This window comes from Pannus brasiliensis CCIBt3594, from assembly GCF_036688125.1.
GTDB lineage: Bacteria > Cyanobacteriota > Cyanobacteriia > Cyanobacteriales > Microcystaceae > Pannus > Pannus brasiliensis.
In genome coordinates this window covers 1-45,531 of the sequence record NZ_JBAFSM010000041.1, presented here as the reverse complement: position 1 = coordinate 45,531, position 45,531 = coordinate 1, and the positions used below count along the sequence as shown (strand labels likewise).

Sequence of the window (45,531 nt, the reverse complement as noted above, 5' to 3'; positions counted from 1 at the left end):
GCTTTCAGGGCTTTTTCTTAATTCTAACCTCCCCATAGTGATAAAAGAGCGGTAAGTAGATAACCTCACACTACGTCCCCAGTAATAAATTAGCAGTTTACCTGTTGATTATAGAGAAAATGCCAGTATAGTCAACCCCTAGAGAACAAAAAGCGGAGAATTTCCGTATATTCACCATATATAAGCGTTAAGGTTCAGAATATCAGGCTAGGTCTGGAACTTATCGCCACCGATGAAAGACAAATGCCTAGCACTGTTCGGATAGTGATAAGCTTCCTTGTCTCGAATATGAAAGCCGATCGAACCTAGAGCAACACCAATATACTACAACATTGTCCGCCCCGATGATTTATCCTGTCCCGATCGCTTAACAATTATCTATCCTTGCCATCTCGGAACTCAACTGCCCGAACCTTTCTCCTACCTCACCGATCGAATCTATCGCGACAGCCGTAAATCGATCGAGATCTTTCCGGTCACTCCCGCCAGATCCTGTTTTACACTAGAATTTGGCCTTCTCGATCGAAACCCATGCCCACCGTAAGCGAACCCGTTAATATTAATTTCCCCCTTACCGCCGTGGTCGGTCAGGAAGCGATCAAACTCGCGCTACTTCTCGCCGCGGTCGATCCTGGATTGGGAGGGGTGGTAATCGCCGGCCGTCGGGGGACGGCGAAATCGGTGATGGCACGGGCGCTTCATTCCCTACTTCCCCCCATCGAAATTATCAAGGGTAATCCCTTTCACTGCGATCCCGCGAATCCCGACGAGTGGGACGATAAAACGCGGGAAGAATACGAGAATTACACTGGCGAGATCCCCACGGAAGTGATTCCCTCGCCTTTCGTGCAGATTCCCCTCGGTGTCACCGAAGATCGATTGCTCGGTTCGGTAGATGTGGAGGAATCGGTCAAACGCGGTGAACCGGTTTTCCAGCCCGGACTATTGGCGGCCGCGCATCGCGGGGTGTTGTATATCGATGAAATCAATCTTCTCGACGAACAGATCGCGAATCAACTCCTGACGGTTTTAACCGACGGACGGAACCAGATCGAGCGCGAGGGCATTAGCTTTCAACATCCCTGTAAACCCCTGTTAATCGCCACCTATAACCCCGAGGAAGGGGATTTACGAACTCATTTGCTCGATCGCATCGCCATCGCTTTATCCGCGGACGGGGTATTAAATCTCGATCGACGGGTGGAGGCGGTTAACCAAGCGATCGAGTACGCGACCTCGCCCCGCGCCTTTATCGCCCAATATCAACAGGAAATCGACGATTTAAAAACCGAGATCGTCCTCGCCCGCGAGTGGCTGAAAGAAGTGAAAATCAGTCCCGATCAGATCGCCTATCTGGTCGAGGAAGCGGTCAGAGGAAGAGTACAGGGGCATCGCGCCGAGATTTTCGCCCTCCGGGTCGCGAAAGCCGCCGCCGCGCTGGAAGGACGCGACCGCGTGACCTCGGACGACCTGAAACGTGCCGTAGAACTGGTAATCGTACCTCGATCGATTATCGTTCCCCCACCCCCGGAACAGGAACAGCAACAACCGCCCCCGCCGCCTCCCCCGCCGGAACCCCCGAAAGACGAGAGCGAACAGGAACAGGACGAGGAACAGGAAGACGAGGATAAAGATACGGAGCAAGAACCGGATAATCTGCCCGAAGAGTTCATTTTCGACCCGGAAGGCGTATTACTCGACCCTAGCGTTCTCTATTTCGCGCAGATGGCCCAGCGTCAGGGCAAATCCGGCGCGACGAATTTGATTTTCTCGGAAGATCGCGGGCGTTACATCAAGCCCATGCTTCCGAAAGGGAAAGTCAAACGGGTAGCCGTCGATGCCACTCTCCGCGCCGCCGCGCCCTACCAGAAAGCCCGCCGGTTACGGAATCCGGAACGTCACGTTATCGTCGAGGAGGGAGATCTGCGATCGAAGCGTCTCGCGCGTAAGGCGGGTTCTCTCGTCGTTTTCGTGGTGGACGCGTCGGGATCGATGGCGCTGAACCGGATGCAGTCCGCCAAGGGCGCGGTGATGCGTCTGCTGACCGAAGCCTACGAGAATCGCGATCAGGTTTCTTTGATTCCCTTCCGCGGCGAGAAAGCGGATGTATTACTGCCCCCGACGCGCTCGATCGCCCTCGCCAAAAAACGCCTGGAAACCCTTCCCTGTGGCGGCGGTTCCCCCCTCGCGCACGGTTTAACCCAAGCGGTTCACGTCGGCATGAACGCCCGTTTATCGGGAGATATCGGGCAGGTGGTGATCGTGGCCATCACCGACGGACGGAGCAATATTCCCCTCGCGAAATCCCTGGGAGAACCGATCCAGGAGGGCGAGAAACCGGATATTAAAGCGGAATTGCTAGAAATCGCCGCGAAAATTAACGCGTTAGGGATGAAATTATTGGTCATCGATACGGAGAAAAAATTCGTTTCGACGGGATTCGCGAAAGAGTTAGCCCTGAAAGCCGGCGGGAAATATTATCATCTTCCCCGCGCGACGGAGCAGGCGATCGCTTCGATGGCCCGAGGCGCGATCGCGGAACTAAAATAGTCATGACTACGGAGGAGGAAAGAAACTGGCGGCAGGATCGCTTACTCTCGGATGACGAGATCGAGCGACTGAAAAACGCCGGTTTCAATATCCATAAAATCAAAGGTAGACGCAACGTTTCCCAACAAGATTTATATAAAGATGGGGAAGGAAATATTTACGTGAGACCGAAAGGCTTACAATAGAACCGTTTTCTTTCCCGATGTACTCGTGAAACCCTATCTGAAAATCCCGATCCGCGAGTGTGGCGAACCGTTAGTACCGATCCCGGCGGAAAAGTTCTCGCTTCTCTCCCCGCATCCCTACGAGGCACTGGGAGCCGATTACGGGGGTCGATCGCCCTATTCTCTCCGTCAGGGTGTTCTAGACGCTCTTTTACAGGCACAAACGCGTCTGGAGATCGATCGACCGGGTTGGAAAATCCAGATTTTCGACGCTTATCGACCGGTGGAAGTACAGCAATTCATGGTCGATCACACGTTTAACACCGTCTTGCGGGAACGGGGATTACAGCGAGAGAAGTTATCAACCGAAGAAATCGAGGGTATTTTACAGGAAGTTTACACGATCTGGGCGATTCCGAGCGATAATCCCGCCACACCGCCCCCGCACAGTACCGGATCGGCCGTGGATATTACCCTCGTGGACGCGACGGGACGCGCGATCGAGATGGGAGGGGAGATCGACGAGATGGGCGAGCGATCCCGTCCCGATTATTATCTCGACGCTAACAGCCCCGTAGAGGCTCTGTATCACGAAAATCGAAGTTTTTTAGATAAATTGATGAAAGAGGCTGGATTTAACCGTCACAAGGGCGAATGGTGGCATTTTTCCCTAGGGGATCAGATGTGGGCGTGGTCACTCGATCGACCGTTTGCCATCTACGGGGGAGTTCACTTTTTGGATCGCTCTTTGATGGTCGCGCCGATCGATCGCGAATCCCGATAAACCGCTTAAAATCGAGACGATCGTGCCACCGATCAGGACATTTTTAAACAAGATTCCCGGGTTCGCTGTCGGGGTCGTTTCCACGAGTTTCGTCAGGAAAACGCCCCCTAACCAAGCACCCACGAGCCATCCCCCGACGATTCCCGCGACGGTTCCCCCGAGATTCCATTTCGTTTTCGCGGGTTCGTTGGTGGGAATTCCCGCTTTTATGTCGGGGTGAACGGTAATTTTCGTCATAAAAAGGAATCATAATTCGAGTATTTTTTAATTCTAAAAATGCGACGGCGATCGAAGACTCTTTCTTTAGTTAGAGAACGGAAAAAACGGGGAAGGTTTTAGAATGGGAGGGAGAAGAAAACGGAGGCTATCGTGGTCGCGTCATTACCCGTCACCGATTCGATCGAGGCTTTATTAGGAGATGAGGCCGATTATTTACTCTCCTATCGGGCGAAAGTTCCTCGGGATTTATTACATTTACCGAGTCCGGATCACCTCGATCGGGTGTTCGTGCAGAGCGATCGATCGCCGCGGGTTTTGCGAAGTCTTCAGCAAATTTACTCGACGGGACGGTTAGCGAATACGGGGTATGTATCCATTCTCCCGGTCGATCAGGGGGTGGAACATTCCGCGGGGGCTTCTTTCGCGCCGAACCCGATTTATTTCGATAGCGAGAATATTATTAAACTGGCGATCGAGGGGGGATGTAACGCGGTAGCGACGACATTAGGGGTTTTGGGAAGTGTCGCCCGGAAATACGCCCACAAAATTCCTTTTATCGCCAAAATTAATCACAATGAACTGTTAAGTTTTCCCAACCAATTCGATCAGATTCTTTTCGCTTCCGTCGAACAAGCGTGGAATCTCGGCGCGGTGGCGGTGGGGGCGACGATTTATTTCGGTTCCCCGGAATCGGGCCGTCAGATACAGGAAATTAGCGGCGCTTTCGCCCGCGCGCACGAGTTAGGAATGGCGACAATTCTCTGGTGTTATCTTCGCAATGATGTGTTTAAACAGGATCAAGATTACCATCTCGCGGCGGATTTAACCGGACAGGCGAACCATTTAGGTGTAACGATCGAGGCGGATATTATTAAACAGAAATTACCAGAGGTGAACGGGGGATATAAAGCGATCGCTAAAGCCACGGGACAAAGTTATGGGAAAACGAGCGATCGAGTGTATTCGGAACTAACGAGCGATCACCCGATCGATCTAACTCGCTATCAAGTATTAAACTGTTACGCGGGACGTATCGGGTTAATAAATTCCGGTGGCGCGTCGGGAAAAAACGACTTCGCCGAGGCGATCCGCACCGCGGTGATCAATAAACGCGCGGGGGGATGCGGGTTAATTTCGGGCCGGAAAACTTTCCAGCGATCTTTCGAGGAAGGGGTGAAATTATTTCACAAGATTCAGGATGTTTACCTATCTCACGAGGTCTCGATCGCTTGATAAATTCTCTGGATTATCGGATCGATCGATCCACCTCGCGCCGTGGATGAGTTTTGACGGGAGTATTTGGAAAATCGATCGATCCGTAGGAAAATCTCCGAATCGAGTTGATTCGTCAGTAAACTTGAATTATTCTATTTCTTGAATAAATAATTGTTTGAACTCTATTGCGGTAATAAATCGTAGAGAGTTCGATCGCTCATAGCGAAAACCTAAATGATGAACGCGATTTAAAAATTCTCGATCGAGAAGTCTATTCTTGTTATAACCGATCGCCCTCGAACCGATAAAAAAATCAGGTATCGTTCGTGATACCTGATTTCGATCGATTCTATTCTAGCGATCCTATTTCCCCGCCGGTGCTTCGATCCCCGGAGTCGGGCTAGAAGTGTTCGCGGATTTACTCGTGAACATCTGGATCAAACTGAAACCGACGAAACCGAGTAACGCGATTCCCCCGACGGCCGCGGCGATTTTGCCGACGAGGTTTTCCGTCCGCGGGGTTTCCGGCGCGTCCTCGTCCGGATCTTCATCGTGCGCGAAACGGTTGTAGAGGAAATCTAGAGCCTCGTTCCGTAGTTCGTAGTAACGGGGATCTTCGATGATTTGAGCGCGTACCCGCGGACGAGAGAAGGGAATTTGTAAGATTTCGCCGATTTTCGCGCTCGGGCCGTTGGTCATCATCACCAATCGATCGCACAGGAACAACGCCTCGTCGATGTCGTGGGTGATCATCAACACCGTTAATCGATGTTCCCGCCAGATTTTCAGCAATTCTTCCTGTAATTCCTCCTTCGTGATCGCGTCCAGCGCGCCGAAGGGTTCATCGAGAATCAATACCTGCGGACGGATGGCGAGGGCGCGGGCGATCGCTACCCTCTGTTTCATCCCCCCCGATAGTTGCGCGGGTTTTTTGTTGGCCGCTTCCGTCAATCCCACCATAGATAGATGTTCTTCGACGATTTTTACCTTATCGGCGTGGGATTTATCGGGATAGACCGAGTTAACGGCGATATACACGTTCTCGAAAGCGGTTTTCCAGGGAAGAAGAGAATAATTCTGGAAAACCATCATTCGATCGGGACCGGGGGCGGTGATCTCTTGATTCTGTAGTAAGATTTCCCCGCGCGTCGGCCGGGAAAAACCCGCCACCATATTTAACAGCGTAGATTTCCCACAGCCGGAGTGACCGATGATACAGACGAACTCACCTTCCGAGACTTGGAGATCTACACCATCGAGTACCGTGTAAACCCCGTCTTGTGTCGGGTATTCTTTGACGATATCGCTAACCAGCAAGAAGGGGGATTGATTTTCCGAGGAATTCACGACAGCAGAGGGAAAGGTTTGCATGGTTTCTATCTTAGGGGTCGAGAGTCAGAAGAGGTAGAGATCGGTACTGAATTACTTGACCTCTTGGATGCCATCGAGGAGGATTTCCGAAACCCGAAAATCGCGACGGATGGAGAAACGTTCTAAATAACCAACGGGATCGTCCGGATCGAAGATCAGCCCGTCGAATAAAGCGAAACTCTGGCGATCGGGTTCGATATCGGGGATTCCCAACGCCCGGCAAGCCTCGCCGAACAGATCCAGACGGCGCACCCGCTCGATAATCTCTACCCAGTTGCGCGGGAATGGCGTGTATCCCCAACGGGCGAGTTGGGTTAAAATCCATAACGCCTCGGAACGACCGGGACAATTGGACTGATCGACGTAAAACTGGTTGAAACGGTACAGGGGTTCCGGTTTCTCTCCCAGACCCCGATCGTAGGGAGACAGAAAACCGGGGCGTAAAACTTCGGCGGAGGCTCCCACGTAATGCGGAAGTTGGAGAATCTCCACGATTTCCTCGCGATTGCGGTAATCGTCGCAATATTCACAGGCTTTAATCAACGCCTTAACCATCGCGATATGGGTTTCCGGGTATTTTTCCGCCCAATCCTCTTTTACCCCCAGCACTTTCTCCGGGTGTCCCGCCCAGATGTCGAGGTCGGTGGCGATCACGTAACCCAATCCCTCGCGCACCGCGTAGGAATTCCAGGGTTCCCCGACACAGAAGCCGTCGATATTGCCCGCTTTCAGGTGGGAAACCATCTGAGCGGGAGGAATGACGGTCAAACTGACATCTCGATCGGGATCGATGCCGCCACTGGCTAACCAGTAGCGCAACATGAGATTGTGCATGGACGCGGGATGTACCACCCCGAAAGTCTCGATTTTATCGGGAGTTTGTCCGACGGTTCCCTTGAGATCGGCGAGGGTTCGCACCCCCATTTCCTTGTATTTATTATTGAGGGTGATGGCGTTGCCGTTGCGACTCAGTACCAGCGCGGTGATCACGGGGATCGGCGCTTTCCCCCCGGCCCCCACCGTCATGCTCATGGGCATTCCCGTCACCATCTGCGCCGCGTCGAGGCGGCCGGTAGCGACTCCCTCGGCGATCGATTTCCAACTCGATTCCCGGACTAGGGTGACGTTATCGAGTCCTTCCTCGGCGAAGAATCCTTTTTCCCGAGCGATCACGAGCGGGGCGCAATCGGTGAGGGGGATAAAGCCGATCGCCGGAACGGTTTCGCGCGTCGTCGAACCGATAAACGCGGGCGCGGTTCGCGGAACCTGACCGACTTTTTTGACCCGTTTCTGTTGATTGAGGAAATAAACGATCTCGTTTCGGAGAGAGTAGTAACTGGGATGATTTACCACTTCCAGCCGTTGACGGGGACGGGCGATCGGCACTTCGAGGATCTGGCCGATGTGCGCTTCCGGCCCGGTGGTGAGCATGACCACCCGATCGGAAAGTAACAGCGCTTCATCGACATCGTGCGTCACCATGATGCAGGTAACGTGACTTTCCTGCACGATTTCCATCAAACGTTCCTGTAAATTGCCCCGAGTCAGCGCGTCTAACGCCCCGAAGGGTTCATCGAGCAGTAAAACTTTCGGACGCAGGGCCAGCGCGCGGGCGATCGCCACCCGTTGTTTCATCCCCCCGGATAACTCGCCCGGTCGCTTGTTGGCCGCGTGGCGCAGGTGTACCATATCGATACTCTGTTCGACGATCCCGCGACGTTCGCCTTTCGGTAGATGACGCAGGACGCGGTTAACCCCTAGGGCGATATTTTCCCGCACCGTCAGCCAGGGGAGTAAAGAATAGTTCTGGAAAACCACCATGCGATCGGGCCCCGGTTCGGTGATCTGCCGGCCTTCGAGGATCACCCCCCCGGTACTGGGAGAGTCTAAACCCGCCACTAAATTTAAGAGCGTGGATTTCCCGCACCCGGAATGACCGATTAAAGAGACGAATTCCCCTTTTTTAACGGTTAAATCGATATTTTTTAACGCGATATACTGTCCCCCGTCGGGCAGGGCGAAGACTTTATCAATGTGGTCGATTTCAATAAAAGCTGACATATCTTTGTAGGGCGATCGATAGGTTAAAACAGGGGCGAGGAGTCAGGAGACAGGAGTCAGGAGTTAGGAGGCAGGAGGCAGAATATAGTTTTTTATCTCCCTCACCTCCCTCACTTCCCTCATCTCCCCATTACTTTCTCTCTTCGGGAACGACGAGTCGGGCGATCGAGGCCATCAGTCGATCGAGCAGGAAACCGACGATCCCGACATAAATTAAGGCGAGGATAATCTCGCTGATTCTCGAACTGTTCCACGCGTCCCAGATAAAGAAGCCGATTCCCACGCCACCGATGAGCATTTCCGCCGCGACGATCGCCAGCCAGGACAGACCGATACCGATGCGTAATCCGGTAAAGACGTAGGGAACGGTAGCGGGAAAGAGAATATTAAAGAAATATTCGATTTTCGAGAGTTTCAACACGCGGGAAACGTTTTTATAATCCTGGGGAACCTGTTGCACCCCGACCGCGGTATTAATAATAATCGGCCAGATCGCGGTAATAAAAATCACGAAAATAGCGCTCGGTTCGTTATTCCGAAAAGCGGCGAGGGAAATGGGAAGCCAGGCGAGGGGGGGAACGGTGCGGAGAATCTGGAAAATCGGGTCGATCGCCGTGTAAATCAGCGCGTTACTACCGAGAATAATTCCGGCACCGATACCGATGATCGCCGCTAAAGTGAATCCCACCGCGACCCGTTTCAAACTGGCGAGGATCTGCCAGAATAAACCGACATCCGTACCGCCATTATCGAAGAAAGGATTGACGATCAATTCCCACGTCTCGCTAACCACTTTAGTCGGGCTGGGAAGGGGCGCGTTGGGACTTATGCAGAGAACTTGCCAGATGAGTAAAAAGATTCCGAGGGCGATCGCCGAGGTCGCCATTTTCGGCAGTTGTTTCTGGATCTCGCGAACCCATCGCGATGATTTCGATCGACGTTGTAGGGAAACAGCCATAGTTTAGGTAGGGGAGAGTAAGGGGGAGTGGGGAGATGGGGGAGGTGAGGGAGATGGGGGAGTTTTTGGGGGAAAGGGGAAGGGGAAAAGGGGAAAACTACTTTTCAGTCCCTCACCTTTACCCTTTACCCTCTCTTCCCGCCTCCCGCCTCCGAATTACGCGACTTTTTTGATTTTGAGGGACTTGAGATAGGCGGTGGGATTTTCGGGATCGAATTTCACGCCGTCGAAGAAGGTTTCCACGCCGCGGGAGGTACTGGTGGGAATCTGATCCGCGGGAACGTTGATCGCTTTGGCGGCCTCTCTCCAGATGTCCTCGCGGTTCACTTTATCTACCAGGGCTTTCGCGTCGGTATCGCCGGGAAGGTAGCCCCAACGGGTATCTTCGGTGACGAACCAGAGATCGTGGCTCTTGTAGGGATAGGAAGCGAAATCTTTCCAGAATTTCATGGCTACGGGGCTATTCTCAACCTTACGACCGTCACCGAAGTCGATATTCCCCCGCGCGCGACCGAGAATATCTTTCGGATCGATCTTCAACCATTCCCGTTTCGAGATAATATTGCACATTTCTTCCGTGTTGGCGGGATCGTCGCACCATTGTTGCGCTTCTAACACGGCCATCGTTAACGCTTTGGCGGCTTTGGGGTGTTTATCCACCCAATCGGCGCGCATGGTGAAGGCTTTTTCGGGGTGATCCTTCCAGAAATCCCCGGTGATCAGGGCGGTATAACCGAGTCCCTGGGCGACTAACTGGGCGTTCCACGGTTCGCCGACACAGAAAGTATCGATCGTGCCGACTTTCATGTTCGCCACCATCTGCGGCGGGGGAACGACGATCAGGGAGATATCTTTGTTCGGATCGATCCCGCCGGCCGCTAACCAGTAACGCGTCCAGAGGTCGTGATTTCCACCGGGGAAAGTGACGGCGGATTTCAGGTCTTTGCCCGACGATTTCGCTTTGAGGGCAGTTTCTTTGAGCTTACTGCTATCGAGTTCGAGTTTGAGATCGGCGTGTTGTTTGGCGATCGAGATCGCTTGTCCGTTGGTATTCAGACGCGCGAGAATATACATCGGCACGGGCTGTTTGGTAATTTTACCCGTCGTCATCAAGTAGGGGATGGGGCTAAGAATATGCGACCCGTCGATCCCGTTACCCGCGGAACCGAGTTCTAAGTTATCCCGAGTCGCCGCCCAAGAAGCCTGTTTTAAAACTTCTACATCCGGCATTCCGTATTTCGCGAAAATCCCTTTTTCTTTGGCGATAATCAGGGGGGCCGAATCGGTGAGCGCGATAAAGCCTAATCTAGCCGTGGTCACTTCCGGCGCGTCGGCCGCTCCCGTCGCGGGGGCGGTGGTATTTCCCGCGGGCGCGCTGTTGGAGGCGGTATTGTTGGAACTCGCGCAACCGTGCAGGATGGCGGTTCCCACGGCGGTCGCCCCCGCGGTCAGGATGAATCTACGTCTAGAAAGGTTGCTCATGTCCTTGATAATTGGTGAATAAAAGGAAACGGGTAATCGCTCGATCGATAATTTTATGTCGTTACTTCCGGATCATTTCCTACCCGAATGGATAGAGTGTATTGAAGATAACTATCGCTCGACGGAAATCGTTTCGGTTCGATCGATTCGCTCTCGGTTTCCGAAGAACCGGAAAGCGGCGATTTCCGGTTCCGCTTTTCCTACGCCGTTCGATTTTCGAGCGTTATTCTCGATACAGGTCATCGGGAAATCAGCGGTTACGGGAATTTACGGGTTATCACGGAAGTAATTAACCTAAATTTACAGTCTTCAAAGGGAAAAATCGTATAGATCACTACAAAATGTTTTTCGGGATGTAATTTAGACATGACGATTTGTAACAAGCGCATCGATCGCCCCCTCTGTCGCGCCCGTCCCGACCCGCCGATCGGATAACCAGAGGCTAAATACAGGTATTTTCCCACAAAAAGCCGTATTCAAGATTTATAAGCTTTCTGTTTAGCTTTCTAAGAAGATCTCTCAACGCCTTACTAGGATAAGAATCTCGATCGAGCGCGATCGCGGACGGAAAACGATATATTATCCGCGATCGCGTCGAAAAAAGGCGATCGATCGGACGGGAGGGCGATCGGTCCGCGGGGGATTTTGGGCATTCTAAGGCCAGCGTGAAGTTATATCGGGGAGAACGCGCGGCTTATGGTGTTACCCTATCGATCGATTATCGGCACTCGCATCGACGCGACCAGTTACCGGGACGCGTGCGATCTCGTGCAGGAGTGGGTGGAAAACCGTCTATCCGCGTACATCGTGGCCGCGAACGTTCACGTCGTCATGACCGGTTACTGGAATAAAGCCTATCGGAGAATCATTAACGGCGCGAGTTTGGTGACTCCCGACGGGATGCCTTTGGTCTGGGGATTGCGCTTACTGGGAATCAAACGACAGAATCGCGTCTACGGGCCGGATCTCATGTTAGCGTGGTGCGATCGGGCCGCGTCCCTACAGATTCCCATCTACCTCTACGGGGGAACGGAAAACACCCTGATCCGACTCCGGGAAAATCTCCAAAAACGTTTCCCGAATCTGATCATCGCCGGTAGCTATTCCCCTCCTTTCCGTCCCCTCACCGAACGCGAAGAAGCCGAAGATCTCGATCGAATTCACGCGTCGGGCGCGCGGGTAGTTTTTGTCGGGTTGGGATGCCCGAAACAGGAAGAATGGATGGCGCGACAACAGGGAAAATTAAACGCGGTAGCGATCGGGGTCGGGGCCGCTTTCAGTTTCCACAGTGGCGAGGTTTCCCAGGCGCCCCGCTGGATGATGAATCTAGGATTAGAATGGCTCTATCGTTTCACCCGCGAACCGAAGCGTTTATGGCAGAGATATTTAATTAATAATCCCAGTTTCTTACTGTTGTTCGGGTTACAGCTTGTCCGGGGAAAATTTTTCGGAAGAACTCTCCCCATGTGATCGGTTACATGATATACTAAGTCTGTCAGCCGTCGGCGTTTAGCTTTCAGCGATCGATCGTTGTCTGAAAGATACGAAATCGACGGCTCATCGTTTATTTGATCCGAATTTAACTACCCGTGACAGTCATGGCAGAAAATCTATCATCTTCGTCATCTTACTATCATATGCACCTTCCAATCCTAAAAGCTTTGAAGCTTTTAGGCGGTTCTGGAACGACCGAAGAAATCAATGAAAAAGTCGCTCAAATCCTGAATATTCCAGATGAATTTTTGAACACCCCTCATGGGAATACATCGCAAACAGAAATAGAATACCGTCTTGCTTGGAATAGGACGGACTTGAAAAAAAGAGGTTTTATTGAGAACTCATCACGGGGGGTTTGGGCGTTAACGCCTAAATCAACTGATATCGATATTGATAGTTTAGATGATTATAAAGAGCTTATTAATTTGACTCAAAATATCTCGAAAAATCAAGCCGTAAACTCGAATGATATAGAGGAAAATACTGCATTAGAAATCGAAGAAACATTAGAATGGGAGCAACAACTTCATCAAGAGATTTTAAGGCTTTCCCCGTCTGCTTTCGAGCGCTTGAGCCAGAGACTATTGCGAGAATCCGGATTTACGAACGTAGAGGTCACGGGAAAATCGGGAGACGGGGGGATCGATGGCGTGGGAATCGCTCGAATTCATGGTTTTTTAAGCTTTCCTGTTTTATTTCAATGTAAACGCTATCAAGGGTCGGTAACGGCGAGTCAAATTCGCGATTTTCGCGGCGCGATGCAAGGACGAACCGATAAAGGATTATTCATCACTACGGGAACTTTCACCAGAGACGCGAAAAAAGAAGCGACTAGAGACGGCGTACCACCGATCGATCTCATCGACGGAGAAGAATTAGTCCAGCGATTGAAAGAATTAAAACTCGGTGTGAAGATCGAAATGGTGGAATCGATCTCGATCGATACCGATTGGTTCGCGAACATTTAATCTTCTACTAGGGAGAAGGGTTAGCGCGAAGGCAGTGTTATACTGAGAGGGAGTGACCAAAATCCAGATCGGTAACTTTTTTAAATCTATGCTGACAACTACTCAATTGGCTCCCCTGCTTAAACAATTGTCTTACTCCGATAAGCTCTTATTGCTTAATTTCCTGGTAGCCGAGTTGCTCAGGGAGTCTGATATCGTACCGCTATCTATTCAAGACGATCTCCCTAGACAAGGTTTACATGACTCTTTTGAGGCGGCCGCCATTCTAGCCCAAGCCTTGAAAGAGAAACAAGAATTGACTCATGGCTAACAAAGTACGATTTTCTTTCACCGAGGTAGATCCTAGTCTTGGATCATTAAGTACGCTTCCTTATTTACCATTGACATTAACGTATCAAAATCAATCTTTGAGTGTTTCTGGTCTATTGGACACCGGTTCAAGTGTTAATGTCTTGCCTTATGAAATGGGTTTAGCGTTAGGTGCGGTCTGGGAAAATCAGAGATTATCGTTACCATTAGGAGGTAATCTAGCTAGGTTTGAAGCTCGTGCATTAGTTGTACAAGCTACTGTCGATCGATTTCCCGCTGTCGATTTAGCTTTCGCTTGGACACAAGACAAATACGCCCCACTAATCTTAGGGCATATGAACTTCTTTCTCGCATTCGATGTCTGTTTTTACAGATCTGACCTAGCATTCGAGATTAGCCAAAAGTAGTTTAACTCTTAAGCCTAGCTCTGTGGCTCGTCTGTTAGAAATCTTTCCAATCGAAGATTGCCATCGCGGACGCTAACCGATTTAGAACAATACCAAATGGTGCGATCGATCGAGATCGATTCGCGAAAATTTAGATTTATTCCATTCTCTGCCAGATACCGATCGAACCGTCCCCGCAAGCCGATACTAGATAATTCCCGTCGGCACTCTCCGCGATCCCCGAAACCGAGCGCGATCGATCGAACGCGACCGGAATCGTCACGATCGCCTGTTGATAATTCGATTGCCAGACCGCGATCTGTCCGTCCGTCCCCCCGCTAAATAACCATTGTCCCTCTCTCGCGAACCGGAGCGCCGTTACCTGTCCCGAATGAGCGTTGAGAACGCGGATCGGTTGTAAGATATTCCCCGCGTCGGGGGGGGAACTCCAGAGTTTTACCGTGCCGTCCACGCAACCGGCCGCGATCGTCGTCCCGTCCCGCGAGAGGTCGATCGCCAACACCGAAGAAACATTTCCCGCCAAAACCGCCAACTTTTCCCCCGATCCTACCCGCCACAGCGTCACCGTCCCATCGCCACCCCCGGCCGCAATAAAATCCTCCCTAGGAGAGATGCCTAACGCGTAGATAGCCCCCAGAGAATCGTACATACTCGCCGTTTCCTCTCCCTTGTCCAACGACCACTGTTTCAGGGTTTTATCGTAACCGGCGCTGACCAGAAGACGCGACCGGGGAGCGAAACCCAATCCGTGAATCGATCCCTCGTGACCGAGAAAAATCTCCTCTAACTGCAATCGCGGGTCATCCGCGCGGAAAGTCCACCATTTTACCGTTCGATCGAACCCTCCCGTCGCCACCGAATACGCTTCTCCCTCTCCCGTCACCGCGAGCGCGAGAATTTCCGAATCGTGTGCGTCAATGCTGGTAACGAGATTCCCCGTCGCGAAATCCCACACTTTCAACGCGCGATCGCGGCCGACACTGAGGAGAAATCGATCGTCCGGGGTGAGCGCGATAGCGGCGATCGCTTCCCGGTGCGCTTCGATAGTACGGATACACTCCCAGCGCGGTACATCGGACGGGAAGGAAGACGCGGTTAGATTCAACGTCGGTAACACGATTCTCGATTCGATCGCCTCGATCGGTTCGGGGATATTTTCTTCGGAAATATCGGTTAAATTAAACAATTCCCGTCTTATCTGACCGTAGGATCTTTCTAAATGCTCCACTCTTTCCCGTAGCGCGTGATGGTTCAGATATTGAACGATCCCGTTGAGCGACTGTTCGAGGGCGATAATATTTTCCGGTAACGAGGACGGGGGGGGAGAAGATCGCGGCCGGGATGTTTCGATCTGTCCGCTTAACGCCGTCCGTTCCTCCTCCCACTGACTCTGTAATTGTCGCGCCAACCCGGTCAAGCGTCTCCTTTGTTGGGCTTGCCAGCGTAGACGGTTCAGAATATTCAGCCCCAGCGTTACGATCGTGAACAACAAAGGCAGAAACCAGATTCCCGAGGCGATCGACGCGAGTAAAGTGATGAACGCGAAGCCTAGCGTCGCGTATTCCGCCCATTCTAGCCAGTGGGGACGATGATCGGTCATAAAGTCAGGAGATAGGAGGTAGGGAAACAAACACGGTAGATCGCGTCCGTCCCCCCTAGATTAAGCCATAATTAGCTCTTTTTTCCGTTCCTCGATCGGCGCGTTCAGTGCCTCCTCTAGCTCCGCTCTTCCCAAACGTTCTTCGAGAATTTTCAGGACTTCTCGCCCGAAATCGTTGGGATTCTGCCGCCAAGCCTGTAAACAGACCTCGCCAAAGAACGATCCCAGCGGTTCCGGGTTCCAGAGGAGTTTTTTCGCCGTCCAGGGCATCAAGCTCATCGGGTCGTAACCGGGTTTGAGGATTTCTTTTTGAAACGCGTACTCTTCGAGATGGGTATGGGGTTGTAGACCGATAAAGAAAATCGCCGGTTCCACTTTATCGACCCCGAAAATGTTCTCTAACTCCCGATGGTAGGCGATCGTCTGCCGGATCGTCTCGAAGGTTTCATCGATGACGTTAAAGGAATAGTTCACCGACACGAGATCGCTAAATCCGGCCGCTTTGAGATCCCGGCAGTTTTGCAAGACCGTTCGCAGGTTATACCCCATCCGCATCTTGCGAACCAACTCCTGCGATCCGCTCGTGATACCGATCTCGAAGTAATTCATCCCCGTTTTCACCATCAGATCGCACAGTCGCGGGGTGAGATTATCGGCGCGAATATAGGCGGCCCAGTGAATATCTTTCATCCCGGAATCGATGATTTTTTCCAGTAATTCCGCCGCGTCGTCGATAAATTTGCGCGCGGGGATAAATTGCGCGTCGGTGAACCAGAAATTGCGGATTCCCCGATCGTACAACTGTCGCATTTCCTTGACGACTTCCTCCGCGGGATTGATGCGAACCTGTTTGCCCTCCACTACCGTGTACACGCAGTAACAACAGTTGTGAGGACAGCCGCGCTTGGTTTGCACGCCGATATAAAAGTCGTTTTCCTGGAAATAGTAGTCGAATTCCGGCCAGATAGTTTGAATATAGTCGTAATTACAGGCGGATTTCTCTAGGGGGGTCGGGAATTCGTGGATCAGCCGTTTTCTCGGTTCCGTCTCGCCGACGACGTAACAGCGCTCGTCACGGAAATCTTTACCGGAGAGGAATTTTTCGAGTAACGTCTCTCCTTCTCCCACGGAAACGATCGTACCCGTCGGGAGTTTGCGTTTCAACTGTTCGTAGAATACACTGACCGCGCCACCGCCGACGATCGCCCGCGCCTCGGCATGGTAGCGTCTCGCCCGATCCAACCCCCGTTGAATTAAGCCCTGATTGCGCCATAATTCGCTGTAATAGGCGGTCGTCACCTTCAAGCCCCCTAACGCGCCCCTCAGCCGGATCAGGGGATTTTTGGCGTAGTAAAACTCGAAGGCGTTTTGGAGGGGATTCCCGCCGCGTCCGCCGACGGGGGCGTAAATCTGGATATCGCGCCAGGAGAAGACGAGTAGGGTGGGTTGGAACTCGTCGATCGCCCGATCGAGCGCCGGGTTAAAATCCAACGGGGGAACGGTTCCCAGATCGAAAATCTTCTGTTCGATGTCGGGGAAAAGTTTATGAACGTGATCCGATAGATAAACCACACCGATGGGGAAAATCGGGTTACAGGGAAGACGGACGTAGAGAATACGCTGGGTGATGGGTCGTGTCATGGGAGCCGGTCACGAGAATCCTGAGTGATCTTAATATAACTTAACCATGAGGGAGGGAACGCGCCCGGGTCCCGATCGGTATCTAACTTGACAAAATCCCCGGCGATCCCATAGGATGTCCTCTATCGAATCTATCGAGATCCCGAGCCGATAAACCCCTTTTCTCCCCCGATCGAGAAAAACGACGGAAAACCTTCTCTCGCCTCTTGACAGATCGCTAACCTGTCGCTATCAGTTAAATTTTAGATTTTTTTAATAAATGCGTCTCTCTCTCGCTAGAAAAAGCGATGGGGGGATCTCGATCGAACGATTGTAATCATCATTACAACTAGCGGGGATCAAAGAATGTTAGGGTGGGAGGGCAATGAAAAACCCACTTTAAGATCCCCCGAATTCCTATGGCTCAGATTCTCGACCCCCTCCCCAACGATAAGAGAAATCGTATTCTTTGTTGCTATGTAAATGTCACCAGTCAGATTCAAATCGTTCGCGTCACGAACATTGTCAACTGGTATTTCGAGCGGGTGGTTTTCCCCGGCCAGCGCTTGGTCTTTGAAGCCTTATCGGAAGCTCTATTAGAAATTCACACGGGAATGATGGCCAGCGCGATCCTCTCGGACACGATCCCCTGCGATCGCCTGTATATCGGTGGGGGAGATGACGACGATCTCGATGGTGGGTTGACGACGGAAGAAGAGTTCGGCGAGAAACTTCCCTCGGCTAAAATCGAATCTCCTATCGCGTTCAGTCCCATTCTCGCCTCCGCGTGAACGATCGATCGGCGCTCATTTCTCCGCCGTCCGCCGGGCGGGAATCGCTCGCGAATTCCTCGTTGTAGTGTTTGGAAAAGTCTGACTTTTACAATTCAATTCTATTGATTACCCTTCTAGTAATTCCCCTCGAAAGAGAAGCACCGTACAGTTGACGGAACGGGCGATCGTCGAGGGGATATTGCCGTGTAGGAAGCGATCGAGCAAACTCTCGCGGGAAGCGCCCACTAAAACGAGGGAACAGTTTTCCGACTCGACGAGATGGACGATCGCCTCGGCCACATCAGCCGAGCGGATCGGTAGGGGAACGATCGGTCGATCGACGATCGCCTCTAAAGATTCCGTCACCGTTTCCAATCCCGACAGATCCGGCAATACTTCCGCGGGCGAGTAAATTTTACACAACCACAATTCGGGAGAGCGATCGCCCCGGTACATTTTCACCAGTCCCGGCAGGAAATCGAGGGCGCGGCGCGCGTTCGGCCCCCCGGCGACGGGGATCGTCCAGATCGCGGGACCGTCGAGATCGCCGGGATAGGAATTCTCGTCGCCCAATTTCACCAGCAGGAGATCGCAGGGGGCCCGATCGATCAGCGTATCGACCACTTCCCCGAAAATCGCTCCCCCGGTAGATGTCACGCCTTTCCAGCCCGTGATTAATAGCTTGATATGGCGTTCGCGGATCGTTTCCAGAATCGCGTCCTCGACGGAACGCGCCACGACGATCCGCGTGTGCAGGGGGATTCTCTCGTGACGGGCGGTTCGTTCCAGACGGTGCAGTAATTTCCGTTCCTCGCGAGTGTCCACGGCTACCTCGGACGGGGAACTGTGCCGGGGGACGGGGATCACGCGCAGACACTCGATCTCGTAGTTTTCCTCCCGGGCGATGCCCATCGCGATCTTTAATAACGAGGACGCGTTACGGGGGTTGGCGACCGGGAGTAAGATGCGTCCGGTTCCGACCGCGGGCGATCGGGTTTGATAGACCACGTAGGACGGCGTGGAACGGACGGGAAGCTCGCAAACGCCCGCTAATTGATCGACCTCGACCCGGATAATATCGGTACGGGTGATAATGCCGACTAATTTCTGTCCCTCGGTGACGGGTAGCCGGGAGAGTTGATAGCGGTTGAGTAGGAAAAGAACGTCGGTGAGGGGCGCGGTCGGTTCGATCGAGATCGGGTTCGGGGTCATCACCTCTTTAAGCGGTGTCGCGCCCGATCGCTGTTTCAGGCTATCTAGGTCACTCTGGGTAAAAATCCCCGTTAATCGGTCGTTTTCCACCACCGGAAAGCCGCGATGGTGCGATCGGGACATAACTTTCAACACTTCATCGAGAGGGAGATCCCCGGATAGCGTCTCGACGTGGGACTGCATGACATCGGCCGCGGTCAGGTGGGCGAGAACATCGTTATTCGGCGTTTCCTCGGTTAACCGGATGCCGCTCGCGGAGAGTAGATGCTCGTACAGCGAACCTTTAAAAATGCTCTCGGCGACGATATAAGACACCGCGCAGGTCAGCATCAGGGGCAGAACGATATTAAAATCGCGGTGTAGCTCGAAGACGATGACGATCGCCGTCACCGGAACCCGCACCACTCCCGTAAAAAACGCGCCCATTCCCGCGAGCGCGTAGGTAGCTTCCGTTCCCAGACCCAGCGTTCCCGTCACCACCTCGCCGACGAGAAACCCTAACGCCGATCCCAACACGAGAGCGGGCGCGAGCAGTCCCCCCGGCGCGCCGGAACTGTACGCCAACATGGTCAGCAGGAAATACACCCCGAAAGCGATCGCCGTATTCTGGCCGTTCAGTTCCCCGGTAACTAAAAATTCCCGTAATCCCGTGTTATCGCGAAAAAATGGCGGGAGAACGGCGATTACCGCCCCAGAAAACAGCCCGATCGCCCCGATCCGCCAGGCGAGGGAGAGGGACAGACGACGCTGGAATCGACTACAGGCCAGAATTCCCCGGTTGAATAAAGCGCCGAGAGAACCGGCTAAAGCGCCTAACAGAAAATAAATGGGAATTTCTTCGACCGAAAAGCTGATATTGACATTTCCCGCCATCATCGGGGGCGTATTCTGGAGCATCATGGAAACCACCGCCCCGATAAAGGAAGCGACGAGCGCGGTTTCTAGGGTGAGGCTGGAGACATCGCGCGTCAATTCCTCGATCACGAACAGAACCCCGGCGATGGGGGTGGTAAATCCCGCCGCCAATCCCGCCGCCGCGCCCGCCGCGATCATCTGGCGACGGTGATCCGGGGACGTGGGAATCCAGTTACTCAACTGCGCCGCTAACGCCGCGCCGATATGGACGGTGGGAGCGCGCCGGCCCAGCGTTAAGCCTCCCCCGAGAATCAGGATCGCGCCGATCATTTTAACCACCGCCACGCGCCAGGAAAGGGCCATCGGGAATTTCGCGAGCGCCGCTTTGACTTGGGGGATACCCCCGCCAGCCGCCTCGGGGCTGAATTTCTCCAAAATCCAACCGGCGAGATACCCGGAGGTGAAACCGACGAGGGGCAGGACAAAAAAAGGATGGGACTGATTAATGAACTGGATTCGTAAGCCTCCCAACCAGCCGATTCCCAGTTTGAGGATGATGGCGGCGAGGGCGGAGAGAATCCCGATGGCGCAAGCGACCGCGAGGGCGTACCGTTCATCGATCGCGCTCCGCCCGAAGTGACGGGATTTAAACCAAACGCGGAGATGTTTATAGCGGGAAAGCAGTCCCATGAGCGATCGATCGACAGTCTGTTTCTAGAATAGCCGTGTTTTTCGGCAACGGGAGCGACAATTTATCCCTCGCCTCGGGGCAAAGGTGTTAGATTGAGGCGGAAGAGATAGGGCGATCGCTATGGTAACGTTACAGCTTAAACAGGTGACGATTCCCGCGGGCGGCCGCGTTTTCCTGACGGGCATCGGTTGGCGCGAGTTCGAGGAGATTTTAGAAGAGTTAGGGGAATCTCGATCGAGCCGGCTCGCCTATTATCAAGGAACTTTAGAGATTATCATGCCGTTACCGGAACACGAAAAGGTCAAGGTAATTATCGGGAATCTGTTGGCGATTCTGCTCGATGAATTGTCGATCGATTGGGAACCCTACGGCTCGACAACGTTTAAACGCCAAGATATGAACGCGGGCATCGAACCGGATGATTGCTTTTCTATTCAAAACGCCTCGCGCATGATCGGGAAACGAAGAATCGACCTAGCGATCGATCCCCCACCCGACCTAGCGATCGAGGTGGATGTAACTTCTAAAACCCAATTATCCGCCTATGAAGCGTTAGGGGTTCCCGAAATCTGGCGATACGAGAATAATCGGTTAAAAATCAGTATTTTACGCGACGGTCAATATCTAGATTCTCCCATCAGTCCTACTTTTCTCGATTTTCCCGTTCTCGAATCGATCGAGCGATTCTTAGCGATCGCTTTTTCCGAGGGAACCAGTTCCGCTTTACGCGATTTCCGTCGCTGGATTCGTGAGAGAAAACAGGATTAATCATTTCCTAAAATATTGAATCGGTGAATATTTATGCCGGATCTCTAGATTATCGGGGGCGCGAACGGCGCGGGAAAAACCACGGTAGCCCTCACGTTACTCCCGAATTTTCTCGATACTTTTGAATATGTAAACGCCGACGAGATCGCCAGAGGATTATCCCCGCTAAATCCCGAATCGATGGCGATCGTCGCGGGAATATTGATGTTAGAAAGGTTACAGACGCTCTCGAACTCCGGGGTTAATTTCGCCTTTGAAACAACCCTCGCGAGTCGTTTTTTTGCCGTCTTCGCGAGAGATTGTCAGACGAGAGGGTATACCGTCAATCTGATTTACTTCTGGTTAAATAGTCCCGAATTAGCGATCGAGCGAGTCCGTCAAAGAGTGATCGCCGGCGGCTATAACATCCCCGAAGATACCATCCGAAGACGCTATCAAAGAGGGGTTAACAATTTTTATCAACTTTACTTACCGATATGTAATACTTGGATCGTGTACGATAACTCTTCCTCTCGTTCTCGATTGATTGCCGCTCGAAATACTGAAGGAGAAACAGCGATTTATGTCCCCGAAATCTGGAATCGAATCCGAAACGATAGTAACTCCTGAGTCAACTTTGTCGGAACTTCATCAAAAAATCGACGCGGGAGTGAAACAGGCGATCGCGCGCGCGATCGAGCGGCATCGTCAACTCGGGGAATCGATCGCCATCTCGGAAAACGGCAAAGTGACGATCGTTCCGGCCGATCGAATTCCCGAACTATTCACCGAAAACTATCGAACGGAACCTCTCTAGAGCGAACCGAGCGAAAAATGGCTTCCAACCGGATCGATCGGGAAAATCCGGTAAACTTTCTTCGGGAATTAACGGATTCTCGCTGTAGTTACTGGAGAACAGTTCCCGAACACCCGCGCTTGGCTAAGTCAAGGAGTTTTTTATGAGTTCCCATTCCCTACCCCGAACCATCGCCGACGATCTCCTCTCGGTTTTGCTCGACGAAGAAGAGACCGCGTACCCGTGGGATCTCGCCGATCCGAACACCGAGGCGATATTTCGAGAACGAGAGGAAGCGTTTTCCCTCCTCGATGGTTCGGAAGAAGGGGAAATTCTCGATCGATCCGCGACGTTTTTCGCCACCCTACAACAGCGCTGGGACGCGATCGAGAACGGGACGGGCCGAACCTCGCTATTCGATCGATTCGCCCCCTTACTCCCCAGCGAATACCTGACCCGGCTGATCGAGTCGGCGGAAACCCTCATCGATCGACCGATCGATCCCCTAGATCGTCTGGTAGCCTGTATCCATCCCCTTTTTCCGAAGTGGTTAGACGAAGATCTACAGGTTTTCGCCCGTCCCCACGCGCTCGCCCTACGCGACGAGGGAACCCCTCCGGTCAAAAACACGCGGGATTGGCGGACGTTATCCGAGAGCGAGCGCATTCGCCGGAGTGCCTCGATCGCCGCCGAAATCCTCAGAGAATTAACCACGAAACCTTAAAAGAGCGCGTTCGCCGGGCCGCTTTTCCCCGCCCCGCCTACTTTCGCCCGTAAAATGTCGAGAACCTTGCTGAAAATCGGCGGGATCGGGGCGATCGCCTCGATCGATTCCCCCGTGACGGGATGTTCCAGGATCAACCGGCGCGCGTGGAGTAACTGGCCGGGGAGATTCACGCCGATCGAGCGTCCCGAACTATAGACGGGATCGCCGACGATCGGATAGCCGATCTGACTACTATGAACCCGGATCTGGTGGGTTCTGCCCGTTTCTAGGCGGAATTGGAGGAGACTATAGTTTCCCAGCCTTTCTAACACCTGCCAGTGGGTGACGGCGTTTCTACCGCCTTTTTCGGGGGGAACCACGGCCATTTTCTGGCGATCGCTTCGGTGGCGACCGACGGGGAGATCGATCGTGCCGCTCTCGGTTTTCGGCGCGCCGTGGACGATGCCGAGATATTCCCGGCGGGCGGTTTTCGCCTTTAACTGCGCCTGTAGGTGTTGGTGGGCGCGATCGGTCTTGGCGATGACTAACGCGCCGGTCGTGTCTTTATCGAGGCGGTGAACGATACCGGGACGCTGTACGCCGCCGATTCCGGCGATATTCGGGCAATGGTGGAGAATAGCGTTAACGAGGGTTCCCGATTCGTGTCCGGGAGCGGGATGGACGACCAAACCGGCGGGTTTATCGATAATCACGAGATCGTCGTCTTCGTAGAGGATCGCGAGATCGATCGCCTCGGCGACGAGTTCGAGGGGTTGGCTATCGGGAATGGTGACGGACAGGCGATCGCCATCGGCTACTTTTACTTTTTTATCGGTACAAATCCGCCCGTTTAGCTGGATATTTCCGTCTTCTATCAGTTTCTGTACTCTCGATCTCGATAATTCGGGGATTTTTTCCGCTATCCAAGCGTCTATTCGTTCTTTTTTTCCTTCGACGGTGAGCGTTACCTGATTCATGAGCGTCGCGGCGCGGGGTAAGTGAGCCGTCCGCCGTTCGCGCCCCGGATAGCGAGCGTTTTCCCGTCGGTTTTACCGTCGTTCGAGCCGGGTCGCGTCCGCGTCCGCGTCCGCGTCATCGGGATCGTAGAAGACCGTATCGAGCGGGGAGACGGTTCTCGAAGAATCGAACCGGGCTTTGAACGGGGGAGAAGGGGAAGATTCGTTAGACGGGAGGGAATTTCCCAGGAGGATTCGTAATTTCGCCCTAGTTTTCCGGATCTCCGCCTCGATCAGTCCCGATACCACTCTACCGGTTTTGACCAGTAAATAAGCTTCCGACGTGCAGGCGGTTAAGATCAGGTTTCCCTGCCGGCCGCGGATGGCGATCTGTTCGACACTATCCCAGGCTAATTCTTCTAGGGTGTTGTTGGCTAGATATAACATGGTTCCCGAGAGAAGTAGGGAACTATTTTCCTCGATGCCGATGGCCGGCATGAGGGGTTGTCCTTCCGGCGAAACGAGGGCGATTCCCTCGATCGAGATCGGTTTCGCCATTAATTCCCGAACGACCCGCTCGATTTCCGAGGTATGGACGGGAGCGATCGAATCGGTCTCGATTTTGGCGAGGGCGCTCTCGCGGGAACCGTTCGTCGGCTTTTTCGGGGGGGATACGGTCTCTTTGGCCGACACGTACCACTGTAATAATTTTCCCTCGCGTAGTTGACGGTGGCTGAACAAACGGATATCTTTCGAGAGTTTGATGCCCATGTCGAAAGTGTCGGAGCGATAGTGATCGGGGATCTCGACCCGATCGCTCAGGATCACGGGTTGATTTCTCGCGAACCGCTCCATCGGCCCGGCTTCCAAACAGGCGAGAACTTTAACCAGTAACTGCGAGTCTAGGGTTTCCGTCAGGTAATAACCATGAAAGTAGGGAACATCTAATCTACCGAACTCGTCAGTGCCGTCATGCCTTAGCCAGCCGAATAGGGTTTTATCGCGGGCGATCTGGTAGAGATAAACTCCTTTATGATTCCTCGGGGGAGGATTGTAAGTATCCCATAATCGGGAGACGATATTTTGAGAGAAAACTTGCTGGATAGATAGCGGTATATTCGCGCTGGCGATGTATTTAAATCCCACCCGCTCGAAACTACTGTAGATCAGTTGTTCGACAACTAAAGACATGATCCGTGTTTCTCGAAACCTCTATCACTATTGTACTAAAATTCCCGATCGCGCGTAAATTATTTTAACTATCATCCGAAAATGGCTGTTTTTTCCCGATCGTGTGAACGGGAAACGATCGGTAGATTTTTCGCGAGAGGGATCGATCGAGCGATCGCGAACGGTTCGTTTAGACGGGGAACCGCTTACAGCCTTTTTCCCGGATAACATCGAGCGATCGGTTTTTAAGAGGCCGTGAGTGGTCGTACAAAATCAATTTCCTAGTTGAGACAGGCAATAGGCAATAGACCATAGGGTTATCAAAATGTGATTTTAATTTTGTCGGGGTACTTAGAGCGAACGTCGTTCCGGATAGCGCGGTACGATCGCGATCGTATCGATCGGTTTCGGATAAGTTTTCGGGGGCGAATTATTCTTTACTTATCCTCATCGGGCGAAAGAGTGAAAACCTTCCCAGTTTTACCGGGAGCGATCGAGCGATCGCTCCCGGTGAATTCTCCGAGGATTAAGTTTTTCGGGCCTGTCGTCGGGAACCGAGAATCGAGCGATTTCGAGAGTCTTGACGACATCGACACCCGAGGGAATGACAAGGACGGCGCGGGTTAATCGTTGGCGAAAAAATGATTTAAAATTCCCGACACGATCGAGACCACGATCGATCCGAACAGCGCGGCGAAAAAAGAGCTTACATGAAATCCGGGAATAAAATAGGAAGCCAGAGAAAAGGACAGCGCGTTAATCACGAAGATAAATAATCCCAGGGTCAGGATCGTTAACGGCAGGGTTAATAACACCAGGATCGGACGGACGATCGCGTTGATCAAGCCCAGGGCGACGGCGGCCAGTAAAGCCACCCCGAAACTGTCGATCTTGATACCCGGTACCAGATACGCCGTGATCACCAAGGATACGGCGGTGATGACCCACCTTACCAGAAAAGAAAACATAAGCCCGTCTAGCGATCGTTTAGTTCGATTTTTATTTTAATCGGGATCGGTCGCGATGGGCGCGGTGGTCGGCAGGGCTTTAACGCGGGTGCCGAGGTTCACCCCTTCCTCGGATTGCTCCAAGACCAGTAACGGGGTGGGTTTCGCTTTCTGATCCCAACTGATGACAACTACCTGACCGTGAATGGCCGGTTGCCAGGTATCGTGTTCGGAATCCGCCGAGAGAAATTTCTCCACGCAGTCGATAATCTCGTTAACCGTTGCCGTACTGGTTTGGGTGGGGAGTTTCGTCAGCTTGATCTGGATGCGGAATAAAACCCCTTTATTCCATTTTCCCTCTTGGGTCTCCACCTCGTAGGTGACATCGAAATTCTCGTCGATCTGTCGTCCCCCCCCGACGATTCCCACGGAATTTTTCGCGGTATTCGGTCGCAGGGCTTCCCCGATGACCTGGGTGATTTTCATCTTGATCTGATTGACGATGACGTAGTGAAACACTTCCTCGTCCATCCTCATTCGTAAATAATCTAGGTTAAAAGACCTAGAGTGGACGAGATCGGGGTTGGTTTCCATCTTTTTGATGGTATGGAGAGACAATTTAAGCTTTTTCTTCAAATCTTGATTTTTAAATTGCTCGAATTTAACTTCTTTTTTGACTCGATCGAGCGCGAGTTTCCCGTAAATCAATAAACCGACGAGAGCGAGCGACAGCCCGATCGTGCTATACATCCAGAACGAGTTCTCCGAGGGAGTAGCGGGCGCGGGTTCTGGAGAGTTCACTTGAGCGAGAAAGGCAAGCTCGGCGGGGGGCGATTCGATCGGGAACCGTGAGGGAAACATATTCACGCTAGGCTGAAAGTAGGCGAACGGTAACAAACAGTAGACTTAGGATTAGAGTTCCCATAATCGAGGGTATTGTAAACATGGTCCCTGTAAAAAAATCTGTCGAAATCTTTTTCCTCTCCGACCGTACTCGACGAGTGGGCGGCGGAACGTTCGGCCTGACGCTCGTGTTGGCGATCTGTTTACTGTTTTCGGGCGCGCCGGTTCTCGCCTCGGCCGCGAACCGACAACCTCCCGCGCCGGTGGTCGCGGCCACCCGTCAGGCGGCCGGTCAACGAGCGGGAATTCCGGCGGAACGGTTACAGGTGCGATCGGCGACCCCGCGAACCTGGCCGGATGGTTGTCTGGGATTACCGCGACCCGACGAACTCTGTACCCAGGCACTGGTGGAGGGATGGGAGATCGTCCTCACCGACAATGGGAAAACGTGGACGTACCGAACCGATAATACGGGACGGAACACGCGATTAGATCCGAAAAAATAACCGGGAAATGTCTGCTATCCGGCGGTCATTTCGCCCAGATATTTACGCAAATAGGGCGAAAAAACCTCGTAAATTAGGGTTAGTGGTTCGCGGGCGTGCCAGAAAAGATAGTGACGACCCCAAAACGGACCCTTTTGGGCGAAAGCGATTTCTAACTCTCGCGAGTGACCGTAATAGATGCCCCGCACGTCGCGATACAACTCGGTATGCAGGCGCGATAAACTCTCCCAGATGGGGAGAGAGCGGTTCTGTAGGTACTCGTCCACCCGGCCCGCGTTCCACCAGGAGGCCGCGTAGGCGAGTCTCTGACCGGAGGCGGTTCTCAGCCACACCTGACGGCGTAATCGGGGTTCGGCGATCGCGCCGATTCTCTCCGGCGCGCCATCGTCCCCGTCGCCGACGAGGGACATATCGATCACGTCCACCTCGGTTTTCTCCCCGGTGAGAAGTTGCAGGTGACGGGTCGGGGAACCGTCCCCCAAGAGGAGAATCTGCCACGGGGGGGCGAGTTGACTATGGGGTAAACCTCGTTGGACGACTTCTTCCCCACCTTGCCAGAGCGGGGACAGGGAGTACCATTTTCGGTCTAGGCCCGGTAGGTCTTGGGAAGCGAGGATGGAAGTCAAGGTTTTTTGTTACAAAACTTTATAATTCTACGTCGATCATAACACGGGAGCGGGGAATCGATCGCCCCTCCGGGATGGTCTTGCTAGAATAGCGTCAGTCTCGCTAGGAAGTATTCATGTCTGTCGATCCCTCACGGTTGGAGATGGCGACGATCCCCGCGGATCTCGTCGGACGCGTCACGCGATTGGAAGAGCATCAGCGGTTAATCGCCCGTTCCCACCAGAATTTCCTGGATATTTTCGAGAAGATGGAACAACAGCAGGATCAGTTGATCCGCGCCCAGGAAATTCTCACCCAGAATCAATCGAATCTGGCCGTCGCGGTGAAACAGTTGGCGGACTCTCAATTACAGTTGACCCGTTTCGTGGAAAGATTAGAGGATCGCTTGAATACGGCTAACGCGGCGATCGACCGTCTCGATCGATTGATGGATTACGTTCTGCGCGAGAGTAGTCCGAAAACGAGCGATCGATCCCCGGAAGAGTGATCGATTCTTTCCCCCGAATCGTCGGAAATCTATCGATCGCGGGTCGATTCGATTCACGGGGGAAAATCGGTTCGAGGTCACGGGGAGAAAGGGCGAGACACGATCGCGTCGAGTATAGATAATCGGTGAAAAATTTCTCTATTGTTTTTTCGATCGGGCTGTTCCCCGTTATTTTAGGCTTTCTGGAAAATCGGGAAACAAAAGCGATCGGTATCTTGACGCGATAGCCGTTCGCTACTCGAAAGACTCGATCGGGAAATCTCTACCCGATCGAGCGACCTTGAACATTATCGGGAGCGAGTGGCGCAAGCTTTCAAGGCTTTCCACACCTCATTCGGTTGTTTTTCCATGAATCTCGCCTCTAATTCGGTCATTTGTTTTTCTTCGGGATACAGTTTCTTCACGTCATCTAAAATTCGCTCCGGGATATCCCCTTGAATCCGCGCGAAAAAACTCGGATTTTTCTCGCTCAACGCGATCGAATTGTTCGTTTCCATCCCGTTGAGGCAATCCTGTACGACGTGCCAACTCTCGTGCGCGAGGGTATCGATGTACGCTCGCGAATTGGCCAGAGCGCCCTGACAGAGAATCAGTTTTTTCGTTTCGTCATTATAACTGCCGTACAGGGTCGTTCCTTTTCGAGATTCACAGGATTCTTCCCGGACAGTCACCTTAATGTCGCCGAGAGCGGTTTTCAATCGATCGACTAATAAACGTTCGGAATCGGTGAAGTGGAGAGAACCGGGTTGACCGGGTTCGATCGATTCCCGACATTTCTCGAAAGAGATAAACCCGAGACTATTATTGTTGCACGAAACGAAAAATTGTGGCTCGATCGATATTCTTTGCCCTAGGGAGGGAAAGCCCACGACAATCGCGCTCGTAATTCCGAGAAATACGAACAAAATCTTCATTTTCATTAGAGTCGGTAGACGGTAATTTACCTGACGGCGAGAACTCGAAACCCCTCGACGATCGCTCTAGAACAACGCTTCGCGTCCGATTCGCCGGAGATGATTTTCGTGTCTTTCAGTTAACCATACCATCAACCGTACCGACTGTATTTTACATTACGAAAGCTTTTTGTAAAAATTTATGTATGTTTTTCTAGGGCGAAAAATCTCCCTGAAACGGATAGCGATCGAGGCTAACCGTCCATGACAATCCGGCAAAAAGAGAGCCATTCCCTATCGATCGGCCCTCCCGTTCTTCGCGGGATCGATTAATAGGAATTAGGAGCGATCGATCTCCGGGTTTTCCTTACCCCCGCGGTTCGTTCCACCCGCTCGCCGAAGCGAACGGGCGCGGGGATAAATTTTCCCGGAAACCCCCGATCGAAGGCGATCGATCGCCCGATACCTTTTCGGTATTATAAAACCTCACGCGGACATTTCTAGCATTCGCTGGATGGGACGGAGCGCCTTCTCGCGGATCGCTTCGGGAAGGGTGATCTCCGGGGTTTTATCGCGCATACACAGATAGAGTTTTTCTAGCGTGTTCAACCGCATATAGGGACACTCGTTACAGGCGCAATGATTCATCGCCGGCGCGGGAATAAACGTCTTATCGGGCGCTTCTTTTCGCATCTGGTGAATGATACCCGGTTCCGTCGCCACGATAAAAGTTTTCCCGGAACTTTGGCGCGCGTGTTTTAATAACGCGGTGGTAGAACCGATATAGTCCGCGTGACGCAGGACGGGGGGTTCGCATTCGGGATGGGCGATCACCGACGCGTCCGGACGCTCGACTTTCAAACGGACGATCGCGCGCTCGGAAAAGGTCTCGTGGACGATACAACTTCCCTGCCAGAGAACCAGATCCCGCCCCGTCTGTTCCATGACGTAACGCCCTAAATTTCGATCGGGAGCGAAGATAATCGGCCGGTTTTCGGGGATCTGGCGCACGATATCCACCGCGTTGGAACTGGTGCAGATAATATCGCTCATCGCCTTGATCTCGGCACTGCAATTGATATAGGAAACCACCAGATGATCGGGATATCTCGCTTTAAATTCGGCGAATTCTTCCGGACGGCAACTATCGGCGAGCGAGCATCCCGCGTCGAGATCGGGCAAAAGTACCAATTTATCGGGGTTGAGAATCTTGGCGGTTTCTCCCATGAAATGAACCCCCGCGAACACGATCACGTCGGCGCTCGTCCGCTCGGCCTGCCGCGATAACCCTAGAGAATCGCCGATATAGTCCGCGATGTCCTGTATATCCGGGTCTTGGTAGTAGTGGGCGAGAATGACGGCGTTTAATTTCTTTTTTAGGTCGTTAATCGCGGTAAATAGGTCGTCGGGTAGGCTCGATCGAACGGGCTTCTGGAGAGTGGTGAACACGTTGCCTCTTTATGGTTGATTTTACCAAAACAGTCGGTAATTGCCTATACTATAGCAAATTTTCCGAGAGGGGGATCTCGTCGATCGATGCGATAGGATGGGTAATAGCTTTTTTGCCCGGATCTCTCGCGTGGATAGGGAACGTCCGGGAGGAATCCAGAATAATTACCGTAAAAAAAACGATCGAATCGATCTTACTATCTACAAATTCTCGATTCTTGGCTTTATCGGTCAATTTTGCAAAAAAGCTCTTTATCCCTGTCTTGTCGAGCGCTACGGAACCAACCATGACATCCCCAGAAGTGCAAACTCCCCTAGAGCGAGAAACGATCGATCCCCTCGATGAACTTCCCGGCGAAGTCGAGATGTCGCTATTCGATCACCTCGAAGAATTGCGCCGCCGGATTTTTTACTCGCTCATCGCCGTCGCGGTGGGGTGCGCGGGATGTTTCGTCTTCGTCAAACCCCTCGTGCAGATCTTGGAAGTTCCCGCGAAAGGCGTGAAATTCCTGCAACTCGCGCCGGGGGAATTCTTTTTCGTCTCCCTGAAGGTAGCGGGCTATAGTGGGATACTGATCGCCAGTCCCGTCATCCTCCTACAGATTATCCTCTTCGTCCTGCCGGGGTTAACCCGTCGCGAGCGCCGTTTAATCGGCCCCGTGGTGTTGGGATCGAGCGTTTTATTCTTCGCGGGGTTGGTTTTCGCCTATATCGCCCTGATTCCCGCCGCTTTAAACTTTTTTATCACCTACGGCGAGGATGTGGTCGAGCAGGCTTGGTCGATCGATCGCTATTTCGAGTTCGTTTTACTCCTGCTCTTCAGTACGGGACTCGCCTTTCAGATTCCCGTCATTCAACTGGTGTTAAGTTTTCTGGGCATTCTCTCCTCGAAACAGATGTTATCGGGATGGCGCTACGTGGTGCTAGGCGCGGTGATTCTGGGCGCGGTTTTAACCCCCTCTACCGATCCTCTCACGCAATCCCTCCTCGCGGGCGCGGTGATGGGGCTATATTTCGGCGGTATCGGCGCGGTGAAATTAAGCGGACGATAATCGAGCTTGTCCGAAGCCAATCGGATATAAGCTCCTCTTTTCAAGGGGAAAAGCGTATCGCGAGAGTCCGGGCTTTCCGCCTGCCCCCTTTCACGGATTTCTCACCCGGAAAAGCCTATACTATAAAGTGCCGGATAAAGTACGGGATAAGACTTCCGGGAGCGATAAAAAATAGCGTATCGAGAACAGGGGATCGGAAAATGCAGGCAATCAACCGGGGTTATTCGATCGAGACGATTCGAGAGGAAACCCGCCATTTAGTCGAAAAAGGTCGCGTCAGTCGCCAGCAGAAGCTGTACACGCTCTGTCAGTATTTTTCGAGCGGCGAGTGGCGCTGTATCGAGGGAGAATTAGAAGAAAACGATTTTTTACCGAGAGATCGGGTAATCGATCTGATCGGTGGGGAATCCTGGGAAAGCGATCGCTAACTATCTCTCTCGTCCCCGGAAAATCGGTTCCGCGGTTGACGGCTCGCGAGAGATTTGAGAACGCGTATTCCCTAAAAATAGATCGCTCTTCAATAATCGCTCTCACCGATGCCGATTCTACCGAGGATCTAATTCCGGTAGAATCGGTTTCTACGGGGATCGAACCTCATAAATCCGGGTAAGCGGTCTCGAAAGCGATCGATAATCGATCGAAGATTTTCTAAAGCTTGTTTTCCGGACTCGCGGGCTAATTTAATCGCGATGTCGCGTTACGGACGGGTAAAACTTTCCGTGTTGAGAATTTCCGGCGAGACGATCGCTCGAACTTTCTCGCGCGGGTTAAGATGGGGTAAACGATCAACGATCATCCCCTTAACGAGTAAACCGGTTAGGCTACCCTAGCGAAAAATAAAAATTTTTATACAAAAATAATTTATCGGTTTCTATCAGAATTTCCAGCCAGAAATTAGGTAAGATTAAAGCCACGCAACCGACTAAACTTAGCCAGATCGATCGCCCTCCCTATTTCCGGTCTCCGTTTATTCTCATCGGCGACACGCGGTAGGATAGAAAATACGGCAACAGCGCTCGCGATTCTCGATCGACTTGAAAATCTTTTCTCATGGCTCGGGTTTCGCTCCTCAAACCAACCATGAACAAGTAAACGGTTCTACCGATCGATAAAAGTTTCGAGAGTTCCATCCGTCGATCGCTCGCCATTCTGGAGTAATATCGAAAAAATAGCCAGAAATCCGAGTGAAATACGATGACCAGAATTTTGATCAGTTCCACGATCGACGCGCCGATCGATGCGGTTTGGGGGAAAATCCGGGATTTTAACGCGCTTCCCGCCTGGCATCCGGCGATCGCCGATAGTTATATCGAAAACGGGGAACCGAGCGATCGAGTCGGTTGTATTCGCAACTTTAACCTAAAAAGCGGCGGAAATATCCGAGAAAAGTTACTAGCATTAAGCGATGTCGATTATTCCTGCACCTACTCCATTTTAGAAGCTCCCATGCCCGTAAAAAACTACGTGGCCACCTTAAACCTGAAACCGATTACCGACGGCGATCGCACCTACGCGCTATGGACGGCGAACTTCGACTGCGACCCCTCACAAGAACCGAGTTTGATACAGTTAATCGGTGAGGGAGTTTTTCAAGCGGGTTTTGACTCCCTCAAAAAAATCTTCGCTTAAGGCGGGAAATCCTCGATCGCCCACCGATTCCCGGCTTCTAACCCCGCTGACTCGCCAGAATATCGGGATATTTCCCTACCGCGACACGATCCATGCGATTACTTCAATTCAGCACCTCCCATTACTGCCGCAAAGCCCGTTTAGCCCTGGGATACAAGGGAATCGAGTATCGAGTCGAGAACCTAACCCCCGGACTACACGCGCTCAAACTCAAACCGCTCACCGGTGGGTTAACCACCCTTCCGGTGCTATTGCCCGAAGAGTCGGGACAGCCGGAAGTCGTGGCGGATTCAACCCGAATTTTACGATATTTGGAAAAATACGCCCCCGATCGATCCTTCGTTCCCGAAGCGGAAAGCGATCGCCGACAAGCTTGGTTACTCGAAGATTGGCTCGATGAAAGTATCGGGGTGGCGACGCGCTTCGTCTACTACGATTATCGCGCCGGGGAGGGAAAATCGATCGATCCCTCCCTATCGAGTCAACTGGTGATCAACGTCGTCCGCCGACAGTATAAAATCACCCCCGCGACGGTGAAACTCGCGAGCGAGCGACTGGAAAACGCGCTCTTTATCCTCTCTATCTGGAAAGAGCGACCCTACCTCGTCGGAAACTCCCTCAGCGTCGCCGATATCGCCGCTTCAGGCTTACTGAGTCCCCTAGCCTTACTCCCCCGCTACCGTCAGAACTATCCCTGGTTATTCGATAAAATCGAGGAGATCCACCGGCAATGTCGCGAACCTTTACCACCGGGATTTTAAGGAGGCAGGAGGCGGGAGGCAGACTATAGGGTGGTTTAGCGAAGCGTAACGCATCGAGAAACCAGAAACAGGAACGATAACGTTATAAAGTTGTCAAATGTCGATCGATCGTTCCCTATCTTTACATAAATCGATTTTTAAGCGATCGCGAGGATTTAAAATATGAAAGCGGATAAAATAATCATTCTCGCCACGATCGGCCTTTTCTCCTCGGGAAAACCGATTCTGGCACAATTACCGCCTCCCGAGGAGATCCCGGAAGAGGTAGCGCGGACGGAAATCATCACCGAGGCCCGATCTCCTCTCGACAATCGCCCCCTTACCGCGGCGGAATACGCGCTATTACGGGAAGAAATCGCCACCAGTCCCTATCCTCCCGAAATTAACCCGAAAATTCGTCAATTAATCGCCTTGAGGCGGCTACAGAAGTTAATCCAGATTATCATTCCCTTTTATCGTTGATTCCCCCTGCCGAAAAAGTGAGAGTTTACAGCCGAATTTAACTTAAAAAATACAATTTCAAGAATATTTCCGACAAAAAAGAGTTTTATACCTTGAAAAGCTCTTTACTTCTCCTTCCTCCTCCTGGCTCCTGAATCCTGACTCCTGAATCCTGTCCCGACCAGAGATTTTTGATTTTAACAGGAGGTCGATTCCCTCTCCCGAGCGCGATGTCGATTCGGGGTCTCGTTTCCTGTATAGTTGTAAAGACAGTCGGTTCGAGACAGATAGACATGGTTACTACCGGGGAACAAGCACGAAAGATCGGGCAAGCCGAAACCTTCTCTTTAGCTTCCTACCTACAGGAACGCGCGGCGATCGTCGAGGAGGCGCTGGATCGATCGCTCCCGATCGGCGATCCGGCGAAAATTTACGAGGCTATGCGATATTCCCTGCTCGCGGGAGGGAAACGCCTCCGGCCGATCTTATGTCTCGCGTCCTGCGAGTTAAGCGGGGGATCGATCGAGATGGCCCTACCCACGGCCTGCGCGCTGGAAATGATCCACACCATGTCCCTGATCCACGACGATCTCCCCGCGATGGACAACGACGATTACCGTCGGGGAAAATTAACCAATCACAAAGTTTTCGGCGAAGATATCGCTATTTTGGCCGGGGACGGTCTGTTAGCTTACGCGTTCGAGTACGTGGCCACGCGTACCCGCGGTGTTCCCCCCTTACAAATTATTGACGTACTCGCCCGTCTCGGTCGCACGGTCGGGGCGGCCGGTTTGGTCGGCGGACAGGTACTAGACCTCGAATCGGAAGGAAAACCCGATATTTCCGCCGAAACCCTCAGCTTTATTCACACGCTCAAAACGGGGGCGCTGTTAGAAACTTCCGTCGTTTCCGGGGCGATCCTGGCCGGCGCGAGTCCGGAAGATATCGATCGACTCACCCGGTACGCGAAAAATATCGGACTGGCCTTCCAGATCGTCGATGATGTCCTCGATATCACCGCCACCACCGAAGAATTGGGCAAAACCGCCGGAAAAGACCTCCAGGCACAAAAAGCCACCTATCCGAGTCTTTGGGGTATCGAGGGATCGATGTCGCGAGCGCGGGAACTCGTGGAGGAAGCGATCGAGCGCTTGAGCGTCTACGGCCCGGCCGCGGAACCCCTGAGAGCGATCGCCCGTTATATCGTCAGCCGTAAAAACTAATCACTACAGCGAGATCATGCAGGACTTCGGGCAGGTCTTCCACAATCAAATACTGCTAGTCTCTCTTTTAGCCTGTGGTATCGCGCAAGGATTAAAAGCGATCATCGAACTGTTCCGCGACGGGAAGATCAGTTTACGCTATCTCGTTTCTTCCGGGGGAATGCCGAGCGCCCATTCCGCCCTCGTCGGGGCGTTAGCGACCGGCGTGGGGCTAGAAACGGGTTGGTCTAGCCCCGAATTCGCCATCGCCAGCCTATTCGCGGTGATCGTCATGTACGACGCGGCCGGGGTCCGTCAGGCCGCGGGAAAACAAGCCCGCATCCTCAACCAGCTCCTCGACGAGATGTTTCAAGAAGGTAAGGAATTCAACGAGGAACGCTTAAAGGAACTGATCGGCCACACCCCCTTTCAAGTCGTGGTCGGTTTGAGTTTAGGAATCTGTATCGCCGTGTTAGCCTTATCTCGATAAGAAAAAAAAGTGAAAATTCTTCACCCGCTATCCTGGAGAGCCGAAAAAAGCCCTTACCTTCGATCGGTATAAAAACTGATATAGCACTACGTTAGATGATTAGGACATCGCGAGCCCGCCCTTGAGGGAACCGTAAACGGAAAGGAGATTCCAGGGTTGTCGAAACAAATGTACGCCCTAACCGTGAGGCGTATTGCTATAGCTATCCATAAAAAATGTTGTAAAAAAAAGATGTTATTACTAACATCTCTTTTTCAGATTTAGAGTTTCACTTCAATGTCCACCCCCGCGGGAAGATCGAGTTTCATCAAAGCGTCGATCGTTTTCGAGGAAGGTTGATAGATGTCGATAATGCGGCGATGGGTACGGGTTTCAAAATGTTCGCGAGAGTCCTTGTCAACGTGAGGAGAGCGCAGGACACAATAAATTTTCCGTTTCGTCGGTAGGGGAATCGGGCCGATCGCCGTGGCATTAGTTCTATTGGCAGTATCGACGATCTTTTCACAGGACGTATCGAGTAAGCGTCGATCGAAAGCTTTCAAACGAATCCGAATTTTCTGTTGCTGTAAGGTGGCCATAATTTTACCGGTCGAATTGTCAAGGTACGGGATAAAGACGAGAAACGGAGCGGCTTTCGCTCACCGCCCCGTTAATCAGTAGGTCGGCCTACTTGAGAATTTTAGAAACGACACCGGAACCGATGGTACGACCACCCTCGCGGATAGCGAAACGCATACCTTGTTCGATAGCGATCGGGTTGATCAGTTCCACGGTCATTTTGATCCGATCTCCCGGCATGACCATTTCTACGGCGCTACCGTCGTCGGCGGTGTAGTCGGTGATCGTTCCCGTCACGTCGGTCGTCCGAACGTAGAACTGGGGACGGTAGTTTTTAAAGAACGGCGTGTGACGGCCACCTTCCGCTTGAGTGAGAACGTACACTTCCCCCTCGAACTTGGTGTGGGGTTTGATCGTGCCGGGTTTGGCGATAACCATGCCGCGCTCGATGTCGTCTTTCTGGATACCGCGGAGAAGCATCCCGGCGTTGTCTCCCGCCAAACCTTCTTCGAGGCTCTTCTTGAACATCTCGATCCCGGTAACGGTGGTACTGCGGGTATCTTTGATGCCGACGATCTCCACGTTGTCACCGACTTTGACTCTCCCGCGCTCGATCCGACCCGTGGCGACGGTTCCCCGACCCGTGATCGAGAACACGTCTTCAACCGCCATCAGGAAGGGTTTATCCACGTCGCGCTCGGGATCGGGGATGTAGCTATCCACCGCGTCCATGAGTTGGTAGATCGCGTCTACCCATTCGTTTTCCCCTCTTTGGGCTTTGGGATTTTTGGTCATGTAGTCGAGCGCTTCTTTCGCGGAACCGGCGATGATGGGGATGTCATCTCCGGGGAAGTCGTAATTGCTGAGAAGTTCGCGCACTTCCAGTTCCACGAGTTCGAGTAATTCCTCGTCGTCCACCATATCTTTTTTGTTGAGGAACACGACCAGGTTAGGAACCCCGACCTGACGGGCGAGAAGGATGTGCTCGCGGGTTTGGGGCATGGGGCCGTCCGCGGCGGAAACCACGAGGATACCGCCGTCCATCTGAGCGGCACCGGTGATCATGTTTTTCACGTAGTCCGCGTGTCCGGGACAGTCAACGTGGGCGTAGTGACGGCCTTCGGTCTCGTATTCAACGTGAGCCGTGTTGATGGTGATCCCGCGGGCTTTTTCTTCGGGAGCCGCGTCGATCTCGTCGTATTTCTTCGCCTGGGCTTTCCCGAGAGCGGCGAGGGTCATGGTGATCGCGGCGGTCAGGGTGGTTTTGCCGTGGTCAACGTGACCGATCGTGCCGATGTTTACGTGGGGTTTCGTCCGTTCAAATTTAGCGCGTGCCATTGATCTACTGTTCCTTTGTTTTCTTATCTTCTGGTTTTCGGGGAGAGAGAGGACAATCGCGAGGATTCTCCCGACTCCCGATCGGGCGGGGAGACCCCGCCCCTACCGATCGCGTTAGCCGTTCCCTTTGCTCTTGGCGATAATCGTCTCGGCGACGTTGCGGGGGACTTCCTCGTAATGGCTGAACTCCATCGTGAAGATCCCGCGGCCTTGGGTTTTCGAGCGGATGTCGGTCGCGTAACCGAACATTTCCGCCAGGGGAACTTTGGCGGCCACTTTGGCGATTCCTCCCTCGGTTTCTTGACCTTCGATCTGCCCCCGACGGGAGTTGAGATCGCCGATCACGTTCCCGATGAAGTCTTCGGGGACTTCCACCTCGACTTTCATCATCGGTTCTAGCAGAACGGGGGAAGCTTTCATCACCGCTTCTTTAATCGCCATCGAACCGGCGATCTTGAAGGCCATCTCCGAGGAGTCCACATCGTGGAACGAGCCATCGACGAGGGTGACTTTCAGGTCGATCACGGGATATCCCGCCACGATCCCCGATTCGCAAGCTTCTTTCATCCCCTGTTCGGACGGACCGATGTATTCTTTGGGAATCGAGCCACCGACGATTTTCGAGACGAATTCAAAGCCCTTACCGGGTTCGGAGGGTTCGAGTTCGATCACGACGTGACCGTACTGGCCTTTCCCACCGCTCTGACGGATGAATTTCCCTTCCGCGCGGACGGGTTTGCGGATCGTTTCCCGGTAGGCGACCTGCGGCGCGCCGACGGTGGCTTCTACCTTGTACTCCCGCAACATCCGATCGACCAGAATTTCTAGGTGCAGTTCACCCATCCCGGCGATCACGGTTTGGTTCGTTTCGGGATCGACTTTCACCCGGAAGGTGGGATCTTCATCGGACAGAGCTTGTAGGGCTTTGCCGAGTTTCTCGATGTCCTGTTTGGTCTTCGGTTCGACCGCCACGGAGATCACCGGTTCGGGGATGAAGAGGGATTCGAGGATAATCGGGTTGTTCTCATCGCAGAGGGTATCCCCGGTGATGGTGTTTTTCAGACCGATCGCCGCGCCCAGATCCCCGGCGCGCAGTTCGTCCACCTCGATCCGTTCGTTGGATTTGAGAACGATCAAACGGGAGATCCGTTCTTTGATTCCTTTGGTGGAGTTGTAGGCGTAGCTTCCTTTGGATAGCACGCCGGAATACACCCGCAGGAAGGTCAGGCGACCGAAGGGATCGGCCATGATCTTGAACGCGAGGGCCGAGAAGGGCGCGTCATCCTTGGCGGGCCGGGTCGCTTCCGTACCGTCGGGGAGAAGCCCTTTGACGGCGGCGATATCCAGGGGCGAGGGGAGGTAGTCCACTACCGCGTCTAACAGCAGTTGTACCCCTTTGTTTTTGAACGCCGAACCGCAGAGCGTCGGCACGATCGTCCCGGCGACCGTTCCCGCTCGTAGACCGCGTTTGATCTCGTCTTCGGTCAGTTCTTCGCCTTCTAGGTATTTTTCTAGGAGTTCTTCATCGGATTCCGCCACGGCTTCCACCAACTGCACGCGGAATTTATCGGCGATTTCCACTAGATCCGCGGGGATCTCGGTTTCTTCTATGTCTTTTCCTAGATCGTCCTTATAAATATAGGCACGCATTTTGACGAGATCGACAATGCCGCTTAGTTCGCTTTCCGCCCCGATGGGGATCTGGATCGGAACGGCGTTCGCTCTCAGGCGATCTCGCAATTGCTCGTACACTTTATAGAAGTTCGCGCCAGTTCTGTCCATCTTGTTGATGAAAGCGATCCGGGGAACTTTGTAACGATCGGCCTGCCGCCAAACCGTTTCCGATTGCGGTTGCACACCACCGACGGAACAGAAGACCGCCACCACACCGTCGAGTACCCGCATGGAACGTTCTACTTCGATGGTGAAGTCCACGTGTCCGGGGGTGTCGATGATGTTGATGCGATGGTCTTGCCAACTGGTGCTGATCGCGGCGGCGGTAATGGTGATACCGCGTTCGCGTTCCTGTTCCATCCAGTCGGTGATCGCCGTTCCGTCGTGGACCTCACCCAGTTTGTGGGCGACTCCGGTGTAGAACAGGATTCGTTCCGTCGTCGTTGTTTTGCCCGCATCTATGTGAGCCGCGATCCCGATGTTCCGCACTCTCTCTAGCGGGATAGTCCGTGCCACAGCAACCTCCTTGCCTATTTGCCAGTGATGGGATTTTATCTGGAATTTTTTACACTATTTACAATTCTATACTTTTCTTGACAGAATTTTTAGCGGTAGGGGTACGGTCTACCGCCCGCGGGATTCGTTAATACCGATAGTGCGCGAAGGCCTTGTTCGCCTCGGCCATCCGGTGCGTTTCCTCCCGTTTTTTGATCGTTCCCCCGGTTTCGTTGGCGGCATCCATGATCTCGTTGGCGAGTTTTCCGGCCATGGTTTTTCCGCCTCTAGAGCGAGCGTACTGGACTAGCCAGCGCAGGGCGAGGGTACTGCCGCGGTTCGATCTCACTTCCATCGGCACTTGATAGGTGGCACCACCGACCCGACGGGCTTTGACTTCCACGAGGGGGGTAGCGTTTTTGACCGCTTTTTCAAATACTTCCAAGGGTTCTTGACCGGTACGTTCCCCGACGGTTTTCAGGGCATCGTAGACGATCCCCGCGGCGAGGGATTTCTTGCCCGATCGCATGATCCGCCGGATCGTCATGCTAACGAGACAGCTATTGTACACGGGATCGGGTGGGATCGGACGTTTTTTAACGTTTTTGCGACGAGACATAGAAATATTCCTTGCTGTGGTCTAGTATTTCTTTCCTGGGGAGCTAAACACTCGTTACCGTCGATCGAGAAAATTTCGGGAAGAGCCGGATTTCTCGACACGATCGAGGGGTTTCGAGGCTGATTATTTAGCGGCGGCGGGTTTAGGACGTTTCGCTCCGTATTTGGAACGGGCTTGCTGGCGGTTTTTCACGCCAGTCGCGTCGAGGGTTCCCCGGATGATGTGGTATCTAACCCCGGGTAGATCTTTTACCCGTCCTCCACGGATGAGAACGACGGAGTGTTCTTGCAGGTTGTGACCGATACCGGGAATGTAAGCCGTTACCTCGAACCCGGAGGTCAGACGAACCCGGGCTACTTTTCGCAGGGCGGAGTTGGGTTTTTTCGGGGTGGTCGTGTATACTCTAGTGCAAACACCCCGACGCTGGGGGCATTGTTTGAGGGCGGGCGATTTGGTTTTTCTTTTCGCTTTCGATCGTTCGTCGCGTATTAACTGCTGGATGGTGGGCATGATCGGGATGTATTGAGGATTACTCTGAACTCCTATTACCGAGGTCAAATCGTTGACAAAAGGCTATCTTAGCAACTTACAAGTCGCCATGTCAAGGAAAATTTTCGCGCCCGAACTCACCCGACGCTAAAGGATAGGCCGCAACTACAGGGATTTACCGCGTCGGGGTTGCTGAAACGGAAGCCGCCCCCCATGAGATCTTCGGCGTAGTCTAGTTTTAAATCCCGTACTCTCGGTTCGTCGCAAGAGTCCACGAGGACGCGAATTCCCTGACTCTCGTGGGTTCGATCGCTTTCCCAGCTCGTATCGGTTAATTCTAAAGTATAGTAAAGTCCCGAACAGCCTCCGGAGCGGATGCCGAGACGTAAATAACTCCCGTCGCGGCGATGACTGTTCTGCCAGCGTCGGATCTCTCTAGCGGCCGGAGGGGTTAATTCGATCATGTTTTTTCGGGGAGCGGGAGTTCGATGCGCGGTAGACTCTCCGAGTTATTTTACGATCGATCTCGCGCTCTTAGCCGGGTCGATCGCGCTTCGGGTCTGGAATCGGCGAGCGATCGAGGCCTTATCGCCCTACCGTTATTTTTCCAATCGAACGACGTACCATTGTAGGTATTCCCCCTCGCCCACGTCCAACTCGCAGTAGTTATCTCTCAGGTGGACGGCTTTTTCCTCGGGGCTGGAAAATCGCTCTAATTCCCGCACCCGGATATCGGGACGGCTTTCGAGGAGGGCTTTTAACTTATCGCGTAACTCGTCGGGGGTGTGAAATTGTTCGTCGCGATCGGTTTCGAGGACGACAAAATAATCGCCTTGATACATTATGGAATCGGGCATCGGTGTTTGATAGGGTAAGGGATACCTTAAACTACTGTATCGTTCCGGACGCGCGACGCTCGAATTTACTATGACCGAACCACTGACGAATCCCTTTCCTTTCCTCGAATACGAGGGCGCGATGCAAGGATTGGGCGAGGATTTTTACGATGAGGTAGCGGCGGCGGAATTTCCCCGTCACATTCTCCGCTTTCGCAACGATGCCCTATTACCCCTACTGGGAATCGAGCCAGAAAAAACACTAGACGGGCATTTTGTTGAATCTTTCGGAAAATTTGAAGCGGTGACACCGTTTTTAGCCCTGCGTTATCACGGCTATCAATTCGGGGAGTATAACCCGTTTCTCGGGGACGGACGCGGCTTTCTCTACGGACAGGTTCGGGGTGTTGACGGACAATTATACGATTTCGGGACGAAGGGATCGGGACGGACTCCCTATTCGCGTCACGCGGACGGGAGATTAACCCTCAAAGGAGGGGTGAGGGAAGTATTAGCGGCCGAGGCTTTACACGGGTTGGGGGTGACAACCTCGCGTTGCTTGTGTTTGGTGGAGACGGGAGAATCTCTGTGGCGCGGGGATGAACCCTCGCCGACGCGTTCTTCTGTCATGGTGCGCGCGAGTCGTTCTCATATTCGTTTCGGAACCTTCGAGCGTTTATTTCATATTAAACGCCCGGATTTAATTCGGAAATTATTAGATCACGTTATCGAGATTTACTATCCCGAAGTTGTCAACGATGATAACCGCTATATCAATTTCTATCGCGCTCTCGTGGAACGAGTGGCGAAATTAGCGGCGCAGTGGATGACGGCGGGTTTCTGTCACGGGGTTCTCAATACCGATAATATGTCGATCACGGGGGAAAGTTTCGATTACGGACCCTACGCGTTTATCCCGAATTATAATCCGGGCTTTACGGCGGCCTATTTCGACCACGGGGGGCGGTATAGTTTCGGAAATCAGCCGTTTATCTGTCGGTTGAATTTGGAATTATTGCAATCGCCTTTATCGATGGTCGTTTCGCTGTTGGATCTCGATTCGGCATTGGGAAAGTTCGACGAACATTACCGTTTTTATCACGATCGCCTGTTATTACGGAAGCTAGGATTCGAGAATATATCGGCTCCCGAGGCGACCGATCTGGTAACAAAAACGATCGAGATTTTGCAGGATACTCGCGTCGGTTATCACGAATTTTTCGCCACGTTAGCGGAGCAGTTCGATCACGGTTGGCGGATGGATAGTTCGGTAATTTTAGAGAATATCGATCTTCCGAAAGGGGATTGGTTGTCTTGGAAGGAATTATACTTTCGGGTGTTGAATCAATTGCCGATCGAGGAGATGGATAGCGTGGGCGATCGCTTACGGCATTCTAACCCGAGAACGGCGCTTCTACGCCCGGCGATCGAGTCGGTGTGGGAAGCGATCGACTCCGAGGATAATTGGCAACCGTTCCAAGAGTTGGTGAGGAAATTACAAGCGAGAGAGTGAGTATGACGCGACAACCGCACGATCGATTCGCCAAGAATTACCTAGAAGAACTACTTTCTCCGCTCGGAACGGTGGAGATTAGTAAAGAGGTCGCGGACGCTACCCGACAGATCGATATTTTCTTTTCTCCTAACCCGAATCTCGGGGAAATATCGGATGAGTTAGGAATTTTGGGGAGGATCGCGAGTAGTAGCGCGTTGCTCGAACCGTATCGAAATCCACCAACGAGAAGCGAGACTCGTGACTGTATCCTGAAACTGTTCACGGTTTTCGCGGGAACCCGGCGCCAAGCGAGACGGGAAAATACCACTTGGAACGAGGAGGATTTGCCCCGTCTCTGGATTTTAGCGCCCTCGACGACGGTTGCCCTTTTGGAGAGTTTCGGCGCTAGATTAGAGGTGGAGCGGTGGTGCGAGGGAATCTATTTTTTTCCCGTGGCTTATCGGACGGCGATCGTCGCGATCGATCGCTTACCCGTCCTCCCCGAAACCCTGTGGTTACGGCTGTTAGGACGCGGGGCGACTCAAATTCAAGCGGTGCGGGAGTTACAGCCTTTTTCATTTAGATGAGGTACAATAACAACAGTGAGCGAACCAATTACGAAGGTCTTTCTCCGAGACTTGCTTAAAAGCTTTTTCTAAAGCCTCGTCTAGCTCTCGATAAGTTCTTGGCTTTAATTTTCTCAAGATAGATTTGATTTTTGACCAAAAATTTTCAATCGGGGCGAAGTCGGGAGAGTAAGGAGGTAAATAAATTAGTTTCGCTCCTTTTTCTTCCACCGCTTGGTTAACCTCTTCGCTAAAATGGATTTTACAGTTATCGATAGTTATTACCGCACCTTTCCAAAGCTTAGGAAGTACTTGTCGAAGCATAAACGCTTCAAAAACAATCCCGGTTACCGCCCCTAAAAAATTTGCCGTAGCGAGAACTTTATTTTTCGTGATCGCGGTAATCGTTGAAACATTTCTTCCTTTTTTTAGAGGTCGAGTCCCGTGCGCTCTCGTTCCTTTTAGCGAGCGGGCATGGGTTCGGGTCATCGATAGATTGGAACCCGCTTCGTCTAGCGAGATCAGCTTTTCCTCGTCCACGTCTCGAATTTTATCCCAGTATTCTTGTCTTAGTTTTTGGACTCTTTCCGTCTCTTTTTCGGGAGGGTGTAGAGTTTTTTTTTCGGGTCATTCTCAACCGTTCGGCCATTCTTCCCACCGTCGCGACACTTAGCACTATACCGGTTCTCTCCCGAAACAGTTCCGATAGTTCGGCTAGAGTTGCGTCCTTATTTTCTTCGATTAACTCTCCGAGCGAGAGTATCTGTCCTTGAGTGAGCTTTAAATGGCGACCACATCTGTGAGTCCTCGGACGGATATCTCCCGTTTCCCGAGATTGTTTTAAAAGCTTTTGTACGAAGCTTAAAGCCACTCGGAATCTTTTCGCTAATTGCCGTTGGGAGATGGGTTCGTTATAATAACAGTCTAGAATTTTCTGACGGAACTCTACTGGATAAAATTTCATTAGTCACTCAATTTAGCTATCCGCAGTATTATACCTCATCTTTACGAGAAAGGCTGTAT

At 52.5% G+C, this 45,531-nt stretch carries 46 protein-coding genes and 1 pseudogene; 24 read left to right on the top strand and 23 right to left on the bottom strand.

What is annotated here, in order from left to right:
- Positions 1 to 531 precede the first annotated feature (531 nt).
- The 3 genes from bchD to V0288_RS18560 are packed head-to-tail and all read left to right on the top strand — an operon-like array spanning position 532 to position 3,498.
- The gene (gene bchD / locus V0288_RS18570) at positions 532 to 2,550 is read left to right on the top strand and encodes a magnesium chelatase ATPase subunit D (RefSeq protein WP_332866644.1); all 2,019 of its coding nucleotides are present in this window, start codon (positions 532 to 534) and stop codon (positions 2,548 to 2,550) included.
- 2 nt (positions 2,551 to 2,552) lie between these two features.
- Positions 2,553 to 2,735 carry a polymorphic toxin type 33 domain-containing protein gene (locus V0288_RS18565; protein WP_332866643.1) on the top strand — a complete coding sequence of 61 codons (183 nt, stop codon included), beginning with the start codon at positions 2,553 to 2,555 and terminating at the stop codon, positions 2,733 to 2,735.
- 25 nt (positions 2,736 to 2,760) lie between these two features.
- Positions 2,761 to 3,498 carry a M15 family metallopeptidase gene (locus V0288_RS18560; protein WP_332866642.1) on the top strand — a complete coding sequence of 246 codons (738 nt, stop codon included), beginning with the start codon at positions 2,761 to 2,763 and terminating at the stop codon, positions 3,496 to 3,498.
- On the opposite strand, the gene V0288_RS18555 is transcribed toward V0288_RS18560, so the two are convergent.
- Positions 3,409 to 3,735 (bottom strand): hypothetical protein, encoded by a 327-nt coding sequence (locus V0288_RS18555; protein WP_332866641.1) that lies wholly within the window; start codon positions 3,733 to 3,735, stop codon positions 3,409 to 3,411. The genes V0288_RS18560 and V0288_RS18555 overlap by 90 nt on opposite strands.
- 132 nt (positions 3,736 to 3,867) lie before the next feature.
- Here V0288_RS18555 and V0288_RS18550 point away from each other — a divergent pair, with 132 nt between their 5' ends.
- Positions 3,868 to 4,950, top strand: a complete 1,083-nt coding sequence (locus V0288_RS18550; protein ID WP_332866640.1) for a class I fructose-bisphosphate aldolase — start codon at positions 3,868 to 3,870, stop codon at positions 4,948 to 4,950.
- 345 nt (positions 4,951 to 5,295) lie between these two features.
- Here the strand turns inward: V0288_RS18550 and V0288_RS18545 are convergent, their stop codons facing one another.
- From V0288_RS18545 to V0288_RS18530, 4 genes are all read right to left on the bottom strand, one after another.
- Complete coding sequence (locus V0288_RS18545; RefSeq protein ID WP_332866638.1) at positions 5,296 to 6,303, bottom strand: nitrate ABC transporter ATP-binding protein; 1,008 nt, start codon at positions 6,301 to 6,303, stop codon at positions 5,296 to 5,298.
- A 51-nt stretch (positions 6,304 to 6,354) separates the two neighbouring features.
- Entirely contained in the window at positions 6,355 to 8,364 is a 2,010-nt protein-coding gene (locus V0288_RS18540) for a nitrate ABC transporter ATP-binding protein (protein WP_332866637.1), read from the bottom strand.
- Between the two features lie 130 nt (positions 8,365 to 8,494).
- Positions 8,495 to 9,322: a nitrate ABC transporter permease gene (gene ntrB / locus V0288_RS18535; protein ID WP_332866636.1), complete on the bottom strand. Its 828-nt coding sequence runs from the start codon at positions 9,320 to 9,322 to the stop codon at positions 8,495 to 8,497.
- 156 nt (positions 9,323 to 9,478) lie between these two features.
- Positions 9,479 to 10,804 carry a CmpA/NrtA family ABC transporter substrate-binding protein gene (locus tag V0288_RS18530; protein ID WP_332866635.1) on the bottom strand — a complete coding sequence of 442 codons (1,326 nt, stop codon included), beginning with the start codon at positions 10,802 to 10,804 and terminating at the stop codon, positions 9,479 to 9,481.
- Between the two features lie 696 nt (positions 10,805 to 11,500).
- Between V0288_RS18530 and V0288_RS18525 the strand changes: the two genes are divergently transcribed.
- The 4 genes from V0288_RS18525 to V0288_RS18510 all read left to right on the top strand — a co-directional run bounded on the left by V0288_RS18525 (position 11,501) and on the right by V0288_RS18510 (position 13,985).
- The gene (locus V0288_RS18525; protein ID WP_332866634.1) at positions 11,501 to 12,274 is read left to right on the top strand and encodes a WecB/TagA/CpsF family glycosyltransferase; all 774 of its coding nucleotides are present in this window, start codon (positions 11,501 to 11,503) and stop codon (positions 12,272 to 12,274) included.
- 128 nt (positions 12,275 to 12,402) lie between these two features.
- Positions 12,403 to 13,269: a restriction endonuclease gene (locus V0288_RS18520; RefSeq protein WP_332866633.1), complete on the top strand. Its 867-nt coding sequence runs from the start codon at positions 12,403 to 12,405 to the stop codon at positions 13,267 to 13,269.
- An 88-nt stretch (positions 13,270 to 13,357) separates the two neighbouring features.
- A complete protein-coding gene (locus V0288_RS18515; protein ID WP_332866632.1) occupies positions 13,358 to 13,579 on the top strand; it encodes a hypothetical protein in 222 nt (73 codons plus the stop codon).
- Positions 13,572 to 13,985, top strand: a complete 414-nt coding sequence (locus V0288_RS18510; RefSeq protein WP_332866631.1) for a retroviral-like aspartic protease — start codon at positions 13,572 to 13,574, stop codon at positions 13,983 to 13,985. The genes V0288_RS18515 and V0288_RS18510 overlap by 8 nt, the downstream gene beginning before the upstream one ends.
- Before the next feature lie 136 nt (positions 13,986 to 14,121).
- Here V0288_RS18510 and V0288_RS18505 read toward each other — a convergent pair whose 3' ends face one another.
- Together V0288_RS18505 and V0288_RS18500 are read right to left on the bottom strand one after the other, a co-directional pair.
- A complete protein-coding gene (locus V0288_RS18505) occupies positions 14,122 to 15,585 on the bottom strand; it encodes a WD40 repeat domain-containing protein (protein ID WP_332866630.1) in 1,464 nt (487 codons plus the stop codon).
- A gap of 60 nt (positions 15,586 to 15,645) precedes the next feature.
- Entirely contained in the window at positions 15,646 to 17,226 is a 1,581-nt protein-coding gene (locus V0288_RS18500; RefSeq protein ID WP_422662018.1) for a photosystem II high light acclimation radical SAM protein, read from the bottom strand.
- A 398-nt stretch (positions 17,227 to 17,624) separates the two neighbouring features.
- Between V0288_RS18500 and V0288_RS18495 the strand changes: the two genes are divergently transcribed.
- Positions 17,625 to 17,996 (top strand): DUF1830 domain-containing protein, encoded by a 372-nt coding sequence (locus V0288_RS18495; RefSeq protein WP_332866629.1) that lies wholly within the window; start codon positions 17,625 to 17,627, stop codon positions 17,994 to 17,996.
- Positions 17,997 to 18,104: 108 nt separating this feature from the next.
- Here V0288_RS18495 and V0288_RS18490 read toward each other — a convergent pair whose 3' ends face one another.
- Positions 18,105 to 20,735, bottom strand: a complete 2,631-nt coding sequence (locus V0288_RS18490; RefSeq protein ID WP_332866628.1) for a chloride channel protein — start codon at positions 20,733 to 20,735, stop codon at positions 18,105 to 18,107.
- 121 nt (positions 20,736 to 20,856) lie between these two features.
- Between V0288_RS18490 and V0288_RS18485 the strand changes: the two genes are divergently transcribed.
- The 4 genes from V0288_RS18485 to V0288_RS18470 all read left to right on the top strand — a co-directional run bounded on the left by V0288_RS18485 (position 20,857) and on the right by V0288_RS18470 (position 23,003).
- Positions 20,857 to 21,504 (top strand): Uma2 family endonuclease, encoded by a 648-nt coding sequence (locus V0288_RS18485; protein ID WP_332866627.1) that lies wholly within the window; start codon positions 20,857 to 20,859, stop codon positions 21,502 to 21,504.
- Between the two features lie 48 nt (positions 21,505 to 21,552).
- Positions 21,553 to 22,113, top strand: coding sequence for an ATPase (locus tag V0288_RS18480; RefSeq protein ID WP_332866645.1), 561 nt, complete (start codon positions 21,553 to 21,555; stop codon positions 22,111 to 22,113).
- A complete protein-coding gene (locus V0288_RS18475; RefSeq protein WP_422662017.1) occupies positions 22,067 to 22,300 on the top strand; it encodes a hypothetical protein in 234 nt (77 codons plus the stop codon). Before V0288_RS18480 ends, V0288_RS18475 begins: the two co-directional genes overlap by 47 nt.
- Positions 22,301 to 22,442: 142 nt before the next feature.
- Positions 22,443 to 23,003: a hypothetical protein gene (locus tag V0288_RS18470; RefSeq protein WP_332866625.1), complete on the top strand. Its 561-nt coding sequence runs from the start codon at positions 22,443 to 22,445 to the stop codon at positions 23,001 to 23,003.
- Here V0288_RS18470 and V0288_RS18465 read toward each other — a convergent pair.
- The 4 genes from V0288_RS18465 to V0288_RS18450 form a co-directional block, all read right to left on the bottom strand.
- Complete coding sequence (locus tag V0288_RS18465) at positions 23,000 to 23,962, bottom strand: RluA family pseudouridine synthase (RefSeq protein ID WP_332866624.1); 963 nt, start codon at positions 23,960 to 23,962, stop codon at positions 23,000 to 23,002. The genes V0288_RS18470 and V0288_RS18465 overlap by 4 nt on opposite strands.
- Positions 23,963 to 24,034: 72 nt before the next feature.
- Entirely contained in the window at positions 24,035 to 25,132 is a 1,098-nt protein-coding gene (locus tag V0288_RS18460) for a roadblock/LC7 domain-containing protein (RefSeq protein WP_332866623.1), read from the bottom strand.
- A 602-nt stretch (positions 25,133 to 25,734) separates the two neighbouring features.
- Positions 25,735 to 26,079 (bottom strand): phage holin family protein, encoded by a 345-nt coding sequence (locus tag V0288_RS18455; RefSeq protein WP_332866622.1) that lies wholly within the window; start codon positions 26,077 to 26,079, stop codon positions 25,735 to 25,737.
- A gap of 36 nt (positions 26,080 to 26,115) precedes the next feature.
- Positions 26,116 to 26,919, bottom strand: coding sequence for a hypothetical protein (locus V0288_RS18450; RefSeq protein WP_332866621.1), 804 nt, complete (start codon positions 26,917 to 26,919; stop codon positions 26,116 to 26,118).
- A 140-nt stretch (positions 26,920 to 27,059) separates the two neighbouring features.
- On the opposite strand from V0288_RS18450, the gene V0288_RS18445 reads away from it, so the two are divergent.
- Positions 27,060 to 27,407: a hypothetical protein gene (locus V0288_RS18445; protein ID WP_332866620.1), complete on the top strand. Its 348-nt coding sequence runs from the start codon at positions 27,060 to 27,062 to the stop codon at positions 27,405 to 27,407.
- A 14-nt stretch (positions 27,408 to 27,421) separates the two neighbouring features.
- On the opposite strand, the gene V0288_RS18440 is transcribed toward V0288_RS18445, so the two are convergent.
- Positions 27,422 to 28,033: a chorismate lyase gene (locus V0288_RS18440; protein WP_332866619.1), complete on the bottom strand. Its 612-nt coding sequence runs from the start codon at positions 28,031 to 28,033 to the stop codon at positions 27,422 to 27,424.
- Positions 28,034 to 28,149: 116 nt separating this feature from the next.
- Here V0288_RS18440 and V0288_RS18435 point away from each other — a divergent pair, with 116 nt between their 5' ends.
- Positions 28,150 to 28,521, top strand: a complete 372-nt coding sequence (locus V0288_RS18435) for a hypothetical protein (RefSeq protein WP_332866618.1) — start codon at positions 28,150 to 28,152, stop codon at positions 28,519 to 28,521.
- 287 nt (positions 28,522 to 28,808) lie between these two features.
- Here the strand turns inward: V0288_RS18435 and V0288_RS18430 are convergent, their stop codons facing one another.
- A complete protein-coding gene (locus tag V0288_RS18430) occupies positions 28,809 to 29,435 on the bottom strand; it encodes a hypothetical protein (protein WP_332866617.1) in 627 nt (208 codons plus the stop codon).
- 465 nt (positions 29,436 to 29,900) lie between these two features.
- The gene (nadA, locus tag V0288_RS18425; protein ID WP_332866616.1) at positions 29,901 to 30,863 is read right to left on the bottom strand and encodes a quinolinate synthase NadA; all 963 of its coding nucleotides are present in this window, start codon (positions 30,861 to 30,863) and stop codon (positions 29,901 to 29,903) included.
- Between the two features lie 287 nt (positions 30,864 to 31,150).
- Between nadA and tatC the strand changes: the two genes are divergently transcribed.
- The 7 genes from tatC (at position 31,151) to V0288_RS18390 (ending at position 36,438) form a co-directional block, all read left to right on the top strand.
- Positions 31,151 to 31,915 (top strand): twin-arginine translocase subunit TatC, encoded by a 765-nt coding sequence (tatC, locus tag V0288_RS18420; protein WP_332866615.1) that lies wholly within the window; start codon positions 31,151 to 31,153, stop codon positions 31,913 to 31,915.
- A 200-nt stretch (positions 31,916 to 32,115) separates the two neighbouring features.
- Positions 32,116 to 32,343, top strand: coding sequence for a DUF4327 family protein (locus V0288_RS18415; protein WP_332866614.1), 228 nt, complete (start codon positions 32,116 to 32,118; stop codon positions 32,341 to 32,343).
- A gap of 766 nt (positions 32,344 to 33,109) precedes the next feature.
- Entirely contained in the window at positions 33,110 to 33,544 is a 435-nt protein-coding gene (locus V0288_RS18410; RefSeq protein ID WP_332866613.1) for an SRPBCC family protein, read from the top strand.
- Between the two features lie 92 nt (positions 33,545 to 33,636).
- A complete protein-coding gene (locus tag V0288_RS18405) occupies positions 33,637 to 34,305 on the top strand; it encodes a glutathione S-transferase family protein (RefSeq protein ID WP_332866612.1) in 669 nt (222 codons plus the stop codon).
- Positions 34,306 to 34,467: 162 nt separating this feature from the next.
- A complete protein-coding gene (locus tag V0288_RS18400; protein ID WP_332866611.1) occupies positions 34,468 to 34,767 on the top strand; it encodes a hypothetical protein in 300 nt (99 codons plus the stop codon).
- Positions 34,768 to 35,039: 272 nt separating this feature from the next.
- Entirely contained in the window at positions 35,040 to 35,969 is a 930-nt protein-coding gene (gene crtE / locus V0288_RS18395) for a geranylgeranyl diphosphate synthase CrtE (protein WP_332866610.1), read from the top strand.
- Positions 35,970 to 35,985: 16 nt separating this feature from the next.
- Positions 35,986 to 36,438 (top strand): divergent PAP2 family protein, encoded by a 453-nt coding sequence (locus tag V0288_RS18390; RefSeq protein ID WP_332866609.1) that lies wholly within the window; start codon positions 35,986 to 35,988, stop codon positions 36,436 to 36,438.
- A gap of 260 nt (positions 36,439 to 36,698) precedes the next feature.
- Here V0288_RS18390 and rpsJ read toward each other — a convergent pair whose 3' ends face one another.
- From rpsJ to V0288_RS18355, 7 genes are all read right to left on the bottom strand, one after another.
- The gene (gene rpsJ / locus V0288_RS18385) at positions 36,699 to 37,016 is read right to left on the bottom strand and encodes a 30S ribosomal protein S10 (protein WP_002800099.1); all 318 of its coding nucleotides are present in this window, start codon (positions 37,014 to 37,016) and stop codon (positions 36,699 to 36,701) included.
- Between the two features lie 88 nt (positions 37,017 to 37,104).
- Complete coding sequence (gene tuf / locus V0288_RS18380) at positions 37,105 to 38,334, bottom strand: elongation factor Tu (protein ID WP_332866608.1); 1,230 nt, start codon at positions 38,332 to 38,334, stop codon at positions 37,105 to 37,107.
- A gap of 114 nt (positions 38,335 to 38,448) precedes the next feature.
- Positions 38,449 to 40,524 (bottom strand): elongation factor G, encoded by a 2,076-nt coding sequence (gene fusA / locus V0288_RS18375; RefSeq protein WP_332866607.1) that lies wholly within the window; start codon positions 40,522 to 40,524, stop codon positions 38,449 to 38,451.
- Between the two features lie 127 nt (positions 40,525 to 40,651).
- Positions 40,652 to 41,122, bottom strand: coding sequence for a 30S ribosomal protein S7 (gene rpsG, locus V0288_RS18370; protein ID WP_332866606.1), 471 nt, complete (start codon positions 41,120 to 41,122; stop codon positions 40,652 to 40,654).
- A 123-nt stretch (positions 41,123 to 41,245) separates the two neighbouring features.
- Positions 41,246 to 41,632, bottom strand: a complete 387-nt coding sequence (gene rpsL, locus V0288_RS18365) for a 30S ribosomal protein S12 (RefSeq protein WP_332866605.1) — start codon at positions 41,630 to 41,632, stop codon at positions 41,246 to 41,248.
- A 116-nt stretch (positions 41,633 to 41,748) separates the two neighbouring features.
- Positions 41,749 to 42,075 (bottom strand): HesB/IscA family protein, encoded by a 327-nt coding sequence (locus V0288_RS18360; RefSeq protein WP_332866604.1) that lies wholly within the window; start codon positions 42,073 to 42,075, stop codon positions 41,749 to 41,751.
- 135 nt (positions 42,076 to 42,210) lie between these two features.
- Positions 42,211 to 42,468, bottom strand: a complete 258-nt coding sequence (locus tag V0288_RS18355; RefSeq protein ID WP_332866603.1) for a CRR7 family NDH-1 assembly protein — start codon at positions 42,466 to 42,468, stop codon at positions 42,211 to 42,213.
- A gap of 70 nt (positions 42,469 to 42,538) precedes the next feature.
- On the opposite strand from V0288_RS18355, the gene V0288_RS18350 reads away from it, so the two are divergent.
- Together V0288_RS18350 and V0288_RS18345 are read left to right on the top strand one after the other, a co-directional pair.
- Entirely contained in the window at positions 42,539 to 43,960 is a 1,422-nt protein-coding gene (locus V0288_RS18350; RefSeq protein WP_332866602.1) for a protein adenylyltransferase SelO, read from the top strand.
- 2 nt (positions 43,961 to 43,962) lie between these two features.
- Positions 43,963 to 44,508 (top strand): annotated as a pseudogene (locus V0288_RS18345) (hypothetical protein); the annotation flags it as partial.
- A gap of 9 nt (positions 44,509 to 44,517) precedes the next feature.
- Here the strand turns inward: V0288_RS18345 and V0288_RS18340 are convergent.
- A protein-coding gene (locus V0288_RS18340) for an IS630 family transposase (protein ID WP_332866600.1) occupies positions 44,518 to 45,472 on the bottom strand; the annotation gives its coding sequence in 2 pieces (ribosomal slippage) (positions 44,518 to 45,133 and positions 45,132 to 45,472; 957 coding nt in all).
- Between the last annotated feature and the right edge of the window lie 59 nt (positions 45,473 to 45,531).

What these genes read in the sequence shown, in the direction of transcription:
- bchD (WP_332866644.1), top strand. Translation starts at nt 532, where the DNA reads ATGCCCACCGTAAGCGAACCCGTTAATATTAATTTCCCCCTTACCGCC.
- V0288_RS18565 (WP_332866643.1), top strand. Translation starts at nt 2,553, where the DNA reads ATGACTACGGAGGAGGAAAGAAACTGGCGGCAGGATCGCTTACTCTCG.
- V0288_RS18555 (WP_332866641.1), bottom strand. Translation starts at nt 3,735, where the DNA reads ATGACGAAAATTACCGTTCACCCCGACATAAAAGCGGGAATTCCCACC.
- V0288_RS18545 (WP_332866638.1), bottom strand. Translation starts at nt 6,303, where the DNA reads ATGCAAACCTTTCCCTCTGCTGTCGTGAATTCCTCGGAAAATCAATCC.
- V0288_RS18540 (WP_332866637.1), bottom strand. Translation starts at nt 8,364, where the DNA reads ATGTCAGCTTTTATTGAAATCGACCACATTGATAAAGTCTTCGCCCTG.
- ntrB (WP_332866636.1), bottom strand. Translation starts at nt 9,322, where the DNA reads ATGGCTGTTTCCCTACAACGTCGATCGAAATCATCGCGATGGGTTCGC.
- V0288_RS18530 (WP_332866635.1), bottom strand. Translation starts at nt 10,804, where the DNA reads ATGAGCAACCTTTCTAGACGTAGATTCATCCTGACCGCGGGGGCGACC.
- V0288_RS18525 (WP_332866634.1), top strand. Translation starts at nt 11,501, where the DNA reads ATGGTGTTACCCTATCGATCGATTATCGGCACTCGCATCGACGCGACC.
- V0288_RS18520 (WP_332866633.1), top strand. Translation starts at nt 12,403, where the DNA reads ATGGCAGAAAATCTATCATCTTCGTCATCTTACTATCATATGCACCTT.
- V0288_RS18515 (WP_332866632.1), top strand. Translation starts at nt 13,358, where the DNA reads ATGCTGACAACTACTCAATTGGCTCCCCTGCTTAAACAATTGTCTTAC.
- V0288_RS18510 (WP_332866631.1), top strand. Translation starts at nt 13,572, where the DNA reads ATGGCTAACAAAGTACGATTTTCTTTCACCGAGGTAGATCCTAGTCTT.
- V0288_RS18505 (WP_332866630.1), bottom strand. Translation starts at nt 15,585, where the DNA reads ATGACCGATCATCGTCCCCACTGGCTAGAATGGGCGGAATACGCGACG.
- V0288_RS18500 (WP_422662018.1), bottom strand. Translation starts at nt 17,226, where the DNA reads ATGACACGACCCATCACCCAGCGTATTCTCTACGTCCGTCTTCCCTGT.
- V0288_RS18495 (WP_332866629.1), top strand. Translation starts at nt 17,625, where the DNA reads ATGGCTCAGATTCTCGACCCCCTCCCCAACGATAAGAGAAATCGTATT.
- V0288_RS18490 (WP_332866628.1), bottom strand. Translation starts at nt 20,735, where the DNA reads ATGGGACTGCTTTCCCGCTATAAACATCTCCGCGTTTGGTTTAAATCC.
- V0288_RS18485 (WP_332866627.1), top strand. Translation starts at nt 20,857, where the DNA reads ATGGTAACGTTACAGCTTAAACAGGTGACGATTCCCGCGGGCGGCCGC.
- V0288_RS18475 (WP_422662017.1), top strand. Translation starts at nt 22,067, where the DNA reads ATGTCCCCGAAATCTGGAATCGAATCCGAAACGATAGTAACTCCTGAG.
- V0288_RS18470 (WP_332866625.1), top strand. Translation starts at nt 22,443, where the DNA reads ATGAGTTCCCATTCCCTACCCCGAACCATCGCCGACGATCTCCTCTCG.
- V0288_RS18465 (WP_332866624.1), bottom strand. Translation starts at nt 23,962, where the DNA reads ATGAATCAGGTAACGCTCACCGTCGAAGGAAAAAAAGAACGAATAGAC.
- V0288_RS18460 (WP_332866623.1), bottom strand. Translation starts at nt 25,132, where the DNA reads ATGTCTTTAGTTGTCGAACAACTGATCTACAGTAGTTTCGAGCGGGTG.
- V0288_RS18455 (WP_332866622.1), bottom strand. Translation starts at nt 26,079, where the DNA reads ATGTTTTCTTTTCTGGTAAGGTGGGTCATCACCGCCGTATCCTTGGTG.
- V0288_RS18450 (WP_332866621.1), bottom strand. Translation starts at nt 26,919, where the DNA reads ATGTTTCCCTCACGGTTCCCGATCGAATCGCCCCCCGCCGAGCTTGCC.
- V0288_RS18435 (WP_332866618.1), top strand. Translation starts at nt 28,150, where the DNA reads ATGTCTGTCGATCCCTCACGGTTGGAGATGGCGACGATCCCCGCGGAT.
- V0288_RS18430 (WP_332866617.1), bottom strand. Translation starts at nt 29,435, where the DNA reads ATGAAGATTTTGTTCGTATTTCTCGGAATTACGAGCGCGATTGTCGTG.
- tatC (WP_332866615.1), top strand. Translation starts at nt 31,151, where the DNA reads ATGACATCCCCAGAAGTGCAAACTCCCCTAGAGCGAGAAACGATCGAT.
- V0288_RS18415 (WP_332866614.1), top strand. Translation starts at nt 32,116, where the DNA reads ATGCAGGCAATCAACCGGGGTTATTCGATCGAGACGATTCGAGAGGAA.
- V0288_RS18410 (WP_332866613.1), top strand. Translation starts at nt 33,110, where the DNA reads ATGACCAGAATTTTGATCAGTTCCACGATCGACGCGCCGATCGATGCG.
- V0288_RS18405 (WP_332866612.1), top strand. Translation starts at nt 33,637, where the DNA reads ATGCGATTACTTCAATTCAGCACCTCCCATTACTGCCGCAAAGCCCGT.
- V0288_RS18400 (WP_332866611.1), top strand. Translation starts at nt 34,468, where the DNA reads ATGAAAGCGGATAAAATAATCATTCTCGCCACGATCGGCCTTTTCTCC.
- crtE (WP_332866610.1), top strand. Translation starts at nt 35,040, where the DNA reads ATGGTTACTACCGGGGAACAAGCACGAAAGATCGGGCAAGCCGAAACC.
- V0288_RS18390 (WP_332866609.1), top strand. Translation starts at nt 35,986, where the DNA reads ATGCAGGACTTCGGGCAGGTCTTCCACAATCAAATACTGCTAGTCTCT.
- rpsJ (WP_002800099.1), bottom strand. Translation starts at nt 37,016, where the DNA reads ATGGCCACCTTACAGCAACAGAAAATTCGGATTCGTTTGAAAGCTTTC.
- tuf (WP_332866608.1), bottom strand. Translation starts at nt 38,334, where the DNA reads ATGGCACGCGCTAAATTTGAACGGACGAAACCCCACGTAAACATCGGC.
- rpsG (WP_332866606.1), bottom strand. Translation starts at nt 41,122, where the DNA reads ATGTCTCGTCGCAAAAACGTTAAAAAACGTCCGATCCCACCCGATCCC.
- rpsL (WP_332866605.1), bottom strand. Translation starts at nt 41,632, where the DNA reads ATGCCCACCATCCAGCAGTTAATACGCGACGAACGATCGAAAGCGAAA.
- V0288_RS18360 (WP_332866604.1), bottom strand. Translation starts at nt 42,075, where the DNA reads ATGATCGAATTAACCCCTCCGGCCGCTAGAGAGATCCGACGCTGGCAG.
- V0288_RS18355 (WP_332866603.1), bottom strand. Translation starts at nt 42,468, where the DNA reads ATGCCCGATTCCATAATGTATCAAGGCGATTATTTTGTCGTCCTCGAA.
- V0288_RS18350 (WP_332866602.1), top strand. Translation starts at nt 42,539, where the DNA reads ATGACCGAACCACTGACGAATCCCTTTCCTTTCCTCGAATACGAGGGC.